Here is a 54,982-nt window from a genome sequence, read left to right as displayed (position 1 = left end):
CCGTCTCGTTGATCTCGATGTCGTACACATCCAGGCCGGCGAACTTCTTGAACAGCACCGCCTTGCCTTCCATCACCGGCTTGGACGCCAGCGCGCCGATATTGCCCAGGCCCAGCACCGCCGTGCCATTGGTGATCACGCCCACCAGATTGCCCCGCGCCGTGTAGCGGAACACATTGGCCGGGTCGGCCACGATTTCCTCACAGGCCGCCGCCACGCCGGGCGAATAGGCCAGCGCCAGATCGCGCTGGTTGGTCAGCTGCTTGGTGGGGGTGACGGAGATTTTGCCGGGGCGCCCGAACTCGTGATATTCGAGGGCGGCTTTGCGAAGATTGGCATCCATGGAATCGGCGAGAAGCTAGTGCTAGTACAGGAAAGGGAGAAATTCTATTCCTACGGCGGCCGGCGCGATATGGCTGCGGGCGCGGGCCGCGCCCGTCCGCCGTCCCGCGCCGGCGGGGCCAGCCCATCTTACCCGCGGCCCGCGGACCGTCGCTATTGCGAAAAAGCGAGTAAGGGAAAACGACCATCCGGGTCGAACAGCGCCTTGATCCGGGCGTCCAGCCTGCGTCCCGCCTGCCGCGCCGCATCGTCCAAGGACGGCGCGGCGCCGCCTCCCTCCCCCTCGGCCGCCGGCACGGCCGTGAGCAGCACCTCCTGCACCCAGGCCAGCGTGCCGCCGTGTCCCAGCAGCAGATGCGCCAGGTTGACCGTGGCGGGCGCCTGCGGCCGCAGCGCGTCCAGCCGGTAACGGCCGGCCCAGGCGCCGCCCGCGACGCAGGCGGCGGCGTCCGGTCCCGTGCTCAACTGGAACAGCGCCGGCACCAGCCGCTGCAGCGTGGCCGAGCGCAGCGGTCGTTCGTCGCTCTCGCCAAAGGGCCCCAAGGTTTCCTCCACCCCGTCGGCCAGCACCACGTCGGCCGCCAGGACCCCGGACTGCGCGCAGCGTCCCGCCGGCCAGGCTGCTGGCGCCGCCAGCCACTCGGCCAGCGTCATGGCGCCGGGCAGGCCGTCGAACTGCCGCAGGCCGGCCTGGGCCAGCACCGCCAGCGGCACGCCGGGCTGGGCCCGCCAGCGCGGCATGTCCCCGGCCAGGCGGGCCAGACCGCTGAGGTTCGCGGGATCCACCCGCAGACAGGGGCCGGCGGCGGCGGTCCCGTCCACGCCGTCCAGCGCCAGGGCCACGCCGTACTCGGCGCACAGCGCCCGGGCATGGGCTAGGTCGCCCTCGCGCGCGGGCGCCAGCCAGCCACGCGGGCCGTCCGCGCCGGCCTCGCCCAGGTCGCGCACGGCCCCCTGGCACAACAGCGTCAGGCGCTGCATGAATCGGGCCCAAGGCGTCTGCGCGGGACGCCGGCCGAGCAGGAAAGCGCGCCGGGATGGCTGCATGACTACAATTCCCCTTCTGCTTCAGATCGCTTCGAGAATCAAATGCCCCGCCTTGCCCATCGCACCAACGACTTTCTGACATTCCGAGTAATGGAACTCTTCAAGCAGGCGCAGGCCCTGCAGGCCGCGGGCAAGGACATTATCAGCCTGGGCATCGGCGAACCGGACTTTACCGCGCCGCCCCAGGTCGTGGAAGCGCTGGAACGCTCGGCGCGTTCCGGCCTGAGCGGCTACAGCCCGACCGCCGGCCTGCCCGCGCTGCGCGAGGCCATCGCCGGCTTCTACCTCGACCAGTTCGGCGCCCGCGTCGATCCCCGGCGCGTGATCGTGACCGCCGGCGCCTCCGGCGCCCTGACGCTGGCCTGCGCCGCGCTGGTCAACGCCGGCGGCGAAGTGCTCATGCCCGACCCCTCCTATCCGGCCAACAGCAACTTCGTGCTGGCCGCCGGCGGCGTGCCGCGCCTGATCCCCAGCACCGCCGACAAGCGCTTCCAGCTGTCCGCCCAGGACGTGGCGCAGCATTGGACGCCCGCCACCCAGGGCGTGCTGGTGGCCTCGCCCAGCAATCCCACCGGCACCTCGATCGCGCACGGCGAACTGGCCGAGCTGCTGGCCCAGGTGCGCGCCCGCGACGGCTTCGCCATCGTCGACGAAATCTACCTGGGACTGTCCTATGAAGGCCAGCCGCGCTCGGCGCTGACGCTGGACGACGACGCCATCGTCATCAACAGCTTCTCCAAGTACTTCCACATGACCGGCTGGCGCCTGGGCTGGATGATCGTGCCCGACAGCATGGTGGAAGCGGTCGAGAAGATCGCCTCCAGCCTGGCCATCTGCGCGCCCACGCTGGCCCAGCACGCCGCGCTGGCCTGCTTCACCGACGACGCGCTCAAGACCTACTCGCACCGCCGCGAAGCCTTCAAGCAGCGCCGCGACTACCTGCTGCCCGAATTCGAGCGCCTGGGACTGCGCGTGCCGGTCAAGCCGGACGGCGCCTTCTATATCTACGCCGACATCAGCGACCTGGGCATGGACAGCACCGCTTTCTCGCAACGCCTGCTGCTGGAAGCGGGCGTCGCGGCCGTGCCGGGCCTGGACTTCGGTCCGGCCCACGGCGACCACACCATGCGCTTCTCCTATGCCACCGGCCTGGACCGGCTGGAAGCGGCCGTCGATCGCATGGGCAAGCTGCTGGGTCACTGAACCGGCGTTTGGGTTCCATGAAAAGCAACGCGCCCCGAGGGGCGCGTTTTCCTGTAGCCGGGGCGAGACCGGATCGGGATCAATCCCTCGCCAGCGCGATGCCCGAGGCCAGCGCCAGGCGCCGGCGCTCGGCCTGCACCTTGGCGCCATAACCATTGTCGTCGGGGCCGGTGGCGCCGACGTAACAGGCCAGGCCGCCATCGACCGAGCCGCGCCGGTTGATGCAATCCTTCAGGATGGTGGCGCCCACCATGATGTTGGCGCCGGGATCCAGCGGATTCTTGCCGACCGCGTCGAACTTGTCCTGGTGGACGCTGGTCATGACCTGCATCAGGCCCTGCGCGCCCACATGGCTTTCGGCCAGCGGGTTGTAGCGCGACTCGATGGCGATCACGGCCAGCAGCAACAGCGGATCAAGCTGCTTGTCGCGGCCGACCTTGTACACCGTGCCCACCAGCGGGCCGGTCGCGTCATAGGCGACCTTGTACTTGCGCGAAATATAGTTGCGCAAGGCTTCGGCCTGCGGGCCGGTGGCGACCATGGCAGGCTTCTTGGGCGCCGGCGGCGCCACGCGGGCCGGCCCCAGCATGCCGGTGGCGTTGCTGGCGGGCGCGGCGGGCACGGCCATCGCAATGGCCGAGGACGAATCTATGCTGAGCTCGGATCCGGTATCGGACTCGGAACCCGCTTGCATGGATGTAGGCGCGAGGGCGGTCAACAAGGCTTTGTGCACCTGCAACGCCTGGTCGCGCAAACCAGGCAGGGCGAATCCCATGCTTACCGTCACGATCACGGCAATGCCCAGGTAGACGGAGCAAATGCGCAGGGATTCGGCAAGATAGTGGTGCACTCCTTGGGCCATGCGCCTGAACAGGCTGGCCACTGACGCATCGGGCATAAGACCTCCTGCGTATCAAAGAGGGGGTTAATGTTAACCTCTCTGGCTGATCGAAATGTAACCAAATTGCCGGGATCTGTAGTGAAATACCGCGACCTTCGAGACTTTCTCGCCCAACTCGAACGCATGGGCGAACTCAAGCGCATCGCCGCGCCCGTCTCCACGCGCCTGGAAATGACCGAGATTTCCGACCGCGTGCTGCGCGCCTCGGGCCCGGCCCTGCTGTTCGAGAACGCACAGCACGACGGCCGCCCGGCGCAGATGCCGGTACTGGCCAACCTGTTCGGCACGCCGGCGCGCGTGGCGCGCGGCATGGGCGCCGACGATGTCAGCGCGCTGCGCGACATCGGCGAGCTGCTGGCCTCGCTGCGCGAGCCCGAGGCGCCCAAGGGCCTGCGCGACGCGCTGGCCAAGGTCTCGATGCTGAAGTCGGCGCTGTGGGACATGAGCCCCAAGAACGTCAAGAGCCCGGCCTGCCAGGAAGTCGTCTGGGAAGGCAAGGACGTGGACCTGACCCGCCTGCCGATCCAGACCTGCTGGCCCGGCGACGTGGCCCCGCTCTTGACCTGGGGCCTGGTGATCACGCGCGGCCCCAACGCCAAGCGCCAGAACCTGGGCATCTACCGCCAGCAGCTGCTGGGGCCGAACAAACTCATCATGCGCTGGCTGTCGCACCGCGGCGGCGCGCTGGATTTCCGCGACCACGCGATCGCCCATCCCGGCACGCCCTTCCCCATCGCCGTGGCGCTGGGCGCCGACCCGGCCACCACGCTGGGCGCGGTCACGCCGGTGCCGGACAGCCTGTCCGAGTACCAGTTCGCCGGCCTGTTGCGCGGCTCGCGCACCGAGGTCGCGCAGGCGCTGGGCAGCAACCTGTCGGTGCCGGCCTGGGCCGAGATCGTGCTCGAAGGGCACCTGCTGCCGGCGTCCGACCCTCGCGCCCTGCCGCCCACCGTGCCCGAGGGCGCCCCGCCGCCTCCCGCCACCGGCTACGAGATGGCGCTGGAAGGCCCCTACGGCGACCACACCGGCTACTACAACGAGCAGGACTGGTTTCCGGTCTTCACGGTGGAACGGATCACGATGCGGCGCAATCCCATCTACCACTCCACCTACACCGGCAAGCCGCCGGACGAGCCGGCCGTGCTGGGCGTGGCGCTGAACGAAGTGTTCGTGCCGCTGCTGCGCCGCCAGCTGCCGGAGATCGTGGACTTCTACCTGCCGCCCGAGGGCTGCAGCTATCGCCTGGCCGTGGTGTCGATCCGAAAGCAGTATGCCGGCCACGCCAAGCGCGTCATGTTCGGCCTGTGGAGCATCCTGCGCCAGTTCATGTACACCAAGTTCATCGTGGTGGTGGACGAGGACATCGACCCGCGCGACTGGAAGGAAGTGGTCTGGGCCATGACCACGCGCATGGACCCGGTGCGCGACACGCTGCTGGTCGAGAACACGCCGATCGACTACCTGGACTTCGCCTCGCCCGTCTCCGGCCTGGGCGGCAAGATGGGCCTGGACGCCACCAACAAATGGCCGGGCGAGACCAGCCGCGAATGGGGCACGCCCATCGTGATGGACGCCGAGGTCAAGCAGCGCGTGGACGCCATGTGGAGCGAGCTGGGGCTCTGACCCCCCGGCGGGCGGCGCGCGATCTCCCCGCGCAATCGATTGAAGCCGCCCGCGCCGCGCCCCGCGCATCCAATCGTTACAAGCCGTTCCAAACGGGCTGTGAACGAGCGCTTCGAATTCGCCGAGAGCGGCGTCTTTCCAGACCTGGCGGCCGGTTCTTAAGACTCTCTTGAACTTTGTATGCGCCTCATCCGGGGCTTTCTACACTGCCGGCATGATGACTGTCCCGCGACGGTCCCGGCCCGGCAAGCACTGTCGCGCCCAGCGACACGCGGGCGGTCATTCTCGAACGAATCGGCAACCTCAACGCCGTCCCTGTTTTCCCCAGGGATGACGATCCCGACGGTCGTCATGCCGGCCTTTCCGGATTGAATCACCGCAGGCTTTGGCAGGCGCGCACAGACGCTCCGCCCGTGCCTCGCCCGGCCAGCGCGACCTGTCCGCATCCGCTCCTCCATTCCTGGCCGGGGCATGCGCCGGACAAGGATCCATCCCGTCGATCGTTCGCCGCAGTTCCCCGCGCCGGGAGCACGCGTCAGCCTCCTGCCGCGTGTCGAAGCAGGCGCCCGCTGAATCGCCGCCGCAGCATGCTCGCAATCGCGACGGCGTTCAAAACACTGAACAAGAGGACTCATCATGAAGAAAGTTCTGGGATTGATACTTGCCGCCAGCGTCGCGTTGGCCGCTCCGCTCGCCCACGCCAAGGAACCCGTTCCGGCCGCCAAGCGCATCGAACAGCCCGCCCCCGTCAGCGTCACGCTGAGCGCCTGGTCGGTCACGCTCGACAAGGCCGGCAAGGAGAAGTTCAAGCGCGCCGAATCCGCCAAGCCCGGCGACGTCATCGAGTATCGCGCCGAGCTGCGCAACGTTTCGCACGCCGCGCTGCAGGGACAGGCCCTGACGCTGCCGGTGCCTCCCGGCACCGCCTACGTGCCGTCCTCGGCGCGGCCGGCGCAGGCGCAGGCTCGCGCGGACGGTGGCAAGTTCGAGGCCATGCCGCTGATGCGCGTCGAGCGCAATGCGCAGGGCCAGGAAGAAAGAACCGCCGTGCCGCCCGAGGCCTACCGCGCGCTGCGCTGGCCGGTGGCTGATCTGCCCGCAGGCAAGAGCTTCAAGGCCACGGCCCGCGTGCGCGTGACCGACACGCCCGCCGAGGCGGCCAAGGACTAGGCCGCCCGCCACGGCGGCGCACCCGCTAGCCGCGCCGTCCGCACCTCACATCGCGTTTCCTTCATCGCGGCGCCGGATTTCCGTGCGCCCGGGGAGACGCTTTGCGTCCGAACACGGCGGAGGGCCGCGTTCGATGGTTCCACCTTTAAGGAAATTCATGAGAGCTCTACCCAAGAAGAGCGCCACACGCTGGCTCGGCGTTGCCGCGCCGGCGCTGGTGGCATGGTCATTGACCTCGGGCATCGCCCAGGCGGCGGCCCCGGCCGCCGGCACGATCATCAGCAACCAGGCAGCCGCGTCCTATACCGACGGCCAGGGCATCGACCGCGTATCGCAATCCAACGCGGTCGAGACCCTGGTGCTGCCCAAGGCCGCGTTCAGCCTGGCCAGCGACAACACCAAGCAGGCCGCGCCCGGCTCCACCGTGTACTTCTCGCACGCGCTGACCAACACGGGCAACGCCGCCGACCAATTCAAGATCACGGTCGACAAACCCGCCAACACGGTCGGCTCGCCGGCCTCGACCTGCGACATCTACATCGACGAGGATGGCAATGGCCTGCCTGACTCGAACACCTCGATCGGCACCTGCGGCAAGCCCTTCAACACGGCCTCGGTGCAGGCTGGCGGCGTCTACCGTTTCGTCATCGGCGCCACGGTCAACGGCCAGGCCGCCACGGGCGATGAAGCCACGATCACCGTCAACGCCAAGAGCGTCAATGATCCGGCCACGACCGGCGCGCCGGAAAAGAACACCGACACGCTGCAAGTCACCAACGGCGCGGCGTTCAACGTGAACAAGTCGGCCAACCTGTCCTCCGGCCCCACAGGCACGGTGATCACCTATACCTTCACCATCGCCAACACCGGCAACGCCGCCGGCGACCTGACCCTCACCGACGCGCTGGGCAACGGCCCCACCGCCGGCCTGCTCTACGTGTCAGGCTCGGGCGCCTGGTCCAATGGCCAGGGCGCGCTGACGGATGCGTCGGACGGCGCTGAAAAGAGCGACGGCAACGGCAGCTCGATCGACTACCAGGCCCCGACCGAGGCATCCAAGCCTGGCGACGTGGTGGTCAAACTGACGGGCTTCAATCCCGGCGTGACGCAGACCGTGACCTTCAAGGCCAAGGTGGCCAAGTCCGCCACGGTCGGCAAGGATATGACGACCAACTCCGCCGCCTACACCTGCCAGGCGGGCGACGGCGGCAAGGACTGCCGCACCAACGAAGTCAGCTTCGAAGTGCAACGCGCCATGAGCGTGGTCGCCAACGGCAGCACGTCCAGCAGCGCCAACGGTTCGAATGAACCGCTGACCGTGAGCGAGGCGACCGCCGGCTCGGCGGTGCGCTGGACCGACGTGGTCTGGAACACCGGCAACGACACCGAGACCTACCAGCTGACGCTGTCGAAAGACAATTTCCCCGCCGGCACGACGTTCATGCTGTTCCAGGCCGACGGCTCCACGCCGCTGGTCCAGGGCGTGACGCCGCCCATTCCGGCGCCCGGCTCCGCCGGCCTCTGCACGGCGCCGCTGGTCAAGGACGCCGAGACCAACACCTGCGGCTACCCCATCGTCGTCCAGGCCCAGCTGCCCATGAACGCATCCGGCGACGGTCCGTTCCAGGCCAGCTACATCGCGGCATCGACGTCCGATCCGTCGCAGACCGATGAAGTCCTGAACCTGCTGGACAAGCTGTCCGTCGCCTCCTTCGTGCTGGCCAACGACATCTCGGCCGCCCTGCGCGGCACGGCCACGCCCCAGACCACGCTGACGGCCACGGTCGGCGGCAGTGTCACCTTCCCGCTGTACGTCAAGTCCAACAGCGTCGACACCTTCGCCCTGTCGTACTCGGGCGCCGACTTCAACGCGGGCATCGTGCCGGCCGGCTGGCGCGTGGAATTCCGCTCGCCCACCGCCGGCACCTGCGACGCGCCCGGCGCGCAGATCATGAACGCCCGCGTCAACGAAACGGCTGACCCGTCGGACACGACCACGCCCGACGCCACGCTGATCGCCTGCGCCGTGGTGTCCGCGCCTGACGATGCCAGCCAAGGTACGCAGAAGGTGTACTTCAAGGCCACCGGCACCTCGGGCGTGTCCAGCGCCAAGCTCGACGCCGTGACCATCAGCGCCAATCGCAAGATTTCCCTGACGCCAAACCAGACCCTGCAGATCGCTCCCGGTGGCAGCGTGACCTACAGCCACGTGCTGGCCAACCAGGGCAACCAGGCCGAAGGCGGCACCTGCTCGGCCATGAGCTTCTCCGGCGACAACTCGCAAGCGGGCAACGGCTGGACCTCGGTCGTGTACTACGACGCCAACAACGACGGCGAGCTGGATCCGAGCGACCCCGTGGTCGAATCGCTGGAGCAAATCACCGCTTCCGGCAAGTACACCGACGGCACCGCCGCCGTGGCCGGCACACTGCCCACGGGCAAGGGCCTGCGCCTGTTCGTCAAGGTCTTCGCTCCGTCGAGCGCGGCCGTCGGCGAAACCGACAACCGCACGTTGATGGCTATCGTCAAGAACGGCAGCGGCGCCGACGCCTGCGACAGCCCCGAGCCGGCCGCGCAAAGCGTGGTGGACACCACCAACGTGATGACCGCGCAGATCCGTCTGCTCAAGGAACAGGGCCTGGACGCCAAGTGCGATGGCGTCGTCGACCTGGCGTTCAGCGCCACGCAGATTCAGGTCAAGCCCGGCGAATGCGTGATCTATCGCGTGCAGGCCAGCAACCAGGGCGTGGACGAAGTCACCAACGTGATCATGAACGATTCCACGCCGGCCTTCTCGACCTACGTCGACATCAAGGAAACGCCGGTCTGCACTCCCGGCCAGGCCACCACGCCGGCCAATGGCGGCACCGGCCCCGTGACCTGCAACGTGGGCGAGCTCAAGCCGGGCGCCAAGGCCACGATGCAGTTCAACGTCAAGCTGGACGACTGACCGTCCTTTCCCGCTCGCCAGGACGCAAACCCTGGCATCCGACACGAGGCGGCTCCCGCCGGAGCCGCCTCGTCATTTCCACCACCCTGATTCCGAAAGATTGATACGCATGCCTGTAGATTGGAAGAACTTCCTGTCTTTCCCCCAGGAGCGCGCAACCGGCGCGACGCGGCCAGACCTGGCCGCGCGCGGACGGGGCCGGCTCGGGCGCGCCTGTCGCGCGCTGGCGCTGGCCGCGCTCCTGCTGCCGGCATGGGCATCCATCTTCAGCGCGCCCGCAAGCGCGCAAACGCCGGCCGCGGACGCGCCGCATGCCGGCGTCCTGCTGCGCACCCAGGCCGAAGTTACCCTGCTGCAGCCCGGCCAGACCCAGGAAGTCCGCCTCTATTCCAACGTCGTGGAAGTCCGGGTCACCCCCGTGGAAGCGCTGCTGCTGACGCCCGGCGGCGCGCACGATGGCGTGCCCGGGGCCAGCGTGGAGCTACCGCATGTACTGACCAATACCGGCAACATCGTCTCGGGCTACGTCTTCGATCTGGATGTCATTGCCGGCAGCTTCGCGCCGCAAGCGCCGCACATCGTGCATGACCGCAACGACAACGGCGTCGAGGACGACGGCGACGTCCGCATTCCACTGCAGGGCCCGGCGTTCACGCTGGAACCCGGCGAAGCCGCCAGCCTGCTGGCAGTCGCCACCGTGCCCGACGAAGCGCAGGACGGACAGGCTGCCGTGCTGCGCCTGTCGGCCAGATCGCAAGCGCGCAGCGTGCTCACCAGCAAGAACGATCTCATCATCGTGCGCGAGGGCGCGGCCTTCATGCTGCACAAGACGGCCGACACGAACCGCGCGCAAGGCGGCGACGTGATCGGCTACACGCTCGACGCCACCAACAACGGCAACGCCGTTGCCCAGGGCACGGACACCGGCAAAGACCTGGACGGCGCTACCGGCGCGCTGCGCATCGACGGTGCGGCCGCCAGGGCCGTGCTGCTGCACGACCGCATCCCGGCGCATACCCGGCTGGTCAGCGGCTCGCTGGAAACCGCCATCGCCGGGGCCCGGCGACTCTGGCACGCGCCGGGCGACGCACCATTTTCCTATCGTTCCAGCGAAGTCGCCAACGCCGACGAGGTGGCCATCGCGCTGCCTGCCGTGCAGCCCAACCAATCGCTGCGCATGCGCTTCTCGGTGCGCGTGGACGACGACCATGCCGGCCGCGTCGACAACGTCGGCGTGCTGAACTTCCACGCCGCCGCCTTGCCCGACGGCGTGCGCGCGCATCCGAGCAATACCGTGCCCGTGATGATCGACGGTCCCGAGGGCGCGGACCTGACGCTGGTCAAGACGCACGACGGCAATTTCCACGCCGGCCTGGAGCAGGCATACACGCTGAAAGTCCACGCGACGAACCAGCCCAGCGCCGGCCCGATCACCGTCATCGACACGCTGCCTGACGGGATGCAGCTGGTCTCGGCGACCGGTCCGCTGTGGACTTGCGACGCGGCCGGCCAGACCGTCAGCTGCCAGACCTCGCAGACCGTCGGCCCGGACTCGCCCAGCGCGCCGCTGACGCTGCTGGCGCGCGTGCCCGCCGCCACGCTGGGCGGCCAACCCGCCATCACGCTGGTCAACCGCGCCGCTGTCTCCGGCGGCGGCGAGCCCGCGGCCTTCGCCGACAACAACACGGTCGAGGATCCCACCGTGATCGAAGCGGGCGCCAAGCTGTCCGGCAAGGTCTGGCTCGATCTCAACCGCGATCGTCTTCACCAGGGCGGGGAACGCCCGCTGGCCGGCTGGCGCGCGCAGCTGCTGCTGCCTCACAACGATCCGGCCGCGCGCGGCGCCGGCCTGCGCAACGTGGTCACCGGCCCCGGCACGCAGTACCGCCTGATCCAGGAGGCCGTGACCGACGCCGCCGGCGCCTACCACATGCAGGACGTGACGCCGCGCGAGGACTACGCGCTGCGCTTCCTGTCGCCATCCGGCTATCAGTACGCCACGCCCGTGGACGGCGACAATGGCGCCGCCCAATCGGGCGCGCGGCCCGATGCCGACGCGGGCATGCTGGTGGACCTGTCGATCGCGGCGAACGCCGACATCACCGGCCAGAGCCTGCCCGTCATTCCCAGCGGCGTGGTCTATGGCTCGTCGAATCGCCAACCGCTGGCCGGCGCCACGGTGCGCGTGACCGGTCCGGCCGGCTTCGATCCCGCGCGCCACCTGGTGGGCGGAGCCGACAACGCAGAACAGCGCAGCAGCGACGAAGGCATGTACCAGTTCCTGCTCACCTCCGGCGCGCCGGCGGGCCGCTATCGGTTGCAAGCGCAGCCCTCGGCCGGCTACGTGTCCCCGTCCGCCGCCTTGCCGCCCCAGCCCGGCGCCCTGGTCCTGCCCGCCGGCTCGGCCCCGCTGGCGGTGCAGCCGCAAGTCGCCCCGCCGCAGCCCGGCGAGGCCACGACCTACTACACCCAGTTCACGGTATCGCCCGGCAGCCGGCCCGTGGCCAACAACCACCTGCCGCTGGACCAGGCCGCGACCCAGGGCCTGCTGCTGCGCAAGAGCGCGTCCAAGACCGTTGTCGAAACCGTGGACTTCGTGGACTACGCGCTGGAACTGAACAACCAGACGGGCGGACTGCTGGCCGGCGCGACCTTCGAAGACCTGCCCGCCGCCGGATTCGTGTATCAGGAAGGCTCGGCGCGCGTCATCACCGCCGCCGGCGCCAGCGCCGTCGAGCCGCTGCTCACGCCCAATGGCAAGGGCGGCCTGTCCATGCGCTTCGACCTGCCGTCTCTGCGCCTGGCCGACCAGGAAATGCTGCGCCTGACCTACCGCATGCGCGTGAACGTCGGCGCGCTGCAGGGCGACGGCGTCAACCGCGCCCGCGCCGCCAGCGGCGCGCTGCGCTCGAACGAAGCGTCGGCCCGCGTGAAAGTGGTGGGCGGCGTGTTCGCCGAAGAAGCCTTCGTCATCGGCAAGGTCACGCTGGACTGCAACCGCAACGGCGTGCAGGACGAGAATGCCGGCGAGATCGGCATCCCCGGCGTGCGCCTCTACCTGGAAGATGGCACCTTCGCCGTCACCGACAGCGAGGGCAAGTACAGCTTCTACGGCCTGCGTCCGATGACGCGCGTGCTCAAGCTCGACCTGACCACCTTGCCGCCGGGCGCGGTGCTGGGCTCGGCCGGCCATCGCAACAGCGTCGATGAACAGGCATCGCCCGCCGTCCGCACCCGCCAGGCCAGCACCCGCTTCGTCGACCTGAAGAAGGGTGAGCTGCACAAGGCCAATTTCGTCGAGCAATCCTGCGCGCCGTCGGTGCGGCAGGACGTGATGGCGCGCCGCCAGGCCGCGTCGGCTCAGCGCGACGAAACCGCCGCCAGCGTGCGCCGCGACTTCAAGGCGCAAGCCCAGATTGTCGAAGCCACCGACGTGCGCAGCCGCCCGCAGACCGGCTACATGGACCCGGAGCGCGGCGCGCCCGGCGTCGACCAGCCGCCGGCACGCGACGAAAAATCGTCGGCGACGCGCGCGACGCGGACCGATGGCGCGAGCGCCGCCAGCGCGCCGGCAGCGGCCCCGGCCCGGCCCATGGAGGAGCTGCTGCCCGGAGCCGGCCCGGTACTGGGACTGCTGAACCTGAAGGAAGGCCAGATCCTGCCCATCGCCCAGACCGCCATCATGGTCAAGGGCCGGCTCGGCGCCGTCTTCCGCGTCATGGTCAACGGCGCCGAGGTGGGCCAGGACCGCGTCGGCAAGAAAAGCCAGCTGCAAGACCAGGGCGTGCAAGGCTGGGAATACGTGGGCGTGAACCTGCGCCCCGGCGTCAACCGCATCCAGGTCGAACAGCTCGACGGCATGGGCAACGCGCGCGGCAGCGCGTCCGTCAGCGTGATCGCGCCGGGCAAGCTGGCGCGCATCGAGCTGAGCGCGCCCGAGCGCCCCATGGCCGACGGCCGCACGCCGGCCAGATTGCGCCTGCGTCTGACGGACCGCGACGGCGTACCCGTGACGGCCCGCACCCAGGTGACGCTGAACGCCACGATCGGCCAGTGGCAGCTCGAAGACCTGTCGCCCGCCGAGCCGGGCACGCAGATCTTCGTGGAAGGCGGCCAGGCCGAGCTGCCGCTGACGCCGCCCGCCTCGCCCGGCGAGGGCCACGTCGAGGTGCAGGCCGGCACGCTGCGCAAGAAAATCGCGCTGGCCTTCGTGCCGGAACTGCGCCCCATGATCGCCGCCGGCATCGTCGAGGGCAGCATCAGCCTGAACCAGATCGACTTCTCGAAAATGGAGCCGGTGCGCTCGGGCGATGTATTCGAGCGCGAACTGCGCGCGCACAGCCGCTCTTTCAACGGCGGCAAGGGCTCGGCGGGCGGGCGCGCCGCGTTCTTCCTGAAGGGCAAGATCCGCGGCGACTATCTGCTGACCGCCGCCTATGACTCGGAGAAGACCACGCGCGATCGCCTGTTCCGCGATATCCAGCCGGACGAGTACTACCCCATCTACGGCGACTCGGCCCAGCGCGGCTTCGACGCGCAAAGCACCGGCCGCCTGTACGTGCGCATCGACAAGGACAAGTCGTACCTGCTGTATGGCGACTACACCACCGCCTCGTCCGACACGGTGCGCCAGATCTCGCAATACTCACGCTCGCTCAACGGCGTCAAGGGCCACTACGAGACGGACATCCAGGGCCACAAAGTGGAAGTGACCGGCTTCGCCGCGCACGACACGCTGCGCCAGATGGTCGAGGAATTCGCCGCCAACGGCACCTCCGGCCCGTTCCAGCTGCGCCATGGCGATCTGTACCTGAACAGCGAACAAGTGGTGGTGCTGACGCGCGACCGCAATCAGCCTTCCCTGATCCTGCGCAGCGAGACCAGGCAGCGCTTCGTGGACTATGAGCTCGAACCCTGGACCGGCCGGCTGTTGTTCAAGGCGCCGATCCCCAGCTTCGACGCGGATCTGAACCCCAACTCGATCCGCGTGAGCTACGAAGTCGACTCCGGCGGCGAGGCCTTCGCGGTCTATGGCGCCGACGCTCAGGTCCAGGCGACCGAGAAACTGCGCGTGGGCGGCGTCTACGTGCGCGACGAAGATCCCGGCAAGTCCTTCGGCATGCGCGCGGTGACGGGCGAATACAAGTTCGGCGAGCGCACCACGCTGTCCGCCGAGCTGGCCAGCACCCGCAACGGCGACAGCAGCCTGCTGGACAGCCAGCTGACCGGCCAGCCCGGCGGCCAGGGCGCGACGCCGACCGCCGCGCCCGGCGCCGACCTGCTGGGCGAGCACTCTGGCAGCGCCCGCCGCGTGGAGTTCCGCCATGAAGGCACGGATCTGAACGTGCTGGCACAGTACGCCAGCGCCGACGAAGGCTTTGACAATATCTCCGCGCCGGTCTCGCAAGGCCGCACCGAGATCGCCGGCAAGGCCGAATACCGCATCAACGAACGTACCGCGCTGCGCGGCGAGATCCGCAGCAGCGAGGACGAACGCTACGGCAGCAAGCGCGAAGGCGCCACCGTGTCGGTGGAACGCCGCCTGAGCGAGACCGTGGTGGCCGAGGCCGGCATGCGGCGCTATGCGGAAACCGTCGCCGACAACGGCTACCTGGCCGAATCAGGCGTGGCGCCCTACTCGGGCACCACCCTGCGCGGCAAGCTGAGCGTGCAGTGGCCGACCAACCCGAACGCCGTCGGCTACCTGGAATACGAACAGGACGTGAGCGAGGCCGACCGCCGCGTCGCGGCCGTGGGCGGCGAATACCGGCTGGGCTCCGGCGGACGGATCTATGGTCGCTACGAATTCCTGTCCAGCCTGGGCAGCCTGTATTCGCTGAACGACACGCAGCAGCGCTACACCGGCCTGTTCGGCTTTGACACGCAGTACATGAAGGACGGCTCGGTGTTTTCCGAATACCGGATGAACGATGCCATCGATGGCCGCAGTGCCCAGGCCGCCGTCGGGCTGCGCAACCTGTGGGGCGTGACCGATTCCTGGCGGCTGGGCACGACCTTCGAAAGCACGCGCCCGCTGTTCGGCCCCGAACGGGGCGACAGCGGCGGCTACGGCGGCGCTTTCTCGATGCCCGGCGACTACGCCAGCCTGAACGAAAGCTCGGTGGCCGGCACGGTGGCGGCCGAATACGTCGGCAGCGAGCGCATGAAGTTCAGCACGCGCCTGGAAGCGCGCCGCGCCACCTCGCTGGACAGCTATCTGCACACCGCGGCCGTGGCCTACAAGCTGTCGCCGGACTGGACCCTGCTGCTGCGCAACGGCGTGCAGCTGGACAAGGGCCGCGACGGCAACGCCGGCGACGCGACCCGGCTGCGCCAGCAGATCGGCGCGGCCTACCGCCCGGTGGACAACGACCGCTTCAATTTCCTGACGCGCTACGAGCATCGCGCCGAGCGCCTGTCGGGCGCGGCCACCAGCTACCTGGCCGGCTCGGCCGGCGGCCTGGACAGCGGGTTCCTCGCCAGCGGCCTGCGCCAGGACACGCACATCCTGTCGGCCCACGCCAACTGGCAACCGATCAGCAAACTGACGCTGTCGGGCCGCTACGCCTTCAAGTGGACCACCGACGAGTCCAACGGCCTGTCCTCGAAGAACTGGGCCCACCTGGTCTACGGCCGGGCCATGTGGGACCTGGCCCGGCGCTGGGACGCCGGCGTGCAGGCTTTCGCCATGAGCGGCAAGGGCGGCGCGCGCCAGACCGGCTTCGGCGTGGAAGCCGGCTACATGGTGACGCCCGACGTGTGGGTGTCGGTGGGCTACAACTTCAGCGGTTTTCGCGAGACCGATCTCGCCGGGGACGCGCAGACCAACCGGGGCGTGTTCCTGCGCCTGCGGATGAAATTCGACGAATCGCTGTTCGAAGGAACGGGAGAATGACGATGCAAGCCCCCCTGGATCGCTGCCCGCGCAAGCCGCGCTGGCTGACCGCGCTGATGATCGCGGGCGCGCTGCTGCTGCCGTGGATGGAGCCGGCCCATGGGCAATCGCGCACCATCATCAATACCGGTTTTGACAAGCTGCTGAACGGGGCGAGCCCCCAGCCCCCATCGAAGGGGGCACTCTATGTGGACGATGCCCGCTGCAAAATCGGCGCCCCCGATCAGTGCATGGCGGGCTGGGAGTCCACGCATCCGGCCTACTACTCCTTTGGACACATGGTCGAGACCGGCGCCAGCAAATCCACCTATGGCGTCACGCCCAACAGCGGCACGGCCTTCGTCGAGCTGAACGCGGCAACCCGCTCCCGGCTGTACCAGAATATCTGTCTGAAATCCGGCGAATCGATCAGATTGTCTTATCTTCTGTCCTCTCGCAGCGGGTCCAATGGCTCATTCGCCAGTCAGGTCCAGGCCGGCATCTGGCCATTGAATCACGCTGGCCCGGTTGGCGGGGCGATCATGGCCGTCCCCTCCAGCGTGCGTCCGGCCAAACCCGCGGGCTGGAACGAAGAGACCGCCGTATTGACGCTGCCACCCGGCTATCCCTCCGGCATCTATCAATTGGGCTTCGAGGCCGTCCTGCCAAATGGCAATTCCGGCTACAGCAACCTGCTGGAAAACGTCACCATCCCCATCAAGCCGCTGATCGACCTGGGCGGCAGCCAGATGAACGCCGTCGCGGTTGAGGGCGCGGAAGCGCCGTCGATCAAGGTGCGGATCAACGGTCGCGTCGATACGCCCCTCAGGCTGGTGTTCAAGGCCACAGGCACGGCCGCGCCCGACGAAGACTACCGCCTGGGCGAGCCCGCCGGCCTGCCCGGCTCCGCGCCCACCCTGGAACACAAGCCCGGCAGCGATACCTGGACCCTCGTGGTCCCGCAAGGCGAATACCATGGCGGCCTGTCGACGGCGGTGGGCGGCGGCGTCATCAGCCTTCCCTTCGAGACCCTGGACGACACGCTCGCCGAAGACAATGAGACCGCGGTCTTCACCCTGCAAGCGCCGGGCGTCAATGGCGCCTCGCCGCTCTCGCAATGGAACATGGAGGATCCGGTGTGCAGCGGCACCGGCGACACCGTCAAGCAGGCCAGTTACGTCATCAAGGAACGGGTGCCGACGATCAAATTCAGCGGCAGGGTATACAACGACCAGAACGGCAATGGCGCGCCTGACGAACAGGAAAACTGGACCTCGGTGGAGCCGGTGGCTTCGAACGTCTATGTCAACCTCGTGCGCAAGAACGAGGTCATCTCCTCGCAGGCAGTCGCCCCGGGCCAGGGCGCTTATCAATTCGCCGTGCCCAGCGATACGGACTACAGCATCGTGCTGTCGGATTCTCCCGCCAGCCCCGCACCCACCCCGCCGGTCTACTGGCGCTTCAAAGGCCCCGAATCCGGCATGCTCGGCCCCTATACCGAGGGACAGGAGGCGCTGGACTTCGGCCTGGTTCCCTCCACCAGCGCCTCGCTGTCAAAGGCCTTCGACCAGACGCGCATCCCGCTGCAGGGCACGGCCACGGTGATCTTCAAGCTGAAGAACAGCAACAACGGCCTGGACCAGCACGACGGCCTGGCCTTCACCGACCTGCTGCCCGAGGGACTGCTGATCGACGGACAGCCGCAGGCCGCCCAATGCGGCGGCGCCGTCTCGGTATCCGTGCAGGACGGCCGTTCGCGCCTGCGCTTCACGGGCGGCAGCCTGCCCAAGGGCACCAGCAGCTGCGACATCCGCGCGACGGTGCGCGGCCAGACGCTGGGCCTGAAGACCAATGATCAGTCCAACCTGAACGAGGTCTCGTCCAACCTGGCCGTCTCGGTCAACGCCAGCATCCGCGTGGGCCTGAACTACGACGTGGACGGCGCGGTCTATCGGGACGCCAACGCCAACGGCCATCGCGACGCGGAGGAAGGCGGCATCGGCGCGGCCCTGTGGGTCAAGCTGACGCCGCGCGCCGGCGGCCAGTGCCGCGCGCCCGCCGTCGACGTCGCCCCGGCCGACGCGGCCAGCGGCCGCTATCGCTTCAGCGCGACGCCGGCCGGCGAGTACTGCCTGATCGCTTCCGACAACCCGGATCCGGCCGATATCGCACCGTCCACGCCGGGTTGGTCGCCGCTGACGCCCGCCGACGGCAGGCTGCCCATTTCGATCAGCAACGCCGACCTGCGCGACCGCGACCTGGGCCTGTATCGCGGCCTGATCCTCAAGGGCCGTGTGTTCCGCGATACCGGAACGCCCGGCGTCTCGTCCGACAAGACCGCCAACAACGGCATCGCGGACGGCGCGGAAGCCGGCCTGTCGGGCGCCGGCGTGCACGTCCAGGCGGGCGGACGCACCTATTCCAGCGCCACGACCGACGCCGAGGGCGCGTATACGCTGTTCGTGCCCGTGCCGCAGGACGGCGGCCCCGCCGCCGGCGAACCCATCGAAGTAGCGCAGACCAACCTGCAAGGCCATGCCTCCACCGGCGCTTCGGTGCAGGGCAAGGCGATCGCGAGTTCGGCCAGCGTCGGCGGCACGCAATACACCTATGACCGCGACGCCGACATCCTCCGCTTCGCGCCCGGCGCGCGGAACGCGCGCGGCGTTCTGGACGGCCTGGACTTCGGCGACGTGCCGGACAGCCGCCTGAGCCATGATGGCAACCTGGACGGCACGCCCGGCGCGGCGCTGACCTTCCCGCACGTGTTCACCGCCGGCAGCCGTGGCAGCCTGCGCCTGAGCAGCAGCGCCGCCTCATCGCCGCCGGCGCAGAACTGGAGCGATGCGCTGTACCAGGACGTCAACTGCAACGGCCAGATCGACGCCGACACGGACTCGCTGATCGACTCGGAACGGGCTTTCGAGCTGGACGCCGGGCAGAATCTCTGCCTGGTGCACAAGCAGTTCATCCCCACCGATGCCGCCACCGGCCACCGCAATATCGTCACGCTACGCGCGGAACTGGCCTATGCCAATGCCGCGCCGACGCTCAGCGCCGTCTACACGCGTGAGGACCGGACCACGGTCGCGCAATCCGGCGCGCTGGAACTGGTGAAGGAGGTGCGCCACACCGGCCCCAACTGCGCGCCACTGCCCTCGCCCCAGGGAGACTGGTCCAGCAACAACCAGGCGCGCCCCGGCGACTGGCTGCAATATCGCATCACGTACCGCAACAAGAATATCGATCCCCTGCGGAACCTGGTCATCACCGACGCCACGCCGGCCTTCACGCGCTACGTCAGCGCGACCTGCGGCACCAGCACGCCCGACGGCCTGGTCTGCTCGCCGCCCAGCGCCGACAACAATCCGCCCTCCGCGCCCAAGACCGGCGCCGCCGGCATCCTGCGGTGGGACTTCCAGGACAAGGCGGGCGCGACGGGCGGCCTGCTGAGCGGCGCGGCAGGCAACGTGGACTTCTGCATCCAGCTGGAACCCTGACGGGCGACGCGCTCACGCGCTCACGCGCTCGCTGCCCGATGCGCCGCTTGCCGCCGCGCCCCGGAGGCACGCAGACAAAAACGCCATCCAGGAAACAGGATGGCGTTTTTTTGCCGGGTAAACGGCGGATGGAACACCCTGGACCTCAGCGCTCGTCCGGGTCCTTGCCGCTCGTTTCCCGCCAGGTTTTCCACAACTGCCAGCCCACCAGCGCGCCCGCCGCGACCTTCAACAGGCGAAAGCGCTTGCCGCCGCGCATGAACATGGCGGACAGCGACGAGCTGACCAGTGGATAACGGCGCGCCAGGCCGATGGCCTGCAAGGCCCAGCGTGACGCATTGCTCGATGCCAGTCCGGGCAGCAGGCCCTTGATGAGCGAGGCCGGCTCCAGCTTGCGGCCGGCGCTGGCGATGCTCTGGGCCAGGGATTCGCGCTCGATGGCGGCGCGCGCGCGCAGCAGCTCGATGCGCACCGCGCGGTCGATGGAGGGAGAACGCTTGGCCATGGCTCAGTCCTCCCCGCGCCGGCGCGGATCATCGTCCTGCGCGTCGCGCACGCGCTCGAGCAGTTCCGCGTCGCGGCCCAGCTCTTCCAGCGTGGCCGAGAACGGCGGCGGACCATAGAGCAACGCCTGCCTGACCGCGACCAGCAGCCCAACACCCAGCACCGCGTAGAGCCCGGCCAGCAGGCCCAGCGCCAGATAGCGGTTTTCGGTGGGCCAGAAGGCCACCGCGATGCTGACCGTGAACACCAGCACCGCCAGCGTCAGGAACAGCAAGGCGGCGAAGGCCATGCCCAGCAGCTTCAGCAGCCGCGCCTTTTCATCCGCCGCCTCCAGGGCAAGAAGCTCCAGACGCGTGCGCAGCAGCCCGACCAGGCCGGAGGCGACGCCGAATACAGATTTACGCAGACCCATGAGGCATGGCGCGACCTCGCGGGCGACCGGACGATGCGTCCGGTCGCCGCGCAAGCCGCGCCGTTCCCGTCAGCGGCGGCTGATCAGCAGGCCGAGCAGCAGGCCGGTCACGCCCGCGATGCCGATGGCCTGCCAGGGATTGTCGTGCACGTAGTCGTCGGTGGCGCGCGCCGCCTTGCGGCCGCGTTCCAGCACCGCGTCCTGCGCCTCGTAGAGGGCTTCGCGGGTGCGCTTCAGGGAAGTCAGCGCGCGGTCGCGCAATTCATTGGCCTTGTCGCCGGTGCTGCTGGCGGCTTCGCGCAGCAGGCTCTCAGCATCGTTCAGGCTGGTCTTGACACTGTCGATCAGGCGTTCTTTCGCCGCGTCGTCGGTTTTCTTGGTGGCCATGTGTTGAGCTCCTGTTGTGTGTCGATGACAAAAACATCATACCAGCCGCGTCGCGCCCCGCAGGCGGCCGCGGCCCCGCGCTACTTGATCTGCGTGATCTCGACGGCGGATTTCACGCCGCCCTGGTCGATGTCCTGCTTCATCACCAGGTTCACCGCCGGGCAGTACCAATCGGTGACCGTGGTGTTCATGCCGGGAATCGGAATCGTCAGGCCCTGGAACGAAGCCATGGTGGGATCGGAATTGCGGGTGTAGGTGATGGGATGGCAGGACTGCTTGCCCAGCGCCGTGTCCACCGGCTTCTGCTGCCCCACCGTCTTCTGGCCGATGCGCACGGTGGTGCTGGGCTGGCCGCCCACCGGCGCGTCCTTGCCGATCTTCAGGCGGAAGGACGAGCCAGGCAGTTTCTGGCCGGCATTGAGCTTGCCGTCATAGGCGAACAGGCCCAGCATGCGCAGGTCGAACTGGCCCTCGGAAGGCTGGGGCGCCTCGCCGGCGGACGCGTATTTCAGGAAGGTCGCCTGGCCGTTCTTGACCGTCATCAAATAGTCCAGCTTCGATTTGCCCGGCGGCAGGCCGGCGTAGCTGAAGCGCGCCACGCCCTGCACCCGCGCGCGGCAGTTGTCGCCATTGCTTTTTGTAACCTCGGCAAAGCTCAGATCGGCGCCTAGCGCCAGGTTGCCCGTGCCGGTCAGCTGCACGGTGCCGCCGTCGTGCATGAATTGCGCGTCGCACACGCCGGCCTGCGCCGTGCCCGCCGCCACCGCCATCACCGCCAAACCTGCCCAATTTCGCAATGCCACTCGTCGCTCCAGTAATCCGGAAAATACGTCCCGCCCGCGAGCGGAAACTGGATCGATACTACACCGGGCGGCGCGGGCGGCATATGTCCGAACGTGACAGTCCGATCAAGCGGCAACGGCATCCGGCCGGTCACCCCGCCGGCGCCAGCCGCGTGATGCGCGCGCGGATTTCCGGGGCGCAGGAACCGCAGCCCGTGCCGCAGCCCAGCCCGGCCTGCAGCCCGTCCCAGTCCAGGCCGTCGGCGATGGCGGCGTCGATGGCCGCCTCGTCCACGCCCTTGCATATGCACACCATGCGCTTGCGCGCCGCCTCGATGCGCCCGGTCAGCAGCGCGGCCAGGCTGGCCGGCGCCGCATCGCCGCCGGCCCAGGCCAGCAGCGCGTCCTGCGCGCGCAGATCGCCGGTGAGCAGGAACGCCGCGGGCGCGCCGTCGGCGGTCCGCAGGCGCCGCAGCACGCCGCGCGCCGGATCGTCGAAGGCGGCGTCCGGACAACGCAATTCCAGGGCCTCCAGCAGTTCCTCCAGCGCCGCGCCGTCGGGCGCGTGCGCCGCGCCCAGCTGCAGGCGCGCGCCGCCTACGGCGGCCGGCAGGACCACCGCGTAGTCGTAGCGGCCCAGCCACGGGGCCAGGCGGGCGCGCAGCGCCGGGCCGTCGCCCTGGATCCAGCCGCACGCCCGCCAAGCCAGCTTGGCCGGCTCGGCCGAGATGGCTGCGTGCTTGAGTTCCGGCTGGCGGGAGATGGGATCCGCCGCGTCATGCGTCAGCGCGTTCACGCCCAGTCCGGCCATGTAGGCGCTGCCCCAGTGCATCGGCAGGAAGGCCTGGCCGGATCTGAGTCCCTCGTCCGGCCGCGCCGGCAGCACGATGCTGCCGCGCCGCGACTTGAGCCGGGCCAGCGCGCCGGGCGCCAGCCTGAGCCGGCGCATGTCCTCCGGATGCAGCGATACCCAGGGCTCGTCCACGTGCTGCGTGAGCGCTCGGGCGAGCGAGGTGCGCGCCAGCGTGTGCCAATGGTCGCGCAGCCGTCCCGTGGTCAGCTTGAGCGGGTAATGCGCCGACACGGATTCGACGGGCGGCCGGTAGCCCAGGTCATGGAAACGGGCGCGCCCGTCCGGCGTGGGATAGCGGCCATCGCCATACAGGCGCGCCCTGCCTTGCCCCGCGCGATACGGCCACTGCTGCGGACCGTCGCGCTCCAGCGTCGGGTAGTCCAGCGCGCTGTAGTCCAGGTCCCGGCCCGCCGTCATCCTGGCGTGCTCGGCGTACACCTCGCTTTCATCGCCATAGGCGAATAGCGCGGCCTTGCGCGGCGCGATGCGGGTCGCCAGCCTGAGCGCGACCGCCTGCGCCAGCCGCCAGTCGGGCATGGCGTCGCCCGGCGGCGCGATGGCGGCCCGCACGCGGCTGATGCGGCGTTCGGAATTGGTCATGGTGCCGGACTTCTCCGGCCAGGTCGCCGCGGGCAGCACCAGGTCGGCATGGGCCAGCGTCTCGGCGCCGGCAAAGGCTTCCTGCACGATCACGAAATCCGCGCGCGCCAAAGCGGCGCGCACGCGGGCCTGGTCGGGCATGGACTGGGCCGGGTTGGTGGCGGCGATCCACAGCACCTTGATGCGGCCTTCGCGCGCGTGCTCGAACAACTCCAGCGCGCTGGCGCCAGGCGCTTCGGGCAAGGCATCCACGCCCCATAGCGCTGCCGCCTCGGCGCGGTCGCGGGCGTCGGCCGGATCGCGGTGCCCCGGCAGCAGCGTGGCCATGCCGCCGGCCTCGCGCCCGCCCATGGCGTTGGGCTGGCCGGTCAGCGAGAACGGCCCCGCGCCCGGCCTGCCGATCTGGCCCGTGGCCAGGTGCAGATGGATCAGCGCGGTGTTCTTGTCGGTGCCGCTGGCCGACTGGTTCAGGCCCATGGTGTACAGCGACAAGGCGGCGCCCGCGCCGCCGAACCAGCGCGCGGCCTGGATGATGTCCCGCGCGGGAATGCCACAGACCTCGGCGGCCGCGCCGGGCGTGAATTCATGGATGCGGGCCTTGAGCGCCTCGAAGCCCGAGGTATGGGCGCGGATGTAGTCCTGGTCGACCAGTCCTTCCCAGATCATCACGTTCAGCATGGCGTGAAACAGCGCCACGTCCGAGCCGGGCGTCAGCGGCAGGTGCAGGTCGGCGCAGGCGGCCGTGTCGGTACGGCGCGGATCGACCACGATGAGCTTCATATCGGGCCGGCGCGCGCGGGCGGCCTCGAGCCGGCGGAACAGCACCGGATGGGCATAGGCCATGTTGGACCCGGCGATCAGCACCGTATCGGCCAGTTCCAGGTCCTCGTAGCAGGCGGGCGGCGCGTCGGCGCCCAGCGTGCGCTTGTAGCCCGACACCGCGCTGGACATGCAGAGCCGCGAATTGGTGTCGATGTTGTTGGTGCCGACCAGCGCCCGCGCCAGCTTGTTGAAGACCGCGTAGTCCTCTGTCAGCAGCTGACCGGACAGGTAGAAGCCGACAGAGTCCGGCCCATGCCGGATGATGGCGTCGGCCAGCCGGTCGGCGGCAATGTCCAGCGCCTGGTCTAGCCCGATCTGCTTGCGCGGCTCGTCCTTGCCCGCGCGCCAGGACGCGGCGAGCACGCGCGCATGATCGGCGCGAACCGTGTCGGCCAGGGCCAGGCCCTTGCTGCACAGCCGGCCGCGGTTGGCGGGATGGCTGTCGTCGCCGCGCACCGCCAGCACCGCGCCCTGGCTGACCTGCACGCGCACGCCACAGCCCGTGCCGCAGTAGCAGCACACGCTGGCTACCTCCGCGCCCTCGTCCCGCGCCGGATGGATGCTGACCGGAATCGCCGCCGCGTCCATGGCTAGTCCAGATCCAGGCTGACCACGCCGGCCTCGACCCGGACAGCGACCGCCCGGGCGCAGCCCACGTCGGGCGCCTGCGCCTGGCCGCTGTCCAGGTCGACCACCCAGTTGTGCAAGGGGCAGGTGACCGAACGGCCATGCACCAGGCCGGCCGACAAGGGGCCGCCCTTGTGGGGACAGCGGTCGATCAGGGCGAACACCTCGTCGCCGTGGCTGCGGAACACGGCGATGTCCTCGCGGCCGGGACGGCGCACGATGCGGGCGCCCTGCTGCGGAATGTCCTCGACCCGGCAGATCTCGGACCAGTTTTGCGTGATGGTGGCGGTTGTCATGGCGGCGCTCATGCGGAAAGGACCTCGAACTCGCGCGCGGCGGGCGCGCCCGCCGTTCTCTCGCGCCAGGGATCGGACTCGAAGGACAGGGCGAAGCGCAGCCGCGCGTACAGGAGCTTGCGGTTTTCCGGGTCCTCGACCACCTGCCGCCTGGCGTGCTCCAGGCCGACGCGCGCCAGGTAATGCACCGTGCGCTCCAGGTAGAAGGCTTCCTCGCGATAGAGCTGCAGGAACGCGCCGGCGTACTCCAGCACCTCATCCTGCGTCTGCACCTTGGCGAAGAACTGGGCCACCTCGGTCTTGATGCCGCCGTTGCCGCCCACGTACAGCTCCCAGCCCGACTCCACCGCGATGATGCCCACGTCCTTGATGCCCGATTCGGCGCAGTTGCGCGGGCAGCCTGACACCGCCAGCTTGACCTTGTGCGGGCTCCACATGCCCACCAGGTCTTTCTCCAGCGCGATGCCCATGCCCGTCGAATCCTGCGTGCCGAAGCGGCAGAACTCGCTGCCGACGCAGGTCTTCACGGTGCGCAGGCTCTTGCCGTAGGCATGGCCCGAGGGCATGTCCAGGTCCTGCCAGACCTTGGGCAGGTCTTCCTTGCGCACGCCCAGCAGGTCGATGCGCTGCCCGCCCGTCACCTTCACCATGGGGATCGCGTACTTGTCCGCCACGTCGGCGATGCGGCGCAGCTCGGACGCATTGGTCACGCCGCCCCACATGCGCGGCACCACGGAATAGGTGCCATCCTTCTGGATATTGGCGTGCATGCGCTCGTTGGCCAGCCGGGACTGGCTGTCGTCGCGCGCCTCGCCCGGCCAGGTGGACAGCAGGTAGTAATTGATGGCGGGGCGGCAGGTCGCGCAGCCGTCCGGCGTGCGCCATTCCATGAAGGCCATCACATCGGCCACGCGGGTCAGATGATGCTCGCGGATGGCGCGGCGCAGCTCGCCGTGGGTATGCGAGGTGCAGCCGCACACCGGCTTTTCAGAGCGGGGCTTCACGTCCGCCGCGCCGCCCACGCAGTTGATCAGGATCTGCTCCACCAGCCCCGTGCAGGAGCCGCAGGAGCTGGCCGCCTTGGTGTGCTTCTTGATCTCGTCCACCGTGAACAGGCCCTGCTCGCGGATGGCCTTGACGATGGCACCCTTGCAAACGCCGTTGCAGCCGCAGACTTCGGCGCTGTCCGCCATGCCCGCCGCCCGGCTCTCGCCCGCGTGGCCGGTATCGCCCACGGCGTGCTCGCCGAACATCAGCTGGTCGCGCAGCGCGCCGATCTCCTTGCCCTCGCGGATCAGCCGGAAATACCAGGCGCCGTCGGCCGTGTCGCCATACAGGCAGGCGCCCACCAGGCGGTCGGCCTGGATCACCAGTTTCTTGTAGACGCCGGCCGAGGGATCGGCCAGCGTGATCGCCTCGGTCAATCCGTCGCCCACGAAATCGCCGGCCGAGAACACGTCGATGCCGGTCACCTTGAGCTTGGTGGACGTGACGCTGCCCTCGTAGCGCCCGATGCCATGCAGCGCCAGATGGTTGGCGGCCACCTTGGCCTGCTCGAACAGCGGCGCGACCAGGCCGTAGGCCATGCCCCGGTGCCTGACGCATTCGCCCACGGCATAGATGCGCGGGTCATAGGTCTGCAGCGTGTCGCTCACCACCACGCCCCGGTCCACATGCAGGCCGCAGCTTTCGGCCAGTTCGGTGTTGGGCCGTATGCCCACGGCCATCACCACCAGGTCCGCGGCGATCTCCTCGCCATCGGCGAAGCGCAGCGCGCGCACCCGGCCGTCATCGCCCGCCAGGATCGCCTGCGTCTGGCGCTGCATCAGGAAGCGCAGCCCCCGCGCCTCCAGGCTCTGCCGCAGCAGGCCGGCGGCCGCGCCGTCGAGCTGGCGGTCCAGCAGCGATTCGCCCAGGTGCACCACGGACACGTCCATGCCGCGCGCGGCCAGGCCATTGGCCGCTTCCAGGCCCAGCAGGCCGCCGCCGATCACCACGGCATGGCGGTAGCGCGCGGCCGCGTCGATCATCAGGTTGACGTCGCGGATATCGCGGAACGTAACCACGCCGTCCAGCTCGCATCCCGGCACCGGCAGCATGAACGGATTCGATCCGGTCGCGAGCAGCAGGCGGTCATAGGGCAGCATGGCGCCATCGTCGAGCTGCGCGATGCGCCGCGCCCGGTTCAGGCCCGTGACCTTGCGGCCCAGCAGCAGCCGGATGCCGTTCGACGCATACCAGTCCTCGCGGTTGAGGATGATGTCGTCGAGCGTCTGCTCGCCGGTCAGCACCGGCGACAGCAGGATGCGGTTGTAGTTGACGTGCGGCTCGGCGCCGATCACGGTGATGTCGTACAGGTCGGGCGCCAGTTTCAGCAGTTCCTCGACCGCGCGGATGCCGGCCATGCCGTTGCCCACCACCACCAGCTTCTGTTTGTCTTGCATGATGTCCCTCTCAGCCTGTTGTTCCGGATGCGCTCAGGCCACGGCCCGGGAGGCTCCGGCTTCGTCCAGCGCGCCGCCCTCGGCCCTGCCGGCCTGGACGCCGGGCTCGCGAGCCGCGGCGATCTCCGGATTGCCATGGCGGCGGTGCAGGAAGTCCACCACCGCGGCGCGGCAGGCCAGGTAGACCGCGTCATTGGCCAGCGCCACGCGGTCGCGCGGTCGCGCCAGCGGCACGGCCAGGATCTCGCCGATGGTGGCGGCCGGTCCGTTGCCCAGCATGACGATGCGGTCCGACAGCAGCACGGCCTCGTCCACGTCGTGCGTGACCATGATGGTGGTGGTGCGCGTCTTGGCCACGATCCTGAGCAGCTCGTCCTGCAGATGCGCGCGCGTCAGCGCGTCCAGCGCGCCGAATGGCTCGTCCATCAGCAGCACGCCCGGCTCGATCGCCAGCGCCCGCGCGATGCCCACGCGCTGCTTCATGCCGCCGGAGATCTCGCGCGGCAGCTTGTTCTGCGCTGGCAGCAGACCCACCAGTTCCAGCGCCGCGCGCGTGCGCTCGGCCAGCCGGGCGCGGTTTTCGCTGCCGCCGAACACGCGCTCCACCGCCAGGTGCACGTTCTGGAAGCAGGTCAGCCAGGGCAGCAGGGAATGGTTCTGGAACACCACCGCGCGGTCGGGCCCGGGCCCGGTGATCTCGCGCTCAGCGCACAGCAGCACGCCGGTGGTGGGACGCGTCAGGCCGGCGATCAGGTTCAGCAGCGTGGACTTGCCGCAGCCCGAATGCCCGATCAGCGTGATGAACTCGCCCTGGTCCACGGTCAGGTCGATATCGCGCAAGGCCACGAAATCGCCTTTGCGCGTGGCGAAGGTCTGGCCCACGCGTTCTATGCGTACATGCTTCTTCATGCGGCTACTCCTCGGCGTAGGTGAAGCGGCGCGCCAGCGCGACCAGCAGCGTTTCCAGCGCCAGCCCCACGATGCCGATCACGAAAATGGCGATGACGATGTGCTCGACCTTCAGGTTGTTCCACTCGTCCCACAGCCAGAAGCCGATGCCGGTGCCGCCGGTCAGCATCTCGGCCGCCACGATCACCAGCCAGGCCGTGCCGATGGACAGCCGCACGCCGGTCAGCACATAGGGCAGCACCGCCGGCAGCAACACCTTGGTGACGACCTTCCATTCCGACAGGTTCAGCACGCGCGCCACGTTCAGGTAGTCCTGCGGCACGCGCGTCACCCCCACGGCGGTGTTGACGATCATGGGCCAGATGGAACAGATGAAGATCGCCCAGATGGCGGCCGGATTGGCGGCCTTGAACAGCAACAGGCCCAGCGGCAGCCAGGCCAGCGGCGACACTGGCCGCAGCAGGCTGACGATGGGCGAGAACATGGCGCGCAGCGCGGCATAGCGGCCGATGGCGAAGCCCGCCGGTATGCCCACGATGGCTGCCAGCCCGAAACCGACGGCCACGCGCTGCAGCGAGGCCAGCAGGTTCCAGCCTATGCCCTTGTCGTTGGGCCCGTTGTCGTAGAAAGGATCGGCGAACAGCGCCTGGGCCGCGTGCCAGGTGACGCCGGGCGTGGGAATCTCGGGAATGCCCATGGCCACCGCCTGCCATGCCAGCACGAACACCGCGAATCCCGCCACCGGCCCGGCCACGGCCTTGAGCAGGGCCTCGACGCGGTCGCGCCAGAAGGCGCCCGTCCGGCCCGCGCCCGCCATGCCGGAGATCACATTGAACATATCCTTCTCCCTCGTTGCGGCGCTCAGGCCTTGACCTTGAAGCCGTCGGCATAGGCCGCCGGATCGCTGCCGTCCCAGGCCAGGCCGTCGACCAGCGTGGACTTGCGCATCTCGCCGGCGGGCAGCGCCACGCCCACGGCCTGCGCCGCCTGGCGGTACACGTCGATGCGATTGATCTGCCGGGCCACGGCCAGGTAGTCGGGATGCGTCTTGAGCAGTCCCCAGCGCTTGTGCTGCGTCAGGAACCACATGCCGTCGCTCAGGTAGGGGAAGTTGGCCGCGCCGTCGGCATGAAAGCGCATGGCATGCGGGTCGCTCCAGGACTTGCCCAGGCCGTCCTCGTAGCGGCCCTGCATGCGGCCGACGATGCCGCCCGCGTCGGTATTGACGTAGGACTTGGCCGCGATGGTCTCGGCGGTCTTCTGGCGATTGGCATCGGACGCGTCGATCCACTTGCCCGCCTCCAGCACGGCGGCCGTGACGGCCCGCGCCGTATTGGGATGGCGCGCCACGAACTCCGCGCTGGCGCCCAGCACCTTTTCGGGATGGTCGGCCCAGATGCCCTGCGTCGTGATGGCGGTGAAGCCGATCTTGTCCATGATCGCGCGCGCGCCCCAGGGTTCGCCGACGCAGAAGCCGTCCATGTTGCCCACGCGCATGTTGGCGACCATCTGCGGCGGCGGCACGGTGATGGCCTTGGCATCGCGCATCGGATCGATGCCATGCGCCGCCAGCCAGTAGTACAGCCACATGGCGTGGGTGCCTGTGGGAAAGGTCTGGGCGAAGGTGTATTCGCGCTTGTCGCTGGCCATCAGCCTGGCCAGCGACTCGCCGTCGCGCGCGCCCGCCTGCAGCAGCTTGCTGGACAGGGTGATCGCCTGGCCATTCTGGTTCAGGCCCATGAGCACCGCCATGTCCTTGCGCGGACCGCCGATGCCCAGGTGCACGCCGTAAACCAGCCCGTACAGCACATGAGCGACATCCAGCTCGCCGTTCATGAGCTTGTCCCGCACGCCGGCCCAGGAAGCCTCCTTGGACAGCGTGATGGTGACGCCGTGCTTCTTGTCCAAACCCAGCGCCGAGGCCATCACCACGGACGCGCAATCCGTCAGAGGGATGAAGCCGATCTTCACCTCGGTCTTTTCCGGCGCATCGGTGCCGGCCGCCCAGGCGCCGGCGCGCACCAGCGGATCGACCAGGGACAGCAGACCCGCGCCCGTCGCCGCGCGCGCGGCCCCCGCGAGCCAGCTGCGGCGTCCGGCATCGGCGCCATCGCGCGGGTCGGGTTTCGGTGCGTGTTCCGAACGGTCATGGTGTGACGACATGGGCATGGCTCCTGGCAAAAAAAAACGCCCCGCCCGCCACGGACCGGATCCGGTGGCGGGCGAGACGTCGTTGTCCCTGGCCGCGAATGCGCGGCGTTCAGCGTGGGCGACCGCCGTTGGCCGCCACTACTCCACAAGCAAGCGCCGTGCCAGCTCCCCGCGCACACCCGGCTCGGACCGTCGCGGGGTCCGTGATACCGCATGGATACTGGCTGGGCGGCCGATCGGCGCGGGCGTGGACCGCCGCCCCGCGGACGCCCCCAGAGGCGCAGCAACGTGCGCCGACGCACCAAGCCTGTGCGCGCCATGCCCCGCGCTTGTGCGCGGCGCGCGGCGGTCGCGCGCGCCGCGCCATGGCATGGAAATTGCATGATCACCGGTATCCGGATTTCCAGGATCGAAAGCCCCATGCTGAAAGTCATGCTGCTCAACGATGGCGAGGGACGCGCGGCGTCGCTGCGGCAGACGCTGGCGGCCGCGGGCGTGCGCGTCGTGGCCGAGGCCGCGCCGGACATCGATCTGGCGGCCGCGATCGAAGACGCCGCTCCCGACGTGGTGCTGATCGACAGCGACGCGCCCGGTCGCGACACGCTGGAATATGTCTGTGTGGCCAGCGTGCACAGCGACCGGCCGGTGGTGATGTTCACCGGCGACGGCACGCGCGCGGCCATCCGCGAGGCCTTGCAGGCGGGCGTGGCCGCCTATGTGGTCGGGGACGTGCCCGCCGCCCGCATCGAAAGCCTGCTGACCGTGGCGATCGAACGCTTCGCCGTGGAGAAGTCCCGGCGCGAAGCGCTGCGCGAAGCCAAGCTTCGGCTGGCGGACAGGCAATGGGTGGAAAAAGCCAAGGGCATCCTGATGCAGACCCGCTCAATATCCGAGGACGAAGCCCACCGGCTGTTGCGCGAACGCGCCATGCAGGCCCAGAAGCGCCTGGGCGAGGTGGCGCGCGAAGTCGTTGAGTTCAGTCAATGGCTGGGTCCGGGCTGAGCGTTAATAAGTTCTGGATATATGGATTCAATAAATCAAAAGTTGTGGGGATGAAACCCCATCCCTATGATCGACTGACATTTTCCGGGCCAGCCCGGAGCGGGTTTATTCCATGAAGCTCTTTCCCCTGTTCGCCGATCTGAACGGCCGCCCCGCGCTGGTCGTGGGCGGCGGCGCCGTTGCCGAACGCAAGACGCTGGCGCTGCTCGAAGCGGGCGCCGCCGTGACCGTGGGCGCGCCCGAGCTGACGCCCGCCCTGGCCGCACTGGCCGCCGACGGCCGCATCCGTCACCATCCGGGCCGGTTCGACCCCGCCTGGCTGGACGCCGTCTGGCTGGTCGTGGCCGCCACCGACGACACCGGCGTCAACCGCGAGGTGTCCGAGGCCGCCGAGGCCCGCCGCCTGTTCTGCAATGTGGTGGACGATCCGGCGCTGTCCTCGTTCCAGGTGCCGTCCATCGTGGACCGCTCGCCGGTGATCGTGGCGATCTCGTCCTCGGGCGTGGCCCCGGTGCTGGCCCGCCGCCTGCGCGAACGCATCGAATCGCTGTTCGACCACACCCTGGGCCAGCTGGCCGGACTGGCCGAGCGCTACCGTCAGCGCATCCGCGCCGGCCACCCCGACCTGGGCGCCCGGCGCCGCTTCTACGACTGGCTGCTGGACGGCCCCGTGGCCGGACTGTTGCGCCAGCAGCGCCCGGACCAGGCCGAGGCCGCGCTGGCCGCCGCCCTGGACCAGCCCCTGCGTCCCGCCGAGGGCAGCGTGGTGCTGGTGGGCGCCGGACCGGGAGACCCGGGCCTCTTGACGCTCAAGGCGCTGCGGGCGCTGAACGAGGCCGACGTGATCCTGTACGACCGCCTGGTCAGCGACGACATCATGGCCCTGGCACGGCGCGACGCGCAGCGCGTGTCGGTGGGCAAGCAGCCCGGCGAAGACCATCATGCCACCCAGGCCCGCATCCACGCGCTGCTGGTCGAGCATGCGCGAGCCGGACGCCGCGTGGTGCGGCTCAAGGGCGGCGACGCCTTCATCTTCGGACGGGGCGGCGAGGAACTGGAATATCTGCGCGAGCACGGCGTGCGCTATGAAGTGGTGCCCGGCATCACGGCGGCGCTGGCCTGCGCCGCCTACGCCGGCATTCCGCTGACGCACCGCGAGCACGCACAGTCGGTGCGGCTGGTGACAGCCCACTGCCGCGACGACGAAGACAACCTGGATTGGCCCGCGCTGGCCCGCGAGAAGCAGACGCTGGCGTTCTACATGGGCGTGGGCCAGCTGGACGCGCTCAGCCGCCGGCTGATCTCGCACGGCCGCGCGCCGGACACGCCGTTCGCGCTGATCGAGAACGGCAGCCGCCCGGAACAGCGCGTGCTGTCCGGCGGCTTGAAGGATCTGCCCGAACTGGCGCGGGCGCACGACATCAGCTCTCCCGCCCTGCTCATCGTGGGCGAGGTGGCGGGACTGGCGTCCCGCCTGCAATGGTTCGGCAGCCACATCGATGGCGGCCATGGCGGCGGCCAGCCGCAGCGCCTGGCCGCCTGAGGCCGCCGCGCTGGAAGCGCGCGGCGCTTCCGGCGGCCAATTGCCGTCAGTCGGTCTTCTGGGTCGTGCCGAAGATGCGGTCGCCAGCGTCGCCCAGGCCCGGCACGATGTAGCCGTGCTCGTTCAGGTGGTCGTCGATGGACGCCGTGTAGATGTGCACGTCCGGGTGCTTGGCCAGCACGGCGTCGATGCCCACCGGCGCGGCCACCAGCACCAGCGCGCGGATTTCCTTGCAGCCCGCCTTCTTCAGCAGGTCGATGGCGGCGACCATGGAGCCGCCGGTGGCCAGCATGGGATCGACGATCAGCGCCAGGCGCTGGTCCAGCTCGCCGACCAGGCGTTCCAGGTAGGTATGGGCTTCCAGCGTTTCCTCGTTGCGGGCCACGCCCACCACGCTGACCTTGGCGCCGGGGATCAGGCTCAGCACGCCGTCCAGCATGCCGATGCCGGCGCGCAGGATGGGCACCACGGTGACTTTCTTGCCGGCGATCTTCTCGACCTGGACCTGGCCACACCAGCCCTCGACGGTGGCGGGCGCCAGCGGCAGGTCCTTGGACGCCTCGTAGGTGAGCAAGGCGCCCACTTCCTGCGACAGTTCACGGAAGCTCTTGGTGCTGAGGTCGGCGCGGCGCATGATCCCGAGCTTGTGGCGGATCAGCGGGTGACGGATTTCGTGCACGGGCATGTGCGTAAATCTCCAGATTATTGAGAGTCGGGGTTGTTCGCCTCAGGCGCGGCGGCGGGCGACGCGGCGCTTGTGCGCCGTCGGCCTCGGATACCGCGCCAGAGAATCGTAATCGGTTTGCGGGATTTTTTATCGCCGCACCGCCCAGGGTGGAAAAGACCGCCCCGGCGGAGCCGGCATGGACCATGCTCTATTGTTCGGCCAGCCAGGCGATGAGCGCGTCGTCGAAGGCGCGCACCGAGCCGGCCTGCTCGTGGTTGACCATGCTGACCAGCACGTAGCGCTTGCCGCTGGCGCCCAGCACGTAACCGGCGATGGAACGAACGTCACGCAGCGAGCCGGTCTTCAGGTGGGCCATGCCCTGGGTGCCGTCGCCCTTGAGGCGGCGGCGCACGGTGCCGTCCACGCCGGCGATGGCGAGGGACGAAATGTACTCCGGCATGACCGGCGAATTCCAGGCCACGGTCAGCATGGACGCCAGGCTGTCGGCGGACACGCGCGCCTCGCGCGACAGGCCGGCGCCGTTGTCGATGACCAGTTCCGGCATATCCAGGCCCTGGCGCGCCAGCAGGCTCTTGGCCACGGCCTCGCTGCTGGCCACGGTGGCCGGCTTGCGGCCGCGCTCGGCGCCCAGCGTCAACAGCAGCGTGCGCGCCATGACGTTGTTGCTGCGCTTGTTGATCTGGCGGATGACCTCGGCCAGCGTGGGCGAGTCGTGAGAGGCCAGCACCACGGCGTCGCCCGGCACCATGCCCGTGCGGACCTGGCCCTTGAAGGTGCCGCCCAGTTCGCGCCACAGCATGCGGAACACCTCGGTGGCGTAGTCGGGCTGCGACAGCGCCAGGCGGTACAGGCTGAACTCGCCGCAGGAACCCGCCACCTTGCCGCTGACGCGCAGGGTCACGCCCTGCTGGGTGATGAGTGGCTCGGTCGAGACCACGGGCGCGCCGGGACAGCGCGCCTCGGTCCATTCCACCTTGCCCTCGATTTTCAGGCCGGGCAGCGGCGGATCGATCAGCGGCACCCACTTGTGGGCTGCGGCGTCGGGCAGGAACATCAGACGCACGGCGCCGAATCCCACCATGAGCGCGTCCGGGCTGGCGTTGTAGGCGCGGTCGGGCGCGCCGTCGAAGGCGCCGGGATCGGTGCCCACCTGACCGAAGATGCTGCGGTCGATCACCAGATCGTTGATCTGCTTGACGCCGCGCAGGCGCAGCTCGCGCAGCAGCACCCAGAGATCCTGCATCAGGAACTGCGGATCGCCGCCGGCGCGCAGGTACAGCGGGCCGGACAGCGCGCCCTTGGCGTCGGGCCGGGCGCCCGGCTCGGTCATGAATTCGGTGCGCCAGACGTAGTTGGGCCCCAGCTCGGACAAGGCCGCCCAGGTGGTCACCAGCTTCATGACCGAGGCCGGATTGCGCGCTTCCTTGGCGTTGAGCGCCACCAGGCGCGGGCCGCCCACCTCCTGCACCACCAGGGACAGGGCGCTGTCCGGCAGCTTGGTTTCCTTCCAGGCCTTGACCACGGCCGGCGGCAGGCCGGGCACCTGGGCGCAGGCCACGCCGCCGGCCAGGGCCAGCAGTCCGCCCGCCAGCCACCGCCTGAACCGGCCCGTTCCCGCCACCGCCCTGTTGTATCCCGTCATGCCCCGACCACCTGAATGCTTATCCGGCAAAACCGAGAGCATACAAAACCTGGAGCGCTTGCGGGCGCAGGGCGGGGCATGCAAGCGCCCGGCCGGCCCTGGAATCGGCCCGCCGGCTGGTCGCCGGCCGCCCTCCTTCCTCTACTCCACCCGCCACTTGCCGCCCGCAACCGTCGCCATGACCAGAGCGCGCTCGTCCAGGCCGTTGTGGTCGGCCGGGCTCATATTGACCACGCCGGTGGCCGTGGGCAGGTTTTTCACATTTTCCAGCGCGTCGCGCAGCGCCGCGCGGAATTCGGGCGTGCCCGGCTTGGCCGCCTTCAGCGCCACGGGCACGGCCTGTTGCAGCAACAGCCCCACGTCCCAGGTGTAAGCGGCGAACAGGGACACGCTGCCCGCGCCATGAACGGCCTCGTACTTGGCGGCGAAGGACTGGGCGCTGGCCTTGACCGGATGGCTGTCGGGCAGCAGGCCGGCCACCATCACCGGCCCCACCGGCACCCAGGCGCCTTCGCAGGCCGCGCCGCATACGCGCAGGAAGTCGTTGTTGGCCACGCCGTGGTTGAAATAGATCTTGCCCTGGTAGCCGCGCTCGCGCAGCGCCCGGGCCGGCATCGCGGCCGGCGTGCCGGACGCCCCCACCACCACCGCGTCCGGCGCCGCCCCAACCAGCTTGAGGGTCTGCGCCACGGCCGAGGTGTCCGTGGGCGCGAAGCTCTCCTTGCCCACCAGCTCGATGCCGTGCTTCTTGGCCGCCTTCTCGACTTCCACCCAGAAAGTCTCGCCCAGCGCATTGTTGAAGCCGATGAACGCCAGTTTCTTCACGCCCTGGGCGGCGGCATGGCGCGCGATGCCCTCGGCCATCAGCGAATCGGAATGCGGCGTCTTGAACACCCAGCGCCGCTTGTCGTCCATCGGCTCAATCAACCGGGCCGAGGACGCCAGCGTGATCACCGGGGTGGCGCCCGCGGCCACCGTGTCCAGCATCGCCATCGTATTGGGCGTGGTGCTGGAGCCGATGATCAGGTCGACCTTGTTCTCGGAGATCAGCTTGTGCGAATTGCTGACGGCGCGGGTCGGATCCGAGGCGTCGTCCAGCACCACGTATTCGACCTTCGCTCCGCCGATCTCGGCGGGCAACAGGCTCACGGTGTTGCGTTCGGGAATGCCCAGCGAGGCCTGCGGCCCGGTGGCGGACAAGGTGGCGCCGATCTTCACTTGCGCCTGCACGGGCGCGGCGCCCCCGGCAAGCAGGCCGGCCGTCAGCGCGAGCATCAGGGCGGCGTTCAGGGTGCAACGTGGGCTCATACGCGATCTCCTTTGGGGTCGGGGGCCTTGTTTTCGGGATGTGCCGGCCCCCTGCGGCGGGTAAGGGTTCAGGCGGGCACGCCTCCGTGCGTCGAGAACGCGCCGTTGCAGAACACCAGCGCGCCGGCCTCGTCGTCGTACAGGTGCAGGCGCAGGACCTCGCCGATCAGGATGGCGTGGTCGCCGGCGTCCAGCACCTGGCGGGTGGCGCATTCGAAGCGCGCCACGCAGTCGTCGAATACCGGCAGGCCGTCATGGGCCGGATACCAGTCCAGCCCGGCGTAGCGGTCCTCGGCCGTCTGCGCGAACGCCCGCGCCAGATGGCGATGGCTGGCGCCCAGCACATGCACCGCGAAGGCCGGCCGGGCGACGAACTCGGCATGCAGCAGGCTGGCGCGGCGCAGGCTCCACAGCACCAGCGGCGGATCCAGCGAGACCGAGGCGAAGGAATTCACGGTCATGCCGATCGGCCCCTGCGCGCCCGCGGCGGTCACCACCGTGACGCCGGTGGCGTAGCGGCCCAGCGCCTGGCGCATGCGGGCCGGGCTCAGATCCAGGCAGTCGCTCATCGGACGCTCCGTGGCTGGCCGCCGGCTCAGGCGGGTTGGGCGACGGCTGACGCCACGCCGGACAGCGGCATGGCCTCTTCCATCAGGCCGCGCATGGAATCGAGCACCAGGTCCTGGGACAGCAGGCCGAAGTTGTGCAGGCTCATGACGTGGTCCAGGCCCATGTCCGCCAGCCGCGCCAGCTTGTCGGCCACCGTGCGCGGCGAACCGAACAGCGACAGGCCGCTGGCGATGATGTCGGCGTAGACCTGCTTGCGCGCGTACAAGCGCGTATCCACGTACAGATCGAAGGCGCTGGCGGCGCGCTCGCGCGCCAGCGCGTCGGTCTGGGCGACATGGGTATGCAGCGCCACCGCCGCCATGCCGGACGCGTCCTCGATGCCCGCCTCGGCCAGCCCGCGCCGGTAGTCCTGCATCATCAGGCCGATTTCCTCGAAGCTGTCCACCGCCGCGTAGGGCACGAACAGCATGCGGCGCCCCTGGCGGCCCACGTGATAGGCGGCCTCGCGGCGCAGGATGGCCACGTAGACCGGCACCGGCTGCTGCACCGGCTGCACATTGATCTGCACGCCGCGGATGGTGTTGTGGCGGCTTTCGTGCGTGACGCGCTCGCCGGCCAGCAGGCGCTCGACCAGCATCAGGTTCTCGTCGAAGCGCTCGCGCTTGATGGCGGGATCGACGTCGTAGCCCTCGAATTCATGCTTCAGATAGCCCGAGCCCACGCCCAGCGACAGCCTTCCTTGCGAAAGCTGGTCCACCAGGGCATAGTTTTCCGCCACCGTCAGCGGGTTGTGGAAGGTCAGGATGGAAATCGCCGTGCCCAGGCGCAGCCGGCGCGTCTGCTGCGACAGCGCCGCCAGGAACACGGCCGGATTGGGCACGGCGCCATATTCATGGAAGTGGTGCTCGGCCACCCAGAACGTGTCGTAGCCCAGGCGCTCGGCCTGGCGCGCCTGTTCCAGCACCTGGCCGTAGAGCTGCCCCAGGCTGCGCGGCGCCGAGGGGTAATGGTCCTGGACCGAGAAAATGGACATCTTCATGTTTGTCTCCGGATTGTCCGCCGTGACCGGCTGATGTATTTTTTAGTGATACGCGTATTCTAATAAGAGACATCCACATGTCAACAGACAGCAGCACCGGCATCCAGTCCGCGGAAATCGCGCTGGACGTCCTGACCCGCCTGGCCGAGCTGGGCGGCGCGCAATCCGTGTCCGAACTGGGCCGCAGCCTGGACATGCCGCGCGCCAAGGTCCATCGCTACCTGGTCTCGCTGGAACGGCGCGGCTATGTCGAACAGGACCCCGCCAGCGCCCGCTACCGCCTGGGCCCGCAGGCGCTGCACACCGGGCTGGCCGCCCTGGCCGAGGTCGATTTCGTCAAGCTGGCGGCGGACGGCCTGGACGCGCTGAGCGGCGCCATCGGCCAGACCGTGTTCATCTCCATCTGGGGCCAGCACGGCCCCACCATCGTGCAGTGGCGCGACGCGCGCCTGCCCGTGACCGTGAACGTGCGGGTCGGCTCGGTGCTGCCCCTGCTCAACAGCGCCACCGGCCGGGTCTATGCCGCCTGGCTGCCCGAGGACCTGGCCCTGCCCCGCGCCCTGGCCGAGTGGGACGCGCAGCTGCGCCAGGGCGCCGACGCATCCTGGCTGCTGGACGCGGCCAAGCCGCCGGCCGATCCCGCCGCGGCGCTGCGCGCGCACTGGCACGCCACGCGCGAACGCGGCTACGCCACGGTCAGCGGCCATCTGCTGCACGGCATCGATTCGGTCAGCGTGCCGGTACGCGACGCCCAGGGCGGCCTGGCGGGCGCGCTCACCAGCCTGGGGCTGCACGGCGGCTTCGACCTGTCGCCCGACGGCGCCCCGGTGCGCGGGCTGCTGGCCGCCGCCGCCGACTGCTCGCGCCGGCTGGGCTGGCAGGCCTGACGGACGGGCCTGACCGGCGCCCACGACCGGCACGCCTGACAGGCGGCCCGGCAGCGGGCGCAGCCCGCCGGCCGGCCTGCCTTTACAATAGCGAGTTGCCTCAGGCCTGCCCGGTACGACCCGGCCGGCCTTCCCGGCCGATTCCATGACGAACGGCCCCGCCGGCGGCCCGCGCCGCCCGGCCTCTCCTGCCAGATGCCCGCGTGACCCGATCTCTCACCGTTTCCGACTTCGACTACGAGCTGCCGCCCGAGCTCATCGCCCAGACGCCCGCCGCCGAACGCACCGGCAGCCGGCTGCTGCACCTGGATGGCGCCAGCCAGCTGCATGACCGGCGCTTCGCCGACCTGGCCGGCCTGCTGCGGCCTGGCGACCTGCTGGTCTTCAACGACACCCGCGTCATCAAGGCCCGGCTGAACGGCCACAAGACCACCGGCGGCAAGGTCGAGGTGCTGGTCGAGCGCATCACCGAGCCCGACCGCGCCCTGGCCCACGTGCGCGCCAGCAAATCGCCCGGCCCCGGCATGGGACTGCGCCTGGCCGACGCCTTCGACGCCGTGGTGCTGGGCCGCGAGGGCGAGCTGTTCGACATCCGCTTTTCCGGTCCGGTGCTGGACCTGCTGGACGCCCACGGCGCCACGCCGCTGCCGCCCTACATCACGCACGAGGCCGACGCCGGCGACGACGCCCGCTACCAGACGGTGTACGCGCGCGAACCGGGCGCCGTCGCGGCGCCCACCGCCGGCCTGCACTTCGACCAGGCCACGCTGGGCCAGCTGGACGCCCTGGGCGTGGAACGCGCCTTCGTCACGCTGCATGTGGGCGCGGGCACCTTCCAGCCGGTGCGGGTCGACAGGCTGGAAGACCACATCATGCACGCCGAATGGTTCACCGTGCCGCAGGCCACCGTGGACGCCATCGCCGCCGCTCGCGCGCGCGGCGGCCGCGTGATCGCCGTCGGCACCACCAGCGTGCGCGCCCTGGAATCGGCCGCCGCGCAGACCGCCGCCACGGCGGCCCCCGGCATGCCGCTGGCCGCCGCCCAGGGCGACACGCGCCTGTTCATCACGCCGGGTTACCAGTACCGCGTGGTCGACGCCCTGGTCACCAACTTCCACCTGCCCCAGTCGACCCTGCTGATGCTGGTGTCGGCGCTGGCCGGCGTTGAGCCGATCCGCCGCGCCTACGCCCACGCGGTGGCCCAGCGCTACCGCTTCTTCAGCTACGGCGACGCCATGTTCATCGAATCCCCAGCACAACAACCATGACCGGACTGAACTTCGAACTGCTCGCCACCGACGGCGGCGCCCGCCGCGGCCGCATCACGCTGAACCACGGCGTGGTCGAGACGCCCATCTTCATGCCCGTGGGCACCTACGGCAGCGTCAAAGCCATGCTGCCGCACGAGCTCAAGGAAATCGGCTCGCAGATCGTGCTGGGCAACACCTTCCACCTGTGGCTGCGCCCGGGCACGGAAGTCATGGAAAAGCATGGCGGCCTGCACGGCTTCATGCAGTGGGACAAACCCATCCTCACCGACTCGGGCGGCTTCCAGGTGTTCAGCCTGCAAGGCATGCGCAAGATCACCGAGGAAGGCGTCAAGTTCGCCTCGCCGATCGATGGCGCGCGCCTGTTCCTGACGCCCGAGGAATCGATGCGCATCCAGCGCTCGCTGAACTCGGACATCGTGATGGTGTTCGACGAATGCACGCCCTACGAGATCGACGGCCGTCCGGCCACGGTCGAGGAAGCGGCCCGCTCGATGCGTATGTCGCTGCGCTGGGCGCGGCGCTCGCGCGACGAGTTCGACCGCCTGGGCAATCCCAACGCGCTGTTCGGCATCGTTCAGGGCGGCATGTACGAATCGCTGCGCGACGAGTCGCTGGCCGGGCTGCAGGATATTGGTTTCCACGGCTACGCCATCGGCGGCCTGTCGGTGGGCGAGCCCAAGGAAGACATGATGCGCATCCTGGCGCACGTCACGCCCAAGCTGCCGGCGCAGGCGCCGCGCTACCTGATGGGCGTGGGCACGCCGGAAGACCTGGTCGAGGGCGTGTCGCGGGGCGTGGACATGTTCGACTGCGTCATGCCGACGCGCAATGCGCGCAACGGCTGGCTGTTCACCCGTTTCGGCGACGTCAAGATCCGCAACGCCAAGCACCGCGACGACACCCGTCCGCTGGACCCCAGCTGCGCCTGCCACACCTGCTCGAATTTCTCGCGCGCCTACCTGCATCATCTTCAGCGCGCCAACGAGATCACCGGCGCGCGCCTGAATACGCTGCACAACCTGCACTTCTATTTGACTATCATGAAGGAAATGCGCGAGGCGATCGCCGAAGGCCGCTTCGACGCCTGGCGCGCCCAGTTCGCCGCCGACCGCGCCCGCGGCGTGGACTAGCGTCCGCCCAAGCCGCAGGCCGCCTCTCATGGAAAACCCGGAATCCCGCCCTGCCCGGCGGGCCGGGGGCAGCCTGCGACACGGGAGCGCGCGCAGAACCTAGATACAATAGTCGGCTTGCCCTGTCCAAGGCTCGCGCGGGGACAGCGCATGCGGCGCAGCCTCGAAGCGCGCCGGCAACCAAGAACTCAACAAACCCTAAAGACCAAACACGCAGGAGAATTCCATGTCCGCTATCGATACCGCCAGCCTCGTCATGGCCCAGGCCGCAGCGCCCGAGGGCGGCGCGCTCATGGGCATGCTGCCCATCATTCTGATGTTCGTGATCCTCTATTTCCTGATGATCCGTCCCCAGATGAAGCGCCAGAAAGAGCACCGCAATCTGATCGCCGCCCTGGCCAAGGGCGACGAAGTCGTCACCGCCGGCGGCATGCTGGGCAAGGTCACCAAGGTCAACGACAGCTACGTCACCGTCGAAGTCTCGGAACTGGCCGAAAAGCCCGTCGAAGTCATCATGCAGAAGTCGTCGGTCTCGGCCGTGCTGCCCAAGGGAACCATCAAGGCCCTGTAAGAGTCACATGGTGCTGCGCCGGGCCGGCAGGTCCGGCCGCCACGCCAGACTCCGCCCGGCGCCCGCGCCGGGCGGACCCTTTCACCCTGACATGAAGTAGCCGGCAATGAACCGCTATCCCCTCTGGAAATACATAACGGTCCTGGTGGCGGTCGTCATAGGCCTGCTGTATACGCTTCCCAATTTCTACGGCGAATCGCCTGCCGTCCAGGTTTCCAGCGCCAAGGCCACCGTCAAGGTCGAGCCCGCCATGCTGAGCCGGGTCGAGCAGATCCTGACCGACGCCAAGATCCCCAACGAAGGGGTCTATTTCGAACAGAACGGCACGCTCGGCACCGTGCGCGCCCGCTTCACCTCGACCGACCTGCAGTTGCAGGCGCGCGACCTGATCGACAAATCCCTGAACACCGTCTCCGGCGACCCGCAGTACACCGTGGCGCTGAACCTGCTGCCCGCCTCGCCGCCCTGGATGCGCGCGCTGGGCTGGTTCGCCCCCAAGCCCATGTACCTGGGCCTGGACCTGCGCGGCGGCGTGCACTTCCTGCTGCAGGTGGACATGCAGGGCGCCCTGACCGCCCGCTATGACTCGCTGGCCGCCGACGTGCGCTCCGTGCTGCGCGACCAGAAGGTCAACGTGGCCGGCGTGGAACGCTCCGGCATGGGCGTGGCCGCCACCTTCAACGACACGCAGGACCGCGACCGCGCCATCTCAACGCTGCGCAGCCGCCTGCCCGACCTGGAATTCACCGAGCGCGAGGAAAACGGCAAGCAGCTGCTGATCGGCGCCCTGAACCCGGCCGCCGTCACCCGCGTGCAGGATTCCGCGCTCAAGCAGAACATCAACACCCTGCACAACCGCATCAACGAGCTGGGCGTGGCCGAACCGGTCATCCAGCAGCAGGGCAACGACCGCATCGTGGTGCAGCTGCCCGGCGTGCAGGACGTGGCCAAGGCCAAGGAACTGCTGGGCCGCACCGCCACCCTCGAAATCCGCATGGTCGACGATTCCCCCGCCGCGCAGGCCGCGCTGCTGGGCGGTTCCGTGCCGTTCGGCCTGGAACGCTACAACGACCGCGACGGCCGTGGCATCCTGGTCCGCCGTCAGGTCATCCTGACCGGCGAGAACCTGCAGGACGCCCAGCCGGGCCGCGACTCGCAGACCCAGCAGGCCGCCGTGCACCTGACGCTGGACGCCAAGGGCGCCCGCATCTTCCGCGATGTCACCCGCGACAACGTCAACAAGCGCATGGCCATCCTGCTGTTCGAGAACGGCAAGGGCGAAGTGGTCACCGCGCCGGTCATCCGTGGCGAGATCGCCGGCGGCCAGGTACAGATCTCGGGCAGCATGTCGTCCGAGGAAGCAGCCGACACCGCCCTGCTGCTGCGCGCAGGCGCGCTGGCCGCGCCGATGTCCATCATCGAGGAACGCACCATCGGCCCGAGCCTGGGCGCCGACAACATCGCCAAGGGCTTCTACTCGACGCTGTACGGCTTCCTGGCGATCGCCGCGTTCATCATCCTGTACTACCACCTGTTCGGCGTGTTCTCGACCATCGGCCTGACGTTCAACGTGCTGCTGCTGCTGGCCCTCTTGTCCATGCTGCAGGCCACGCTGACCCTGCCGGGCATCGCGGCCATCGCGCTGACGCTGGGCATGGCGATCGACTCGAACGTGCTGATCAACGAGCGCATACGGGAAGAGCTGCGCGCCGGCGCCAGTCCGCAACAGGCCATCCACCATGGCTTCGAGCGCGCGTGGGGCACCATCCTGGACTCCAACCTGACCACCCTGATCGTGGGCCTGGCGCTGCTGGCCTTCGGCTCGGGTCCGATCCGGGGCTTCGCCGTGGTGCACTGCCTGGGCATCCTGACCTCGATGTTCTCGTCGGTCGTGGGCGTGCGCGCGCTGGCCAACCTCTGGTACGGCCGCAAGAAGAAGCTCACCTCGATCTCCATCGGCGAGGTCTGGAAACCCAAGACGAACTGAACAGCGCGGGCGGCCCCGACCACCCGCCACAGATAGAGCCCAAGGCCAACCATGGAATTTTTCCGGATCCACCGCACCATCCCGTTCATGCGCCACGCGCTGGTGCTGAACGTCATCAGCCTCGTCACCTTCGTGGCGGCTGTCTTCTTCATCCTCACGCGCGGCTTCCACCTGTCGATCGAATTCACCGGCGGCACGGTCATGGAAGTCAGCTACGCCCAGACCGCGCAGCTGGAAAGCGTGCGCGGCGTCGTCTCCAAGCTCGGCTACACCGACTTCCAGGTGCAGAACTTCGGCACCTCGCACGACGTGATGATCCGCCTGCCCCTGCAGGAAGGCCAGACCTCGGCCACGCAGAGCGAAACCGTCATGTCCGCGCTCAAGGCGGCCGACGCCGGCGTCGAGCTGCGCCGGGTCGAGTTCGTCGGCCCGCAGGTCGGCCAGGAACTGCTGCACAACGGCCTCATGGCCCTGCTGGTCGTGGTGCTGGGCATCGTGATCTACCTGGGCTTCCGCTTCGAATGGAAGTTCGCCGTCGCCGGCGTGATCGCCAACCTGCACGACGTGGTGATCATCCTGGGCTTCTTCGCCTTCTTCCAGTGGGAATTCTCGCTCTCGGTGCTGGCCGGCGTGCTGGCGGTGCTGGGCTACTCGGTGAACGAATCCGTGGTCATCATGGACCGGATCCGCGAGAACTTCCGCAAGTACCGCAAGGCGGACGTGCACGAAGTCATCAACAGCGCCATCACCCAGACCATCTCGCGGACCATCATCACCCACGGTTCCACGCAGATGATGGTGCTGGCCATGCTGTTCTTCGGCGGCCCCACCCTGCACTACTTCGCCATGGCCCTGACCATCGGCATCTGGTTCGGCATCTACTCGTCGGTGTTCGTCGCCGCCGCGCTGGCCATGTGGATGGGCGTCAAGCGCGAAGACCTGGTCAAGCCGGTCAAGAAGGAAGGCGAGGAAGGCGAAGTCGCCTGATCGCGCCGTCCGTCCGCATAAGAACCCGCCCTCGTGGCGGGTTTTTTTTAGAGCTCCGCCACGTCACGCAGCCGGACACCGTCCAACTTCGCCGCAACCAGGGCATCGGACATCACCCGGTCGCAGACAGGAGAAGCCCCCAAGCGCTCCTGGCGAAAGATGTGGGCATTTGCCACGGCGTCTGCCTTGAAGATCAGACTCGCTCCACCCACCACGCTGTACAGCTTGACGTCCTGGCCAGTCTGGTGATCGTGGTCAAGCTTGATCTTCACCCGCGATCGGGCTTCGTCCAGGGCATTCAGCGTGCGCAGCACATTGCAGAGGTAGTAACGGGGACCGGGGGAGCCGTCGGCAAGGGTGAAGTCGCATGAGACGAATGCGAATGCTTCGGGGTCTACACGCAGGAATACCTGTCTGACTGCCTCGGAGACAACCCAGATGCCCGCCAGCACTTCAAAATCGCGCGGCAGCCCCCCTTTCTCCGGCATGTGCACCAGATGTGGCCGCTCGGGGTACTGATCGGATTCGCCAGTCGGTCGCTCGACAATATTCATGCCCGGGTGGATCAGTGCGTCTTCGTTCGCAAACTCCAGCCCTGAAACCTCGCCATTGCCCCTGAGGCCTGGATCAACGAGAAAGAACCTGCCCTTGTAGGACTCGGTCCCAGCTGAAACGGGAATGCCGGCCTGCTCGTTCATGGGTTTCCAACATGGATACGGAGTGAAAAGGTTCCCGTGGGTGGGCTGATCGTAGCAGGGCTACATCATCTGGAGTGATCCCCGCATTTTAAGACGGGAGCCCTGCGGCAAGACGGGCGAGCGCGCGGCGAGACTCTTTGAGCGCCCCACCGACACGCCAGGGAAGATGGCAACTGAAGCACGGCGCCTGCATGGCAAGAGCGCCATGAGCAGGCTGCGCCTGTCCCTTCGGCTTGTACGGATAGCCCGGCCGCCAATACAGGGAATACCTTGCGATATCGAAATTCTTCCTCTTGATTTCTATATCTGAACAGGTATATTGATGGAAATTGACCTACCCAAACCGCTGTACTGGACAGGAAGCGCCAAGAAGGATTTCAAGGCATTCCCGCTTGCAGTCCAAAGGAACATGGGCGTGTGGCTCTACGTCGTGCAGCTGGGCCGCATGCCCTACGCCGCCAAACCGTGGAAAGGGTTGGGGCCGGGCGTCCACGAACTCGTGGACGACCACCTCGGCAACGCGTATCGCGCCGTCTATGTGGTGCGCCTGGGCGATGCCGTGCATGTGCTGCACGCGTTCCGAAGCAGTCCAAGACAGGTACTGCCACGCCCAAGCCCGAGATCGCGCTGATCGAAAGGCGCCTGAAGCAGGTCCTGGCCTCGTATACATCCAACCGGAGCAAACCATGACATCCCATACCGGCACCGCCAACGTCCTGTTCGACCTGGGATTCGAAGACGCGGCCGACCTGAGCGCCAAGGTCCAGCTGGCGGTCAAGATCAACGACCTGATCGACCGGCGCGGCCTGACCCAGGTGGAAACGTCCGCCTTGACCGGCATGTCCCAGCCCAAGGTCTCGCAGATCCGCCGCTACAAGCTGCTGAACATCTCGCTGGAACGGCTCATGCTGGCCCTGGTTGCCCTGGACCAGCGCGTGGAAATCCGGGTCCGCCACGCACGCCGCTCCGACCCTGCCGGAATCTGCGTCATCGCCTGACGGGCGCTTGCGCCGCCACTGTACCGCCGCGCGCCGCCCCGCTGTACCGGGCCGAACCCCGCCCGCATTCGCTACCATAGCCCCCATGAAACTCGTCATCGATCACATCGTCGTCGCCGCCCCGGACCTGGACAGCGGCGCCCGCCATGTCGCCAGCCTGCTGGGCGTGGAGCCCGCGCGCGGCGGCGCGCATCCCCGCATGGGCACGCACAACCGGGTGCTGGGCATGGCGGGCGGCATGTACCTGGAAGTCATCGCCATCGATCCCGATGCCGCCCCGCCGGAGCGACCGCGCTGGTTCGGCCTGGACGAGCCGGCCATGCGCGAACGGCTGCGCGGCGGTCCGTTCCTGGCGCACTGGGCGGCGCGCGTCGCGCTGCCGGACGACCTGAGTGCGTGGCAGGCCCGTCACCCCGAGCGCATCGCGCCCGCCATTCCCATGACCCGCGGCGAATTGCGCTGGCGCCTCACCGTGCCGGACGACGGCAGCCTGCCCGCCTGGCGCGAGGCGGGCCAGAGCGCCGGCGACGGCCTGCTGCCCACGCTGATCCAGTGGGACGTGCCGGCCCATCCCGGCGTCAGCCTGCCGGACAGCGGCCTGACGCTGCTGCGCCTGAGCGGCAGCCACCCGCGCGCGGCGCTGCTGCGCCAAGGGCTGGACTGGCTGGGCGCGGACGGCCTGATCGACATCGAGCAGGCCGACGGCCCGCCGCGCCTGAGCGCGAGCTTCACCACCGCCAGCGGCGCAAGAACGCTGGCCTGAGGCGGCCCGCGCGCGGCCCCGCAGGGCTGCCCGCCAGCCGGCCCGGCCCCATCACAAACCGAGGAGCCCCCATGACTCATACCCGCAAGCGGTTCGACGAAGACCCCTACCTGGCCCGCTGCGACGCCACCGTGATCGCCATCCACCCGGAAGGCATCGAGCTTGACGAGACGGTCTGCTATGCGCGCAGCGGCGGACAGGCCGGCGACACCGGCCTGGTGACGCTATCTGACGGCCGCACGCTGGCCTTGACGGACACCGTCTACGCCGACGACCGCCGGCGCATCCTGCACGTACTGGAAGAGGGCCCAACGCCTCGGGTCGGCGACCGCGTCGCCGTGGAGCTGGACTGGCCACGCCGGCATCGACTGATGCGCCTGCACACCTGTCTGCACCTGCTGGGCGCGCTGGTGCCGGCGCCCGTGACCGGCTGCAGCATTTCCCCCGATTCGGCGCGCATCGATTTCGACCTGCCGGAGTCCACGCTCGACAAGGACGATCTGACCGCCCGCCTGAACGCGCTGATCGAGGCCGGCACGCCCGTCACCGTCAACAGCATCTCGCCCGAGGAACTGGCGGCGCAGCCCGACCTGGTGCGCACCATCGGCGCGGCGCCGCCCGCCGCCGAACGCATCCGCATCATCGAGATCCCGGGCGTGGACCGCCAGCCCTGTGGCGGCACCCATGTCGCCAACACCGGCGAGATCGGCCCGGTGGCGGTGGTCAAGATCGAAAAGAAGAGCCGCAGCAACCGGCGCGTGGCGATCCAGTTCCGCTGACGCGCCCGCCCGCTGCCACGCGCTCATCCAGCCCGCGACGGCGGGCTGGGTCAGGCGGTTCAGCCGCGCCGCCACCACCGCCACGGCATGCGCAGCGGCCATTGGTACTTGCTGCCCAGCACGCGCGGCGCCAGCCAGTGCGCCACGGCGAAGGCGATGCCGGCGGCGGTCATCACGTCGGACAGGTAGTGGTCCAGGTTGACCAGGCGGCTGACGGCGACCAGCGCGGCCAGCGACAGGAAGGCCCAGCGCCAGCGCGGCGCCAGGATGCCCAGCACCACGGCCACGGAAAACGCCGCGTAGGTGTGGCTGGACGGAAAGGAATTGAACAGCTGCGCGCGCGAGAAGGCCTCGCCCATGCCGTAAATGCCCTTCTCGAAATACAGCTCGGGCCAGGCGCGCGCCACGCCGCGCTTCAGCAGCAACACCACCAGGCCGCCCACGGCCATGGTGGACAGCAGCAGCAGGCTGCCGCGCGTCATGCTCTCGTAGCGCATGCGCAGCGGATTGGGCCAGCCGCGAGCGGCGCCCAGCAGTCCGACGATATAGAACGCCAGGCCAACAACCACATACTTGCCGCTGTCGCCCAGGTAGCCGATCCAGGCAAAGGCCGTGTCGACGCCAGGACTCACATGCCCGCGCAGCCAGGTGGCCAGCGGCAGATCGAGCCACAGCGCGCTGGCGCCCGCCAACAGGGCCAGGACCACGCCCGCCGCCAGCCAGCGAGGCGACGAAAACGGGCTGCGCATCGAATCGTATGCCGTTTGCCGCGCGGCGGCGGAAACGGCGGCGGGCGGCGGTAGCGGATTGGAAGTCATGCGCGCCCTGCTGAAACGAGAAACATTATTGGAATGGCCGTTTTTGGAGAGCGCCTATCGTAACGGCGGCGGGCCGCGGCTCCAAGAAGCAATTGGGCGCAAGAGGTAAAATTCCCGGTTTCTCCCACAGCAGCCCCCGGGATCTACACCCGTCACGGCGACCATCATGCAAGAAACCACCCTCAAGCGCGCGGACGCCGCGCACGACGGCGCCAATGCCGCCATCCCGCCCGCCCCCGTTGCCGGCGCTCCCCGCAAGCTCTATATCCGCACTTTCGGCTGCCAGATGAACGAGTACGACTCGGACAAGATGGCCGACGTGCTGCGCGGCGACCAGGAACTGGAACTGACGGAAAATCCGGAAGAAGCCGACGTCATCCTGTTCAACACCTGTTCGGTGCGCGAGAAGGCCCAGGAAAAGGTCTTTTCCGACCTGGGCCGCGTGCAGCACCTGAAGAAGCTCAACCCCAATCTGGTGATCGGCGTGGGCGGCTGCGTGGCCAGCCAGGAAGGCGAGGCCATCGTCAAACGCGCGCCTTACGTGGACGTGGTGTTCGGCCCGCAGACGCTGCACCGCCTGCCCGACCTGATCGAGCGCCGCCGCGCCGAGGGCCGCTCGCAGGTGGACATCAGCTTCCCGGAAATCGAGAAATTCGACGCCATGCCGCCGCCGCGCGTGGACGGCGCCACCGCCTTCGTCTCCATCATGGAAGGCTGTAGCAAGTATTGCAGCTTCTGCGTGGTGCCCTACACGCGCGGCGAGGAAGTCTCGCGCCCGTTCGACGACGTGCTGATGGAAGTGGCCGACCTGGCCGACCAGGGCGTCAAGGAAGTGACGCTGCTGGGCCAGAACGTCAACGCCTACCGCGGCGCCATGGGCGACAGCGGCGAGATCGCCGACTTCGCCATGCTGCTGGAGTACGTCCACGAGATCCCCGGCATCGAGCGCATCCGCTACACCACCTCGCACCCCAAGGAAATGACCCAGCGCATGATGGACGCCTACGCGCGCCTGCCCAAGCTGGTGTCCTTCCTGCACCTGCCGGTGCAGGCCGGCAGCGACCGCGTGCTGGCCGCCATGAAGCGCGGCTACACCACGCTGGAGTTCAAGTCCGTGGTGCGCCGCCTGCGCGCCGCCCGGCCGAACCTGACGCTGTCGTCCGACTTCATCGTCGGCTTCCCCGGCGAGACCGAGGAAGACTTCGAAAAGACCATGAAGCTGATCGAGGACGTGGGCTTCGACACGTCCTTCTCCTTTGTCTACTCGCGCCGTCCCGGCACGCCGGCGGCCGACCTGAGCGACGACACGCCGCAGGACGTCAAGCTGCGCAGGCTGCAGCGCCTGCAGGCGCTGATCAACGAGCAGGCCGCCGCCATCGCCCGCGGCATGATCGGCACGCGCCAGCGCCTGCTGGTGGAAGGCCCGTCGCGGCGCGATCCCAACGAACTCATGGGCCGCACCGAGAACAACCGCATCGTCAATTTCGCCGCGCCCGCGCGGCTCATCGGCCAGATGGTCGACGTCATCATCACCGACGCGCACACCAATTCGCTGCGCGCCCGGGTCGCCGACGTGGACCGCGACGCCCAAGGGACCGAATGACCCAAGCCCGCTCACGCGCCCGGCGCAGCATGCCCACCGTCGTCAACCTGGACGGCGACAACACCCACCTGGCCAATCTCTGCGGCCCCCTGGACGAAAACCTGAGGCAGCTGGCCGACGGCATGAGCGTCAAGCTCTCGCGCCGGGGCAGCCGCGTCACCATCGAGGGCGAAGCCGCCGAGCTGGCCGGCCGCGTCCTGCGCCGCTTCCACGAACAGGCCGTGCACCGCGCCCTGACGGTGGACGACATCCAGCTGGGCCTGGTGGAAATCGGCGTCGGCCGCCAGGACGAGAAGCTGCGCGAGGAACCGGCGCAGGAGGCCGCCGAGCTGCCATCGCTGGACGATGAAAGCGACGGCATCGCGCTACGCACCCGCCGCAGCGACCTGCGCCCGCGCACCGCGCGCCAGCGCGACTACCTGAACAACATCCTCAAGCACGACATCACCTTCGGCGTGGGCCCGGCCGGCACCGGCAAGACCTGGCTGGCCGTGGCCTGCGCCATCGACGCCATGGAGCGTGACACGGTGCAGCGGCTGGTGCTGACCCGCCCCGCCGTCGAGGCTGGCGAGCGCCTGGGCTTCCTGCCCGGCGACCTGGCCCAGAAGGTGGATCCGTACCTGCGCCCGCTGTACGACGCGCTCTACGACCTGATGGGCTTCGACAAGGTGCAGCGCCTGTTCGAGAAGCAGACCATCGAGATCGCGCCGCTGGCCTACATGCGCGGCCGCACGCTGAACCACGCCTTCATCATCCTGGACGAGGCCCAGAACACCACGCCCGAGCAGATGAAGATGTTCCTGACACGCATCGGCTTCGGCAGCAAGGCGGTCATCACCGGCGATCCGTCGCAGGTCGACCTGCCGCGCGGCCAGGACAGCGGCCTGGCCCACGCGGTCAAGGTACTGCACGACGTGCAGGGCATCGCCACCACCCGCTTCACCAGCCGCGACGTCGTGCGCCACCCGCTGGTGGCCCGCATCGTGGACGCCTACGACCGTGCCGCAGAACATGACGCCTGACCTGTCCCTTTCCGTCCAGTACGCGGCCGACGAGCCGCGCCTGCCGCGCTGGCGCCTGCGCCGCTGGGCCGAGCGCGCGCTGGCGGCGGCTGCCGAAGACGGCCTGGTCGACTTCAGCGCCGCCGAACTGAGCCTGCGCCTGGTCGGCGCGGCCGAAGGCAAGCGCCTGAACCGCGATTTCCGTGGCCGCGACTACGCCACCAACGTGCTGACCTTCGAATACGGGGTCGACCCGCTGGGCGTGGCCCGGGGCGATATCGTGATCTGCGTGCCGGTGCTGGCGCGCGAGGCGCGCGAGCAGCGCAAGGACTTCCTGCACCACGCCGCCCACCTGACCCTGCACGGCGTGCTGCACGCGCTCGGCTACGACCACGTCAAGGCCCGCGACGCCAAGCGCATGGAAGCGCTGGAAACCGCCACGCTGGCGGGCATGGGCATCATGGATCCCTACCAGGCGGACTGACGCCCGCCCCGCCCGTCGCCCGCACCGCCTACCGCCCGCGCCGGATCCTCCCGGCCGGGCGTCTACGGGTCAACCCTGAAATATCGCTGCAAATAAACGCTGACACGGCGCAGATGACGTGGATTCGCCCCATTTTGGGCCGCGCCGTTACAAGTTGGCATCGACTTTCGGTTATGCTGGGCCTTCCCTAACTTGTCCATCCCGGACGATGTCTGACCCTTATCCTGCTCCCGACGCGACGCCTGCTCGCACCGCAAAACCCGCAACCAAATCCCTGATGGACCGCCTGCTTTCCCTCGTGCGCCGAGAGCCCGAGGACCGCGAAGGCATCAAGGCCGTCCTGGAAGCCGCCCACGAACGCGCCCTGCTGGACGCCGAGTCGTACCAGATGATCCGGGGCGCGCTGGCCGTGTCCGAGGGCATCGTGGCCGACATCATGGTGCCGCGCTCGCGCATGGACCTGCTGGACGTCACCCAGCCCATCCCGTACCTGGTCGCCTCGGTCATCGAGACCGCCCACTCGCGCTTTCCCGTCTACGAAGGCGACCGCGACAACATCATCGGCATCCTGCTGGCCAAGGACCTGCTGCGCTGCATGCTGGAACCCGGCATCGAGGTGCGCTCGCTGGTCCGCCCGGCGGTCTTCATTCCCGAATCCAAGCGCCTGAACGTGCTGCTGCGTGAATTCCGCGTCAGCCGCAACCACCAGGCCATCGTCATCGACGAACACGGCGGCATCTCCGGCCTGGTCACCATGGAAGACGTGCTGGAGCAGATCGTCGGCGACATCGAGGACGAATTCGACGAGACCGAGGAAGATTCCATCTTCCCCGAGGGCGAGAACCAGTGGCGCGTGCGCGCGGCCACCGAGATCTCGCACTTCAACGACGTGTTCGGCAGCAAGCTGCCGGACGACGAATACGACAGCGTCGGCGGCTGGATGGGCGGCCGCCTGGGCCGCATCCCGCGCCGCGGCGACCACGCCGAAATCGACGGACTGCGCATCGAGGTCGCCCGCGGCGATGCCCGCCGCGCCCTCTGGCTGCGCGTGCGACGCCTGGCCGGGTCTCCCTCCTCCGCCAATCCCGCCGACGCATGAGCCCCACCCCGCGCGGCCGACTCCTGCGCGGCGCGGCCGGCCTGACACTGGCCGGCGCGGCGCACGCCCTGACATTCGCTCCCGGCCCGCTGCCCGGTTGGGCCCTGGCCATCACCCAGGTGCTGGCGCTGGCCGTGGCCGCGCGCGTGACGTTGTATGCGCCGTCGGCGCGCCTATCCTGGGCGCGCGGCTGGCTGTTCAGCTTCGCCACCTACGCGCTGGGCCTGTACTGGATCTTCATCAGCCTGCACCGCTACGGCGAACTGGCGGCGCCGCTGGCGGCGGCCGCCGTGCTGCTGCTGTCGGCCTTCCTGGCCATCTTCCCTGCATCGGCCTGCGCGCTGGCGCGCCGCTACGCGCCGCTGGCACCGGACTCGCGGCCCGCCCGCGCGCTGACGGGCGCGCTGACGGGCGCGCTGACCTGGGCCGCCCTGTGGGCCGGCTTCGAATGGGTGCGCGCGGTGCTGTTCACCGGCTTCCCCTGGCTGAATATCGGCTATGCCCATGTAGACAGCCCGCTGGCCGGCTGGGCGCCGCTGCTGGGCGTGCACGGCATGGCCTTCCTGGCGGCCTTCGCCGCGGCGGCCATCGCCACGCTGTGGCAACCCTCGCGCAAGACCCCGCTGGACGGCCGGCGCGCGCTGGCCGCCGGTCTCGCGCTGGCGCTGGCTGCAGCCGGCTGGCTGCTGGCCCGCATCGACTGGTCGCGTCCTTTCGGCGAGCCGCTGAACGTGCGCCTGATCCAGGGCAACATCGAACAGTCTCAGAAATTCGATCCCGCGCTGCTGGACCAGAGCCTGCGCCGCCATCTGGAACTGGCGGCGCTGCCGCCCATGCCGGGCGAACCGGCGCCGCAGCTGACCATCCTGCCCGAAACCGTGATGCCGGTGTTCCAGAACCAGCTCGACCCGCGCGTCTGGGAAGCCTGGCGCGCCATCGCCGCGCGGCAGAACAGCGTCATCGCCATGGGCTCGCCGCTGCTGGACGTAGTGGGTGGACGCGAACGCTACACCAACAGCGTGATCGGCTTCGACGGCGCCACGCCGGTCGAGCAGTTGCTCGCCGGCTCGACCGCCATGCGCTACGACAAGCGCCACCTGGTGCCCTGGGGTGAATACGTGCCACCGGGCTTCCACTGGTTCGTCGACATGCTCAACATCCCGCTGGGCGACTTCGACCGTGGCGCTGAGCGGCAGACGCCCTTCGCCGTGGGCGGCCAGCACGTGGCCTTCAACATCTGCTACGAAGACCTGTTCGGTCCGGACCTGCTGCCGGCGTTGCAGTCCGGCCCGCAGGGCGAACCCGGCGCGACCATCCTGGTGAACGTCAGCAACCTGGGCTGGTTCGGCGATTCCTGGGCGCTGCGCCAGCATCTGCAGATCGGCCGGCTGCGCACCATCGAGACGGCGCGCCCCATGCTGACCGCCACCAACACCGGCATCACCGCCGCGATCGACGCCAAGGGCCATGTCGCCGCGCAACTGGCACCGATGCAGCCGGGCGTGCTGCCCGTCAGCGTGCAGGGCATGGCCGGCCTCACGCCCTACGCCCGCTTCGGCGACAAGCTCGCGCTGGCGTTGGTGGGCGTGGTGCTGATTGGCGCGCTGGGCGCGACGCGCAAGCGCGGCTGAAGCCGCGCCCGGTTCGCCGTTCCGCATTCGTCGTCGCAAAAGCCTGCCCGGATCCTGCTTCGCAGGATCCGGGACCTTTCCAGCGT

Annotated in this window: 42 protein-coding genes and 1 pseudogene; 23 read left to right on the top strand and 20 right to left on the bottom strand. The window is 69.0% G+C overall.

The window, feature by feature from the left end; genetic code table 11:
- Nucleotides 1-343: pseudogene (locus tag AC6LJ9_RS16575) on the bottom strand (NADP-dependent malic enzyme); the annotation flags it as partial.
- A gap of 152 nt (nucleotides 344-495) precedes the next feature.
- Nucleotides 496-1,389, bottom strand: coding sequence for an FAD-binding protein (locus tag AC6LJ9_RS16570; RefSeq protein ID WP_498148406.1), 894 nt, complete (start codon nucleotides 1,387-1,389; stop codon nucleotides 496-498).
- 42 nt (nucleotides 1,390-1,431) lie between these two features.
- Between AC6LJ9_RS16570 and AC6LJ9_RS16565 the strand changes: the two genes are divergently transcribed.
- On the top strand, nucleotides 1,432-2,592 hold the full coding sequence (locus tag AC6LJ9_RS16565) for a pyridoxal phosphate-dependent aminotransferase (RefSeq protein ID WP_498148405.1): 1,161 nt from the start codon (nucleotides 1,432-1,434) through the stop codon (nucleotides 2,590-2,592).
- Nucleotides 2,593-2,671: 79 nt separating this feature from the next.
- Here AC6LJ9_RS16565 and AC6LJ9_RS16560 read toward each other — a convergent pair whose 3' ends face one another.
- Nucleotides 2,672-3,490, bottom strand: coding sequence for a lytic transglycosylase domain-containing protein (locus tag AC6LJ9_RS16560; protein WP_103275851.1), 819 nt, complete (start codon nucleotides 3,488-3,490; stop codon nucleotides 2,672-2,674).
- An 81-nt stretch (nucleotides 3,491-3,571) separates the two neighbouring features.
- Here AC6LJ9_RS16560 and AC6LJ9_RS16555 point away from each other — a divergent pair, with 81 nt between their 5' ends.
- From AC6LJ9_RS16555 to AC6LJ9_RS16535, 5 genes are all read left to right on the top strand, one after another.
- Nucleotides 3,572-5,116 (top strand): UbiD family decarboxylase, encoded by a 1,545-nt coding sequence (locus AC6LJ9_RS16555; protein ID WP_498148404.1) that lies wholly within the window; start codon nucleotides 3,572-3,574, stop codon nucleotides 5,114-5,116.
- A gap of 636 nt (nucleotides 5,117-5,752) precedes the next feature.
- Nucleotides 5,753-6,286 carry a hypothetical protein gene (locus AC6LJ9_RS16550; RefSeq protein ID WP_498148403.1) on the top strand — a complete coding sequence of 178 codons (534 nt, stop codon included), beginning with the start codon at nucleotides 5,753-5,755 and terminating at the stop codon, nucleotides 6,284-6,286.
- A 157-nt stretch (nucleotides 6,287-6,443) separates the two neighbouring features.
- A complete protein-coding gene (locus AC6LJ9_RS16545; protein ID WP_498148402.1) occupies nucleotides 6,444-9,236 on the top strand; it encodes a hypothetical protein in 2,793 nt (930 codons plus the stop codon).
- A 109-nt stretch (nucleotides 9,237-9,345) separates the two neighbouring features.
- Nucleotides 9,346-16,131 (top strand): SdrD B-like domain-containing protein, encoded by a 6,786-nt coding sequence (locus AC6LJ9_RS16540; RefSeq protein WP_498148401.1) that lies wholly within the window; start codon nucleotides 9,346-9,348, stop codon nucleotides 16,129-16,131.
- A gap of 2 nt (nucleotides 16,132-16,133) precedes the next feature.
- Nucleotides 16,134-19,610, top strand: a complete 3,477-nt coding sequence (locus tag AC6LJ9_RS16535) for a DUF7933 domain-containing protein (protein ID WP_498148400.1) — start codon at nucleotides 16,134-16,136, stop codon at nucleotides 19,608-19,610.
- 145 nt (nucleotides 19,611-19,755) lie between these two features.
- Here AC6LJ9_RS16535 and AC6LJ9_RS16530 read toward each other — a convergent pair whose 3' ends face one another.
- From AC6LJ9_RS16530 to AC6LJ9_RS16485, 10 genes are all read right to left on the bottom strand, one after another.
- Nucleotides 19,756-20,115, bottom strand: a complete 360-nt coding sequence (locus tag AC6LJ9_RS16530) for a hypothetical protein (RefSeq protein ID WP_498148399.1) — start codon at nucleotides 20,113-20,115, stop codon at nucleotides 19,756-19,758.
- Between the two features lie 3 nt (nucleotides 20,116-20,118).
- Entirely contained in the window at nucleotides 20,119-20,526 is a 408-nt protein-coding gene (locus AC6LJ9_RS16525; protein WP_212318593.1) for a phage holin family protein, read from the bottom strand.
- A 69-nt stretch (nucleotides 20,527-20,595) separates the two neighbouring features.
- Nucleotides 20,596-20,913, bottom strand: a complete 318-nt coding sequence (locus AC6LJ9_RS16520; RefSeq protein ID WP_103275859.1) for an ElaB/YgaM/YqjD family protein — start codon at nucleotides 20,911-20,913, stop codon at nucleotides 20,596-20,598.
- 80 nt (nucleotides 20,914-20,993) lie between these two features.
- On the bottom strand, nucleotides 20,994-21,683 hold the full coding sequence (locus AC6LJ9_RS16515) for a hypothetical protein (protein WP_498148407.1): 690 nt from the start codon (nucleotides 21,681-21,683) through the stop codon (nucleotides 20,994-20,996).
- A 163-nt stretch (nucleotides 21,684-21,846) separates the two neighbouring features.
- A complete protein-coding gene (locus AC6LJ9_RS16510) occupies nucleotides 21,847-24,558 on the bottom strand; it encodes a nitrate reductase (protein WP_498148398.1) in 2,712 nt (903 codons plus the stop codon).
- A 2-nt stretch (nucleotides 24,559-24,560) separates the two neighbouring features.
- A complete protein-coding gene (gene nirD, locus AC6LJ9_RS16505) occupies nucleotides 24,561-24,893 on the bottom strand; it encodes a nitrite reductase small subunit NirD (RefSeq protein ID WP_498148397.1) in 333 nt (110 codons plus the stop codon).
- Nucleotides 24,894-24,901: 8 nt separating this feature from the next.
- Nucleotides 24,902-27,337: a nitrite reductase large subunit NirB gene (nirB, locus tag AC6LJ9_RS16500; protein ID WP_498148396.1), complete on the bottom strand. Its 2,436-nt coding sequence runs from the start codon at nucleotides 27,335-27,337 to the stop codon at nucleotides 24,902-24,904.
- 33 nt (nucleotides 27,338-27,370) lie between these two features.
- A complete protein-coding gene (locus AC6LJ9_RS16495) occupies nucleotides 27,371-28,246 on the bottom strand; it encodes an ABC transporter ATP-binding protein (RefSeq protein WP_498148395.1) in 876 nt (291 codons plus the stop codon).
- Between the two features lie 4 nt (nucleotides 28,247-28,250).
- Nucleotides 28,251-29,084, bottom strand: coding sequence for a nitrate ABC transporter permease (gene ntrB / locus AC6LJ9_RS16490; RefSeq protein WP_498141042.1), 834 nt, complete (start codon nucleotides 29,082-29,084; stop codon nucleotides 28,251-28,253).
- 23 nt (nucleotides 29,085-29,107) lie between these two features.
- Entirely contained in the window at nucleotides 29,108-30,415 is a 1,308-nt protein-coding gene (locus tag AC6LJ9_RS16485) for a CmpA/NrtA family ABC transporter substrate-binding protein (protein WP_498148394.1), read from the bottom strand.
- Nucleotides 30,416-30,778: 363 nt separating this feature from the next.
- On the opposite strand from AC6LJ9_RS16485, the gene AC6LJ9_RS16480 reads away from it, so the two are divergent.
- Together AC6LJ9_RS16480 and cysG are read left to right on the top strand one after the other, a co-directional pair.
- Nucleotides 30,779-31,399: an ANTAR domain-containing response regulator gene (locus AC6LJ9_RS16480; protein WP_498148393.1), complete on the top strand. Its 621-nt coding sequence runs from the start codon at nucleotides 30,779-30,781 to the stop codon at nucleotides 31,397-31,399.
- A 112-nt stretch (nucleotides 31,400-31,511) separates the two neighbouring features.
- Nucleotides 31,512-32,942, top strand: coding sequence for a siroheme synthase CysG (gene cysG, locus AC6LJ9_RS16475; protein ID WP_498148392.1), 1,431 nt, complete (start codon nucleotides 31,512-31,514; stop codon nucleotides 32,940-32,942).
- A gap of 46 nt (nucleotides 32,943-32,988) precedes the next feature.
- On the opposite strand, the gene upp is transcribed toward cysG, so the two are convergent.
- The 5 genes from upp to AC6LJ9_RS16450 form a co-directional block, all read right to left on the bottom strand.
- Nucleotides 32,989-33,627 carry a uracil phosphoribosyltransferase gene (gene upp, locus AC6LJ9_RS16470; RefSeq protein WP_103275867.1) on the bottom strand — a complete coding sequence of 213 codons (639 nt, stop codon included), beginning with the start codon at nucleotides 33,625-33,627 and terminating at the stop codon, nucleotides 32,989-32,991.
- 190 nt (nucleotides 33,628-33,817) lie between these two features.
- Nucleotides 33,818-35,272 carry a D-alanyl-D-alanine carboxypeptidase/D-alanyl-D-alanine endopeptidase gene (gene dacB, locus AC6LJ9_RS16465; RefSeq protein WP_498148391.1) on the bottom strand — a complete coding sequence of 485 codons (1,455 nt, stop codon included), beginning with the start codon at nucleotides 35,270-35,272 and terminating at the stop codon, nucleotides 33,818-33,820.
- 141 nt (nucleotides 35,273-35,413) lie between these two features.
- Nucleotides 35,414-36,580 carry an ABC transporter substrate-binding protein gene (locus AC6LJ9_RS16460; protein WP_498148390.1) on the bottom strand — a complete coding sequence of 389 codons (1,167 nt, stop codon included), beginning with the start codon at nucleotides 36,578-36,580 and terminating at the stop codon, nucleotides 35,414-35,416.
- A gap of 68 nt (nucleotides 36,581-36,648) precedes the next feature.
- Nucleotides 36,649-37,149: a flavin reductase family protein gene (locus tag AC6LJ9_RS16455; RefSeq protein WP_498148389.1), complete on the bottom strand. Its 501-nt coding sequence runs from the start codon at nucleotides 37,147-37,149 to the stop codon at nucleotides 36,649-36,651.
- Between the two features lie 26 nt (nucleotides 37,150-37,175).
- On the bottom strand, nucleotides 37,176-38,189 hold the full coding sequence (locus tag AC6LJ9_RS16450) for an LLM class flavin-dependent oxidoreductase (protein WP_498148388.1): 1,014 nt from the start codon (nucleotides 38,187-38,189) through the stop codon (nucleotides 37,176-37,178).
- A 77-nt stretch (nucleotides 38,190-38,266) separates the two neighbouring features.
- Between AC6LJ9_RS16450 and AC6LJ9_RS16445 the strand changes: the two genes are divergently transcribed.
- The 6 genes from AC6LJ9_RS16445 (at nucleotide 38,267) to secF (ending at nucleotide 45,022) form a co-directional block, all read left to right on the top strand.
- The gene (locus tag AC6LJ9_RS16445) at nucleotides 38,267-39,076 is read left to right on the top strand and encodes an IclR family transcriptional regulator (protein WP_498148387.1); all 810 of its coding nucleotides are present in this window, start codon (nucleotides 38,267-38,269) and stop codon (nucleotides 39,074-39,076) included.
- A gap of 203 nt (nucleotides 39,077-39,279) precedes the next feature.
- Entirely contained in the window at nucleotides 39,280-40,344 is a 1,065-nt protein-coding gene (gene queA, locus AC6LJ9_RS16440; protein WP_498148386.1) for a tRNA preQ1(34) S-adenosylmethionine ribosyltransferase-isomerase QueA, read from the top strand.
- Complete coding sequence (gene tgt / locus AC6LJ9_RS16435; RefSeq protein ID WP_498148385.1) at nucleotides 40,341-41,477, top strand: tRNA guanosine(34) transglycosylase Tgt; 1,137 nt, start codon at nucleotides 40,341-40,343, stop codon at nucleotides 41,475-41,477. Before queA ends, tgt begins: the two co-directional genes overlap by 4 nt.
- Nucleotides 41,478-41,703: 226 nt before the next feature.
- Nucleotides 41,704-42,048: a preprotein translocase subunit YajC gene (yajC, locus tag AC6LJ9_RS16430; protein WP_212318562.1), complete on the top strand. Its 345-nt coding sequence runs from the start codon at nucleotides 41,704-41,706 to the stop codon at nucleotides 42,046-42,048.
- A 106-nt stretch (nucleotides 42,049-42,154) separates the two neighbouring features.
- Complete coding sequence (gene secD / locus AC6LJ9_RS16425; protein WP_212318560.1) at nucleotides 42,155-44,035, top strand: protein translocase subunit SecD; 1,881 nt, start codon at nucleotides 42,155-42,157, stop codon at nucleotides 44,033-44,035.
- Nucleotides 44,036-44,086: 51 nt separating this feature from the next.
- Nucleotides 44,087-45,022 (top strand): protein translocase subunit SecF, encoded by a 936-nt coding sequence (gene secF / locus AC6LJ9_RS16420; RefSeq protein ID WP_498148384.1) that lies wholly within the window; start codon nucleotides 44,087-44,089, stop codon nucleotides 45,020-45,022.
- Between the two features lie 47 nt (nucleotides 45,023-45,069).
- On the opposite strand, the gene AC6LJ9_RS16415 is transcribed toward secF, so the two are convergent.
- Nucleotides 45,070-45,720 carry an imm11 family protein gene (locus AC6LJ9_RS16415; protein ID WP_498148383.1) on the bottom strand — a complete coding sequence of 217 codons (651 nt, stop codon included), beginning with the start codon at nucleotides 45,718-45,720 and terminating at the stop codon, nucleotides 45,070-45,072.
- A gap of 322 nt (nucleotides 45,721-46,042) precedes the next feature.
- On the opposite strand from AC6LJ9_RS16415, the gene AC6LJ9_RS16410 reads away from it, so the two are divergent.
- The 4 genes from AC6LJ9_RS16410 to AC6LJ9_RS16395 all read left to right on the top strand — a co-directional run bounded on the left by AC6LJ9_RS16410 (nucleotide 46,043) and on the right by AC6LJ9_RS16395 (nucleotide 48,260).
- Nucleotides 46,043-46,351: a type II toxin-antitoxin system RelE/ParE family toxin gene (locus AC6LJ9_RS16410; RefSeq protein WP_498148382.1), complete on the top strand. Its 309-nt coding sequence runs from the start codon at nucleotides 46,043-46,045 to the stop codon at nucleotides 46,349-46,351.
- A gap of 55 nt (nucleotides 46,352-46,406) precedes the next feature.
- Nucleotides 46,407-46,718: a helix-turn-helix domain-containing protein gene (locus tag AC6LJ9_RS16405; RefSeq protein WP_498148381.1), complete on the top strand. Its 312-nt coding sequence runs from the start codon at nucleotides 46,407-46,409 to the stop codon at nucleotides 46,716-46,718.
- Between the two features lie 85 nt (nucleotides 46,719-46,803).
- Nucleotides 46,804-47,481, top strand: a complete 678-nt coding sequence (locus AC6LJ9_RS16400) for a VOC family protein (protein WP_498148380.1) — start codon at nucleotides 46,804-46,806, stop codon at nucleotides 47,479-47,481.
- Nucleotides 47,482-47,552: 71 nt separating this feature from the next.
- Nucleotides 47,553-48,260 carry an alanyl-tRNA editing protein gene (locus AC6LJ9_RS16395; protein ID WP_498148379.1) on the top strand — a complete coding sequence of 236 codons (708 nt, stop codon included), beginning with the start codon at nucleotides 47,553-47,555 and terminating at the stop codon, nucleotides 48,258-48,260.
- A 59-nt stretch (nucleotides 48,261-48,319) separates the two neighbouring features.
- On the opposite strand, the gene AC6LJ9_RS16390 is transcribed toward AC6LJ9_RS16395, so the two are convergent.
- A complete protein-coding gene (locus tag AC6LJ9_RS16390; protein ID WP_498148378.1) occupies nucleotides 48,320-49,078 on the bottom strand; it encodes a phosphatase PAP2 family protein in 759 nt (252 codons plus the stop codon).
- Between the two features lie 166 nt (nucleotides 49,079-49,244).
- On the opposite strand from AC6LJ9_RS16390, the gene miaB reads away from it, so the two are divergent.
- From miaB to lnt, 5 genes are all read left to right on the top strand, one after another.
- Nucleotides 49,245-50,681, top strand: a complete 1,437-nt coding sequence (miaB, locus tag AC6LJ9_RS16385) for a tRNA (N6-isopentenyl adenosine(37)-C2)-methylthiotransferase MiaB (RefSeq protein WP_212318537.1) — start codon at nucleotides 49,245-49,247, stop codon at nucleotides 50,679-50,681.
- Complete coding sequence (locus AC6LJ9_RS16380) at nucleotides 50,678-51,703, top strand: PhoH family protein (RefSeq protein ID WP_212318533.1); 1,026 nt, start codon at nucleotides 50,678-50,680, stop codon at nucleotides 51,701-51,703. Before miaB ends, AC6LJ9_RS16380 begins: the two co-directional genes overlap by 4 nt.
- Nucleotides 51,693-52,166, top strand: coding sequence for an rRNA maturation RNase YbeY (gene ybeY, locus AC6LJ9_RS16375; RefSeq protein WP_392409146.1), 474 nt, complete (start codon nucleotides 51,693-51,695; stop codon nucleotides 52,164-52,166). Before AC6LJ9_RS16380 ends, ybeY begins: the two co-directional genes overlap by 11 nt.
- Nucleotides 52,167-52,374: 208 nt before the next feature.
- Nucleotides 52,375-53,265 carry a CorC family transporter gene (locus tag AC6LJ9_RS16370; protein WP_212320423.1) on the top strand — a complete coding sequence of 297 codons (891 nt, stop codon included), beginning with the start codon at nucleotides 52,375-52,377 and terminating at the stop codon, nucleotides 53,263-53,265.
- Nucleotides 53,262-54,896, top strand: coding sequence for an apolipoprotein N-acyltransferase (gene lnt / locus AC6LJ9_RS16365; RefSeq protein ID WP_498148377.1), 1,635 nt, complete (start codon nucleotides 53,262-53,264; stop codon nucleotides 54,894-54,896). The genes AC6LJ9_RS16370 and lnt overlap by 4 nt, the downstream gene beginning before the upstream one ends.
- The last annotated feature ends 86 nt before the right edge of the window (nucleotides 54,897-54,982 follow it).

Source organism: Achromobacter sp. 1011811831, from assembly GCF_059760905.1.
Note: the sequence above shows the minus strand (reverse complement) of the source record. Positions and strands in the feature narration are given on the sequence as shown.

Bases quoted from the DNA above. Each gene is read 5' to 3' on its own strand.
- AC6LJ9_RS16570 (WP_498148406.1), bottom strand. From the start codon at position 1,389: ATGCAGCCATCCCGGCGCGCTTTCCTGCTCGGCCGGCGTCCCGCGCAG.
- AC6LJ9_RS16565 (WP_498148405.1), top strand. From the start codon at position 1,432: ATGCCCCGCCTTGCCCATCGCACCAACGACTTTCTGACATTCCGAGTA.
- AC6LJ9_RS16560 (WP_103275851.1), bottom strand. From the start codon at position 3,490: ATGCCCGATGCGTCAGTGGCCAGCCTGTTCAGGCGCATGGCCCAAGGA.
- AC6LJ9_RS16550 (WP_498148403.1), top strand. From the start codon at position 5,753: ATGAAGAAAGTTCTGGGATTGATACTTGCCGCCAGCGTCGCGTTGGCC.
- AC6LJ9_RS16545 (WP_498148402.1), top strand. From the start codon at position 6,444: ATGAGAGCTCTACCCAAGAAGAGCGCCACACGCTGGCTCGGCGTTGCC.
- AC6LJ9_RS16540 (WP_498148401.1), top strand. From the start codon at position 9,346: ATGCCTGTAGATTGGAAGAACTTCCTGTCTTTCCCCCAGGAGCGCGCA.
- AC6LJ9_RS16535 (WP_498148400.1), top strand. From the start codon at position 16,134: ATGCAAGCCCCCCTGGATCGCTGCCCGCGCAAGCCGCGCTGGCTGACC.
- AC6LJ9_RS16530 (WP_498148399.1), bottom strand. From the start codon at position 20,115: ATGGCCAAGCGTTCTCCCTCCATCGACCGCGCGGTGCGCATCGAGCTG.
- AC6LJ9_RS16525 (WP_212318593.1), bottom strand. From the start codon at position 20,526: ATGGGTCTGCGTAAATCTGTATTCGGCGTCGCCTCCGGCCTGGTCGGG.
- AC6LJ9_RS16520 (WP_103275859.1), bottom strand. From the start codon at position 20,913: ATGGCCACCAAGAAAACCGACGACGCGGCGAAAGAACGCCTGATCGAC.
- AC6LJ9_RS16515 (WP_498148407.1), bottom strand. From the start codon at position 21,683: ATGGCGGTGGCGGCGGGCACGGCGCAGGCCGGCGTGTGCGACGCGCAA.
- AC6LJ9_RS16510 (WP_498148398.1), bottom strand. From the start codon at position 24,558: ATGGACGCGGCGGCGATTCCGGTCAGCATCCATCCGGCGCGGGACGAG.
- nirD (WP_498148397.1), bottom strand. From the start codon at position 24,893: ATGACAACCGCCACCATCACGCAAAACTGGTCCGAGATCTGCCGGGTC.
- nirB (WP_498148396.1), bottom strand. From the start codon at position 27,337: ATGCAAGACAAACAGAAGCTGGTGGTGGTGGGCAACGGCATGGCCGGC.
- AC6LJ9_RS16495 (WP_498148395.1), bottom strand. From the start codon at position 28,246: ATGAAGAAGCATGTACGCATAGAACGCGTGGGCCAGACCTTCGCCACG.
- ntrB (WP_498141042.1), bottom strand. From the start codon at position 29,084: ATGTTCAATGTGATCTCCGGCATGGCGGGCGCGGGCCGGACGGGCGCC.
- AC6LJ9_RS16485 (WP_498148394.1), bottom strand. From the start codon at position 30,415: ATGCCCATGTCGTCACACCATGACCGTTCGGAACACGCACCGAAACCC.
- AC6LJ9_RS16480 (WP_498148393.1), top strand. From the start codon at position 30,779: ATGATCACCGGTATCCGGATTTCCAGGATCGAAAGCCCCATGCTGAAA.
- cysG (WP_498148392.1), top strand. From the start codon at position 31,512: ATGAAGCTCTTTCCCCTGTTCGCCGATCTGAACGGCCGCCCCGCGCTG.
- upp (WP_103275867.1), bottom strand. From the start codon at position 33,627: ATGCCCGTGCACGAAATCCGTCACCCGCTGATCCGCCACAAGCTCGGG.
- dacB (WP_498148391.1), bottom strand. From the start codon at position 35,272: ATGACGGGATACAACAGGGCGGTGGCGGGAACGGGCCGGTTCAGGCGG.
- AC6LJ9_RS16460 (WP_498148390.1), bottom strand. From the start codon at position 36,580: ATGAGCCCACGTTGCACCCTGAACGCCGCCCTGATGCTCGCGCTGACG.
- AC6LJ9_RS16455 (WP_498148389.1), bottom strand. From the start codon at position 37,149: ATGAGCGACTGCCTGGATCTGAGCCCGGCCCGCATGCGCCAGGCGCTG.
- AC6LJ9_RS16450 (WP_498148388.1), bottom strand. From the start codon at position 38,189: ATGAAGATGTCCATTTTCTCGGTCCAGGACCATTACCCCTCGGCGCCG.
- AC6LJ9_RS16445 (WP_498148387.1), top strand. From the start codon at position 38,267: ATGTCAACAGACAGCAGCACCGGCATCCAGTCCGCGGAAATCGCGCTG.
- tgt (WP_498148385.1), top strand. From the start codon at position 40,341: ATGACCGGACTGAACTTCGAACTGCTCGCCACCGACGGCGGCGCCCGC.
- yajC (WP_212318562.1), top strand. From the start codon at position 41,704: ATGTCCGCTATCGATACCGCCAGCCTCGTCATGGCCCAGGCCGCAGCG.
- secD (WP_212318560.1), top strand. From the start codon at position 42,155: ATGAACCGCTATCCCCTCTGGAAATACATAACGGTCCTGGTGGCGGTC.
- secF (WP_498148384.1), top strand. From the start codon at position 44,087: ATGGAATTTTTCCGGATCCACCGCACCATCCCGTTCATGCGCCACGCG.
- AC6LJ9_RS16415 (WP_498148383.1), bottom strand. From the start codon at position 45,720: ATGAACGAGCAGGCCGGCATTCCCGTTTCAGCTGGGACCGAGTCCTAC.
- AC6LJ9_RS16410 (WP_498148382.1), top strand. From the start codon at position 46,043: ATGGAAATTGACCTACCCAAACCGCTGTACTGGACAGGAAGCGCCAAG.
- AC6LJ9_RS16405 (WP_498148381.1), top strand. From the start codon at position 46,407: ATGACATCCCATACCGGCACCGCCAACGTCCTGTTCGACCTGGGATTC.
- AC6LJ9_RS16400 (WP_498148380.1), top strand. From the start codon at position 46,804: ATGAAACTCGTCATCGATCACATCGTCGTCGCCGCCCCGGACCTGGAC.
- AC6LJ9_RS16395 (WP_498148379.1), top strand. From the start codon at position 47,553: ATGACTCATACCCGCAAGCGGTTCGACGAAGACCCCTACCTGGCCCGC.
- AC6LJ9_RS16390 (WP_498148378.1), bottom strand. From the start codon at position 49,078: ATGACTTCCAATCCGCTACCGCCGCCCGCCGCCGTTTCCGCCGCCGCG.
- miaB (WP_212318537.1), top strand. From the start codon at position 49,245: ATGCAAGAAACCACCCTCAAGCGCGCGGACGCCGCGCACGACGGCGCC.
- AC6LJ9_RS16380 (WP_212318533.1), top strand. From the start codon at position 50,678: ATGACCCAAGCCCGCTCACGCGCCCGGCGCAGCATGCCCACCGTCGTC.
- ybeY (WP_392409146.1), top strand. From the start codon at position 51,693: ATGACGCCTGACCTGTCCCTTTCCGTCCAGTACGCGGCCGACGAGCCG.
- AC6LJ9_RS16370 (WP_212320423.1), top strand. From the start codon at position 52,375: ATGTCTGACCCTTATCCTGCTCCCGACGCGACGCCTGCTCGCACCGCA.
- lnt (WP_498148377.1), top strand. From the start codon at position 53,262: ATGAGCCCCACCCCGCGCGGCCGACTCCTGCGCGGCGCGGCCGGCCTG.